This window comes from Kitasatospora sp. NPDC056181 (genome assembly GCF_042266225.1).
Taxonomy (GTDB): Bacteria; Actinomycetota; Actinomycetes; order Streptomycetales; family Streptomycetaceae; genus Kitasatospora.
Genome location: NZ_JBHJUK010000036.1, coordinates 1 through 56,348, shown reverse-complemented (window position 1 = coordinate 56,348; position 56,348 = coordinate 1). Strand labels below are relative to the sequence as shown.

The window sequence follows — 56,348 nt, the reverse complement described above, 5'->3', positions numbered from 1 at the left end:
CGTCGGTGCTCTCCCGCTCCCAGGTGTCCAGCATCGTCTCCAGCAGCGCGTCACGGTCGGCGAAGTACCCGTAGAACCCGCCCTTGGTGACGCCGAGCCGCTTCGCCAGCACCTCGATCCGGACGGCATCCGGACCGCCCTCGGCCAGTGCGGCCAGGCCTTCCTCCACCCATCGGTCGCGCGGTGTGCGAGCAGCGCCCACGGTGTGTCCCACCTCACTCGTCGCCGGATATACGCAACCGTATATCCGGGTCTAGCCTCGTCTTGTACGCAAGCGTATAAAACGGGGGCGGCAGACGGCGCCCCGCGCGGGAAAGGCGGCACCGGCCATGAAACTTCCTGTCGAAGCCCACACCGATCGGCCCTGGCGGATCCACGAGTTCGCCCGTGACTTCCGGGTCGAGGACGTGTGGTCGTACCGCACCCCCGGGGCCGGGCCGGACGACTTCCCCGTGATGCTCGCCGCGATGCGGGCGGGCGGCGGGTTCGACCGGCAGAGCCCTCCGGTCCGCTTCCTCTTCGCGGTGCGCTGGAAGCTCGGCGCCCTCCTCGGGTGGGACAGGCCCGACAAGGGCCTCGGGTCGCGGGTCCCGTCGCTCTGCGACCGCCTGCCGCGGGACCTCCGCGAGACCGTGGCCGGCTCCGACTCCGGCGACATGCCGCTCACCCCCGTCTACGAGCTCCCCGACGAAGCCGTCCGCGAACTGGCGAACAAGACCGTCCACACACTGATGCACCTGGGCTGGGTGCCGACCGGCGACGGCGGCCACGAACTGCGGATGGCGGTCCTGGTCAAGCCGAACGGCCGGTTCGGGCGGCTGTACATGGCGCTCATCGCACCGTTCCGCTACCTGATCGTCTACCCGGCGCTCACCCGCCAGTGGGAGCGCGCCTGGCAGGACCGGGCACTCCTCCTCCCCGGGAGCGCCGACCCCCGCCCGTGAGCGCCGCGGACGGACGGGCGGTTCGGGCGGCGCCCTCGACAGGGGGCCCGCCCCGTCACCGCTCTCCGGCCACCTCCTCGACCACCACGCCCCCCGGGGACCAGGGCTCCAGGTCGCGGAAGAACCGCGCCGCGTCGACGACGGCCTCCGGCGGGTGGACACCCGGCCGGCGGGCCGTCCCGTCCAACAGCTGCGCGAGGCCGAGGGCGAGCGGGACACCAGTGGCAAGGGCCATGTCGGCGAGCAGGCGCGGCGGGTCCTCGGCGGGGCGGGCGAGGACGCCGAGCGGCCGGCCGTCGCGCAGCCCGGTGGCGGCGGCGAAGAACGGCGGCAGGCCGCCCGGGCCGCGGAGCCCGGCGGCCCGGACGCCCGCGGTCAGGGTGCGCCCGAGCGGGGGGCCGGCCAGCAGGGTCGCCGCGGACTCGTTGTCCAGCCGCCCCCGGTCGAGGTCGCGCCGCAACCCGTCCAGGAAGGCGACGGTGCCCCGGGTGACCACCATCAGGCAGGCCGCGTTCCCGGTGGGCGCGAGGCTGCGGTGCAGGGTGACCGGTTCGGGGTGGCCCACGGTGTAGGCCGTCCCGGCCCGGCCGCCCGGCAGCGCGAGCGTGACCGGCCGCAGCGGGCGCCGCTGCACCAGCCGCCCCCGCTCGACCACGGCGACGGTGCCGCTGATCTGCTCCATCCAGTGGACGGCGGCGGCGCCCGCCCTCCCGTCCGGCCCGGTCAGCTCCTCACCGGTGTCGGGGACGTCCACCGGCCAGGCCGTGTACAGGTCGTGGACGGTGTCGAGCCGCTCCGCCGCCAGCGCGGCGAGCAGGTTGGAGACGCCGGGGCTGGCGCCCATGCCGAGCACGGCCGTGACACCCGACCTCCGGGCCTCGCCGTCCAGTTCGAGCATCCGGACGGTCGGCTCCCAGTCGTCGCAGAGGTCCAGGTAGTGGGTGCGGGCGCGGATCGCCGCGGCGAGCACGGCCGGCCCGAACCGGTAGTAGGGGCCCACCGTGTTGAGCACGACGTCGGCGGCGCCGATGGCCCGGTCGAGCTGTCCGGCGTCCGTGACGTCGACCTGCTGCGCCGACAACGCCGCTCCGCCGAGGCGGAGTTCGCCGGCGAGCCGGCCGGCCGCCGCCAGATCACGGTCGGCCACGACGACTTCGCGGACGCCGGGCAGCGCGACGGCCGCGCGGACGGCGGCCGCGCCCATGGCCCCGGCGCCGCCGAGGGCGAGGATCCTCATCGGTGCACTCCCGTCGGTGCGGTGGACTCCAGATAGCGGCGCAGGTCGTCCAGGTAGCCGTCGACGTAGACCGACCGCGGCGCGGCCACGGCGGCGGTGGCATCGACGGTGAAGTTCCGGCCGATGAACCGCCAGCGCGCGGGCGTCAGGTCGCCGAGGTCCGCACCGACGGCGGCCCGCGCCTGCTCGTACGTCGCACCCTTGCGCAGTTGCTCGTCGACCCGTTCGCGGTGGGCGAGTTCGGCGTCGACGCGGGCCAGCAGGGCGCCGAGCACCCGCCTCAGCCAGGTACGCCGCACTGCAGCACCCCCATATCTATCGAATTCAAAACTATCGTTTTCTTCTCGATAGTTTCGAGCGTACTACACTCACCGGAGGAAGGGAGTGGCGCGATGACGGAGGAAGCGCAGGCCGAGGTCCCCACCAGGACACTGGTCGAAGGCCTGGTCCGGGCGGACGGCACGGTGGACGCGGGCGAGCTCTACGAGGTGGCGGGCGCGCTCGGGATGTCCGACCAGCAGGTGCGGCTCTGCATCAAGCGGATGGCCGCCGAGGGCCTGCTGGTCCAGGAGGGGCGCGGCCGGCGCGCGGTGCTGCGGGAGACCGAGCAGGCCCGGCGGGCCGCCGACCCCGAGGTGGAGTTCGTCCGGCACATGTACGCCCAGGACGCCGGGCTCGCCCCCTGGGACGGCGGCTGGCACCTCGCCGCGTTCGCCGTCCCCGAGTCCGCCCGCCACGCCCGGGACGCGCTGCGCGAAACGCTGGTCCGGCTCGGCGGCGCAGCCGTCCAGGGCGGCCTCTACGCCTGCGCCAACGCGTGGGAGCCGTACGTCGAGGCGGAGGCGGAGCGACTCGGTGTCCGGGACCGCCTCACCCTGCTGACCAGCACCGACCTGCGGATCGGCGACGAGTCGGAGCCGCTCGCCCTCGCCCGTCGCCTCTGGCCGCTGGAGGAACTCGCCGACGGACACCGACGGCTGGCGGCCGTCGCCCGCTCGCGACTGGCCCGGCTGACCGCCGCCGCTCCCCCGGGGCGGACCGAACGCCTCGCTGCCACCGTGGAGTTGGCCGCCGAGTTCACCCGGGCCACGGCCCCCGACCCGCTCCTGCCGCCCGAGCTGCTGCCCCGCCCCTGGCCGGGCGCCGAGGCCCGCGCCCTGACCGCCGAGTGCTGGCGCCAGCTGCTCCGGGCCGAGCACGCCGACCCGGCCCCCGGCCCGCGCCTCTTCCACCGCTACGACGAGGTGGTCCGCCGGATCACCGGTGTGGGGCAGGAGAACTGACGCCACGTCGGGGGGGCCGGTGACCCGGGTCGGCGGTGCGGCCGGGCACGCGACGTCGATGCCGTCGGCCCGGCTACCGCCCCCGAGGATGTCCACCCTGGTGCCCTCGGCTGTCCACCCTGGTGCCCCCACCGCCCGGCCCGGTGCGCGGGTCGGCGGCGTTCGCGCAGTACGCGGCCCTCCCGGCCGGACGTCACGGCTGCCCCTCGCGCGGGAGCCGATCCGATCCATCAGCCACTGCGGCGGATCGATCAGCCGGACGCCCTCCGGCTCGTCCGGGTCGGTCCGGGCGACCACGGCGACCACGTCCACCCCGCCGGTGGACAGCGGAGTCAGGCCTGACGGGCATAGCTGGCGAGCCGGTCGGCGAGCGCGCTGACGAGGTCCCGGAGTTCGTCCGGTCGAGCGATGACGAACGGCCGGTCGAGCGAGGCGAGCACGGGAGGCAACCAGTCCAGCCGCTCTGCCCTCAATTCGACGTGGAACCAACGCTCGGTGTGCGGATCACCTTCCGCGGGCACGGGGCCCTCCACGCTCGCGACGCTGGCGGGCAGTCGGGCGCGGATCTGTTCGACGGTCCCGTGGATGCGCAGGGTCACCTCGTGCCGGTACGCGGCCTTGGCGAGCCCCGACAGGACGTGCTGTGCCGGATCGAGTCCGGCGGGCGGCTCGAACGAGCCCGGCAGGGTCCTCGCGTCCGCGATGCGATCGAGCCGGAAAGTCCGGTCCTGGCCGATCCCGGGATCTGCACCCGTGACGTACCACCGGCCCGCATGGGTCACGATCCCGTACGGGTGCAGCGTGCGTTCGCTTCGCCGGCCGTCCCGGGTGGTGTACCTGATGGAGATCGGGCGGCGATGGCGTACCGCATCGGCGACGGCGAGCAGGACCCCCGTCTCCGGGGTGGCCGACTCGCCGGGCGGATCCGTGAAGGCGAGGGATTCCATGACGGCGTCGAGCCGACGGGCCAGACGCTCGGGCAGTGCCCGGCGGATCTTGGCCGCTGCCGTCTCGCCCGCAGTCTCGGTCGCCGTCAGCAACCCCGTCCTGCGGCCGGCGACGAGGCCGAGCAGCACCGCGAGCGCCTCGTCGTCGTTGAGCATGAGCGGAGGCAGGCGGTACCCGGGAGCGAGCCGGTACCCGCCATAACGGCCGCGGACCGCCTCGACGGGGATGTCGAGGTCGACCAGGTGGTCCACATAGCGCCGCACGGTGCGCCCGTCGACGCCGAGCCGGTCGGCGAGTTCGGCCACCGTTCTGATACCGCCCGACTGCAGCAGTTCCAGGAGGGTGAGCACGCGGCCGGTAGGTCGAGCCATGTCCACGAGCCTAGCGTTGATACCGGACCGATTCTGTCCACTATTTGCTCTAGCGTCCGTGGTGCAACGACTCCACCAACCCGAGGAGAGCACCATGAACTTCGTTTCGACCCGGATCATCACAGGCGACGTCGCGCGCCTCGTCGACTTCTACGAGCGAGCCACCGGAGCGCAGGCGCACTGGTCCACCGAGGACTTCGCCGAACTGCGGACCGCGAGCGCGACCCTTGCGATCGGCAGCACCCGCACCGTGGCACTGTTCGCGCCCGGCTCCGCCCGGCCGGCCGAGAACAACACCGTGATCATCGAATTCCTCGTCGCCGACGTGGACGGCGTGTACCGGAACCTGGCCGATTTCGTCGCCGACTTCGTGACCGAGCCCACCACGATGCCCTGGGGCAACCGGTCGCTCCTGCTCCGCGACCCCGACGGCAACCTCGTCAACTTCTTCACCCCCGTCACGCCGATGGCCATCGAAAAGTTCGCTCGCTGACGCCGGCGCTGCCGCCCGGGCGGCAGCCGGTCCGGACGGCACGTTCCACACGGACCGGATCATCTGAGCCAGAACCCCGGACGACGAGTGTCTTCCGTCATTCGATGCATTTGACCGTTTGCCACTGGAGTCCGACCAGCCTCGCGGCCCCGGCTTGCGACTCGTCCCGCAGGCGGCCCTGATGGCGAGGGCCGCTTCGGACGTCCTGCGGCCACCCGGAGGCCCTCCCCACGGCGGCGGAGGGCCTGACCGGCCTGCTCGCGGACCGCTGCGCCTTCGAGGACTTCGACGTCGACGCCGCCGCCGGGCGCGGCATGGCCTTCGAGCAGCCGGACCAGCTGGCCCTCGACCGCGCAACCCGCGGGCAGCGCGGGACGGCGGGCCGTCGCATCACCTCCCGGGCGGTCTCGGCGGGACTATCCTCGGGTTCATGTCGAACCCTGATGCGCTGCTCGTCGACATCGCCGCCATGGTGGAGTCCGAGCGCAGCAACCAGATGCCCCTGACCGTGGTCGTCCCGGGGGCGGTCATCACCGGGCGGCTGGCTCCGGAACGTCTGTGGCACGAGCGGGTGGCCGAGGTCCTCGCAGGCTCCGACCACCTGAAGCCCTTCGCCGCACTGTTCACGCCCGCCACCAGCGACGGCGGAGCGGAGGGCGAAGGCGTGACTCCGCCCTCCGTACGACCCACCCACCTGCACCTGCACGTCGCCCGCATCCTGCAGGGCAGCTTCGGTCTGCCCCACACGGGGGGCATGTACCGCATCGCCATCGCCGACGTCAGCAGTTGGACGGTGGGAGACCTCAGCTACAGCGACCAGTGACACCTCGACCGGGGCGGCCCCGCCCGTGTCCGCTCTCGCGGCGCGGGCCCGGGTGAGATGGCGGTCGTCGCCTCCCGGATGCCCGAACCCGTCGTTCCCGCTCCCGGGAACGGCCGGGCCGGACCGGGCCGACGAGGGATCGCTCCGCCGTCGAGAAGTTCGCCGTCGACCGCGCCGCGCGGCGCGCCGTGCCCTTCGAGCAGCCGGACCGGCCCGCCGGTGGCGGACAGCCCCGACTCACCGGCCGGGTGGCCGCAGCGGCCGTCCCCCGGAGCCAGGGTGTGCGGGGCGGGCGCCGGTCGCACCCGGCTCGCGGCGCAGGGCCTCCCCTGCTCCGGGCGGCAGGAGGCCGCCCGCCCGCCTTGTCCCACAACGTGGTGCTCGTTGGGATGCAGGTGCCGGTACTCGCCCCTGGCGTGGCCCAGCAGCTCCAGCGCCCGGTTGGCGACGACCCCGTTGGCGTTCATGTTGGTCGAGGTGCCGGCGCCGCCCTGGATGACGTCGACGACGAACTGGTCGTGCAGCCTCCCGCCGCGGATCTCGCGGCAGGCGGCGACGATCGCTTCCGCCTTCCGGGGCTCCAGCAGGCCGGCGGCCCGGCGGGCGGCCTCGTCCCGCGAAGCGAAGCCGCCGTCGTCCCGCGAAGGCGCGCTCGGGCCAACGGCCGCGCTCGGGCCAACGGCCGCCCTCACGCCAACGGCCGGCCGAGGACGTAGACCGTGCGGACCACCACCGCGGCGGAGAACACCAGCAGGTGGTAACCGATCAGCGCGTACAGGCTCAGGTCGCCCGTCACCATGGGCCCTCCCTGCAGGCCGAGCAGTTGGACCCCGGTGACGCCGAAGAAGATCCCCAGGAAGGTGAACAGCACCCGGCTCAGCAGTTCGCCGGCCACCCGGCGGTCGCGCGGGTCGGACAGCAGGCGGACGTTCACCGCGAGCCGGCCCTCCTCCAGTGCGCTGCCGATCCGGTCCAGCCGGCGCGGCAGCCGCCGCAGCACCGGTAGCAGGGTGAGGAGTTCGTCCTGGGCGGCCTCCCGGGCGCTGCCCGGCGCCAGCCGGTCGCCGAGCCGGGCGGCCGCGTAGGAGCGGGAGGCCGCCAGCATGTCGAAGCCGGGGCTGAGCCGCAGCAGCGTGCCCTCCAGCGTGCCGAGGGCGCGGAACACCGCGGCGATCTCCGGCGGGACGGCCAGCCTGAAGTCGGTGACCAGCCGGAACAGGTCGGTGAACATCTGCACGTCCGGCGCCGATCCGTGGCCGAGGTGGCGGGCGCTGAACTGGCCGAGCGCCCGCTGCAACCGCTGCTCGTCGACGTCCTCGGGGCGGTCGGTCACGTCCAGCAGGGCGTCCCGCAGGGCGGCCGGATCGGCGCGGTCCACGGCCAGGAAGAGCCCGGCCATGGCGTCGCGCAGCCCCGGGTCGATCCGGCCGACCGAGCCGAAGTCCAGCAGCGCCGGACGGCCGTCCGGCTGGAGCAGGATGTTGCCGGGGTGCGGGTCGGCGTGGAAGACGCCGTCGCGGACGACCTGGTTGAGCAGCGCGGTGAACAGGGTGTCGGCGACCTCGCGGCCGTGCTCCTCGTCCGCGGGCCGCGCCTGGCCGAGCGGGGTGCCGTCGATCCTGGTCATCACCAGGACGCGTTCGGTACTCAGCGCCTCGTGCACCTGCGGCATCGTGACGCTGTCGTCGCGGCGGGCCTCGGCGGCGCGCCGGACGGCCGCCATGTTCCGTGCCTCGACCCGGAAGTCGAGTTCCTCGCGCAGGGCGACCGCGAAGCCCTGCGCCAGTTCCACCAGGCCCAGGCTGCGCCCCCAGTCGGTGCGGGACTGGAGGGTGACCGCCAGCCGGCCGACGATGTCGAGGTCGCGATCGACGAGTTCGCGGACGCCGGGCCGCTGCACCTTGACGATGACCCGGGTGCCGTCCGCGAGCACCGCCGCGTGCACCTGGGCGATCGAGGCGGCGGCGAGCGGACGGTGGTCGAACTCGGCGAACACCTCCGCCGGGGCGGCGCCGAGCGCGGCGACGAGCTCCCGCTCCACCTCCGGCCACGGCGCGGGCGGGACCTGGTCCTGGAGCCGGCTCAACTCCTCGACGTACGGCGCGGGCAGCAGGTCCCGGCGGGTGGACATCACCTGGCCGAGCTTCACGAACGTCGTGCCGCCCGCCTGGAGCGCCTGGCGCAGCTCCTGCGCCAGCAGTTCGTGCCGCGTCCCGCCGTCCTGGCCCCGGCCGCGCAGGTAGGGGCCGAGGCCGTGCCGCCCGGCGATGCCGACGATCTTGGAGTAACGGCGCATCCGCGCCAGCCGGCCGCGCAGCGACCGCGGCCAGGAGAGCGGGCGGACGCTGCCGGCCGGCACCGCCAGGTCCAGGACGACCAGCGTCACCATGGCCACCAGCAGTGCGATGGCGATCAGCAGCGGGCTCAGCACGAGCCGCTGCTCGTCCCGCTGGAGGTGGTTGCCGAGCAGGCCGCCCGCGGCCGAGATCCCGACCACTCCCGCCGCCACCGCCCGGGACAGACCGGCCTCGATGCCGAGCAGCCGGCGCCCGAGCAGGGCGGGTGGCACGACCAGCACGAAGCCGCCGACCAGCATGCCGATGATCCACATGTTCCGGTCCCCCGTTGGTTGCACCGGCGGCCGCGCGCACCGGTGCCTGGCGCCGTCGGCCCACCGGCGGACTCCCCCTCCGCCTCGGCCGTACGGCCGGGACCGCGCCATCATGCCACCCGCGGGGCGGTTGCCCGGCCCCGGGGTGCGGGCGCCCGTCAGGGGCATGACGCATCGTCACAGCCAGGACGCCGCAGGGCACCGGGAGCCGGCCGGGCCGCCCGGAAACCCCGGGCCGGCCCGCGCCCGGCCGCTCAGCCGAGCGCGTTGAGAGCGTCCGAGGCGGCCGGGTGTCGGCCGAGGTGGTCGATGACGTGGTAGGCGTGGTCGACCGGCGGCTGGACGTCCGGCGGGCACTTGTCCCGTCTCAAGTGATCTGGTCCGAGGCCATGACCGCGATCTGCGGCGACCAGATCATCTGAGACGAGCAGCGATCCGAGATCTCGGGCGATCCGGTCTGCGGTGTGTGGATGCCGCCACCGTCTCGATCCAGCTGATCCGGGCGAGGCGGCTGGCACACTGCTCGGCATGAGTGACTGGTATGAGCAGTTGGAGCTGGGCAGTGACCTCGTTCGGGTCTCGGAACCCCTCGTCAGCCCGCTGCTGTCGGCGAAAATGTGGTGGCTGCGCGGAACCGATCGCGACCTCGTCGTCGATGCCGGGCTTGGCGTCGTCGCCCTGCGCGGGGAGATCCCACGCATGTTCGAGCGCGACCCGCTGGTAGTCCTCACCCACGCGCACCTGGACCACGTCGGTGGGGCTCACGAGTTTCGTGAGCGGGCCGCTCACACGGCCGACGCCGCGATCCTGGCCGCGGGTGTCCCGGCCAGTCTGTACGGCGCCGAGCTCTACGAGAAGCTCGGCATCGATGCCGAGGGAGAGCCCGTCCCGGACCTGCTGATCAAGGACCTGCCGCATCCCGAGTACGACCCGCGGACGTATCGCGTCGAAGCGGTGACACTGACTCGCCGGCTGGATGACGGGGACCGGATCGACCTGGGCGACCGCACGCTGACGGTCCTTCACCTTCCCGGCCACTCCCCAGGAAGCATCGCCCTGCTGGAGGAACGTACCGGGGTGCTTTTCTCCGGCGATGTGGTGTACGACGGCCACCTGATCGACGACCTCCCGGACTCCGATGTGCCCGCCTACCGGCGCAGCATGGAAAGCCTCGCGCAACTGGACGTGTCCGTCGTCCACCCGGGCCACGGGCGCAGCTTCGACCAGACGCGGCTTCGTGAGCTGGCCCATGCCTATCTGCACAAGGCGGGCGCCGAACAGGCAGGTAGTGCCTGCGACTGACCTGCCGCCTCGCTCGGGCGGTCACGGAGCCCGACCGGCCCGACCTGGGGAATGAGCTCCCCGCCAGGGCCCGGAACCGCCCTGGCGCTCGAACCGGTTACCCGGCGATCGGTCGCCAACAACTCTCAGCAGCCAGGATCTGCCAGACGCTCCGGCGGACCACACCGCCCGAGAAGACGAGCGAATCGGACCAGATCACGTGAGACCGAGACCAGGCCGAGCGAGCACGGTCCGGCCGCCCGCCTCCGTGGACATCAGGCCGCGCCAGTGCCGGGGGGCGTCGCCGCGCATGCTGGGGCGGAACACCCGGTCGGTGCCCGAGAGTCCGCGCAGCGGGTCCTCGGGGTACGCGGCGCCCTCGGCCGGCTGCCGCACCCGGGCGGCGACCGCGCGGTGGAGCACGGAGGCGTCGATCTCGAGCGCCCACCGCCGCCCGGCTCCGGACCGGCAGGCAAATTGGATTCCTGGAGTCGCATTAGATAGCCTTCGAACGTGAGGCTGACCAAGAGCACCGACATCGCCCTCCGCATCGCCATGCGGCTGGCCGTCCTCGACGAGGGCGCCAACCCGACCACCCGCGAGGTGGCCGAGGCCGTGGGCGTGCCGTACACGCACGCGGCCAAGGTGGTCAGCCGGCTGCAGCACCTCGGCGTGGTGGAGGCCCGGCGCGGGCGCGGCGGGGGCCTGGTCCTCACCTTCGCCGGCCGGACCGGCTCGCTCGGGCTGCTGCTGCGCGAGCTGGAGGGCGTCGGTGACGTGGTCGGATGCGAGGACGAGCCGCCGTGCCCGCTGCGGTCCGCCTGCCGGCTGCGCGGGGCACTGCGCACCGCACAGGAGGCGTTCTTCGCGACGCTCGACCCGCTCTGCATCGGCGACCTGGTCGCCTCCCCCACCGGGCCGGTCCTGCTGAGCCTCACCGGCAGGCCCGCCGACTGACACAACCGTTCCCACCGGCACACCCGGCCCACCCGAACCGCCCGCCCATCCGCACCACCAGCCCAGAGCCGGGGCCTCGCACGCCCAAAAATACGACTCTCAGATACCAATTTGGAGCGAACCCGATGCTGTCCGCCAAGTCCGCCGAGGTCGTCGAAGCCACCCTGCCCGTCGTGGGCGGTGCCATCGGCGAGATCACGCCGCTGTTCTACAAGAAGCTCTTCGCCGCCCACCCGGCGCTGCTGCGTGACCAGTTCAACCGGGGCAACCAGGCCAACCGGAGCCAGCAGCAGGCACTGGCCGGCTCGATCGCCGCGTTCGCCTCGGCCCTGATCGCCCACCCCGACCAGCGGCCGGACGCCATGCTCGCCCGGATCGCCCACAAGCACGTCTCGGTCGGCATCAGCAACGAGCAGTACCGGGTCGTCCACGAGCACCTGTTCGCCGCCATCGTCGAGGTGCTGGGCGAGGCCGTGACGCCCGAGGTCGCCGCCGCCTGGGACGAGGTCTACTGGCTGATGGCCAACGCGCTGATCGCCGTCGAGGACCGCCTGCGCGCCGAGTCCGCCGCCGCACAGGGCGGCGACCCGGCCTCACTGTGGCGCCCGTACACCGTGGTCGCCCGCTACCAGGAGACCGACGACGTGACCACGTTCCTGGTCCGTCCGGCCGACGGCGGCCCGGTGCCGCCCTCCCGCCCCGGCCAGTACGTCTCGGTGCGCGCCACCATGGCGGACGGCGCCCGGCAGATCCGCCAGTACAGCCTCTCCGGGAACCCGGACGGCGCGCTCCAGTTCACCGTCAAGCGGGCGACCGCGGCAGCCGCCGGCGGCCCGGTCGGCGAGGTCTCCAACCACCTGCACGACCACGTGCACGCCGGGGACGTCCTCGACATCGCCCCGCCGCTCGGCGACGTCGCGCTCGCGGACGCCGACGGGCCGGTGTTGCTCGCCTCGGCCGGCATCGGCAACACCCCGATGACGGCCATGCTCTCCCACCTCGCCGCCACCGGTTCCGCCCGGACGGTGATCTCCGTCCACGGCGACCGCGACCAGCTCTCGCACGCCTTCCGCTCCGACCTCGGCCAGCTGACCGCCAAGCTGGCGGACGCCACCGCCCACGTCTTCTACGAGCAGCCGCTCGGCGACTGGCCGCAGGAGCGCACCGGCCTGGTCGACCTCGCGACGGTGCCGGTCCCGGCCGGGACCACCGCGTACCTGTGCGGCCCGCTGCCCTTCCTGCGCTCGGTGCGGGAGCAGCTGCTCACCGCGGGCGTCCCGGCGGCGTCGATCCACTACGAGGTCTTCGGCCCCGACCTCTGGCTCGGCCAGGACGCCTGACCGGCCGGGGGCGCCTGACCGGCCCGTGCGCCTGAACGGCCGGAAGGCCCGCACGGCCGGGAAGGCCCACGCGGCCGGGGTGTGTGCGTGCAGGTGGGTGGCGGCCCGCCTGCACGCACACACAGACGCATACGCACACCCGCACGTCCGCGCGCACACCCGCTTACCCGCGCACCCGCGCACCCGGCGCGGCACCCTCCCGCCCGGTCGGCCCGCTCGGTAGCATCGCTGCCGCACGATCACCGGCGGGCCGGCCGACGGCTCCCCGACCACCGGCGCAGGGAGGGACGATGCGGGTCGCACTCTTCGCCACCTGCGTGAACGACGTGCTCTACCCGTCCACGGCGATCGCCACCGTCCGGCTGCTGGAGCGTCTCGGGGTGGACGTCGACTTCCCGGCCGCGCAGAGCTGTTGCGGGCAGCCGCAGTTCAACACCGGCTACCGGCGGGCCTGCGAGCCGCTGGTCCGGCGGACGGCGCGCGCGTTCGCCGGCTACGACCACGTGGTGACGCCGTCCGGCTCCTGCGTGGCGATGGTCCGTGACACCTACCCGCGGATCGGGGCCAGGGCCGCCGCCGAGGGCCGTGGCACCGGCCTCGCCGACCTGGTCGCGCAACTCGTCCCACGAGTTCACGAGTTGACCGAGTTCCTGACCGATGTGCTGGGCGTCGAGGACGTCGGCGCCTCCTTCCCGCACACGGTGACCTACCACCCCTCCTGTCACGGGCTGCGGGTGCTCGGCCTCGGCGAGCGGCCCCGCCGGCTGCTCCGGGCGGTCCGCGGGCTGGAGCTGGTGGAGCTCCCGGGAGCCGAGGAGTGCTGCGGCTTCGGGGGCACCTTCGCGGTGAAGAACCCGGCCGTCTCGGCGGCGATGGGCGAGGACAAGGTGCGCAGCGCCCTCGCCACCGGCGCCCGGGTGCTCTGCGGCGCCGACAACTCCTGCCTTCTGCACCTCGGCGGGATGCTGCGCCGCCGGGGCGACGCGTTGCGCCCGTTGCACCTCGCCGAGATCCTGGCGAGCACCGAGGCCGAACCCTGGAGGCCGAGTTGAGCCGCCCCGCCTTCCTCGGCCTGCCCTCGTTCCCGGGCAGGCACTCCCGCAACGCGCCCACCCCGGGCGGCACCGGAACGGGCGGCACTGTGACGGGCGGCACTGTGACGGGCGGCACCGGGACCGTCGGCACCGGAACGGGCGGCGTGACGGGCGAGCCGTTCCCGGAGGTCGCCGCCCGCGCCACCCGGGACACGACGCTGCGCGCCAACCTGCGGCACGCCACCCACACCATCCGCGACAAGCGGGCCCGCGCGGTGGCCGAGCTCCCGGACTGGGCCGGGCTGCGTGCGGCCGGCAAGGCGATCAAGGACCACACGCTGCGTCATCTCGACCGCTACCTCGTCCAGTTGGAGGATGCCGTCACGGCGGCCGGCGGCACCGTGCACTGGGCCGCCGACGCGGACGAGGCCAACGCGATCGTCACCCGGCTGGTCCGCGCGGCCGTCAGCCCCGACGCCGGTGAGGCCGACGCCGGTGAGGCCGAGGCCGAGGTGGTCAAGGTCAAGTCGATGGCCACCCAGGAGATCGGACTGAACGAGGCGCTCGCCGCCGCGGGCATCACCGCGTACGAGACCGACCTCGCCGAGCTGATCGTGCAGTTGGGCGACGACCGGCCCTCGCACATCCTCGTCCCGGCGATCCACCGCAACCGCGCCGAGATCCGGGAGATCTTCGCCGGGCGGATGGCCTCGTGGGGGCGGCCGGCACCCGAGGGGCTGACCGACGAGCCCGCCGAACTCGCCGAGGCGGCCCGGTTGCACCTGCGCGAGAAGTTCCTCCGCGCCCGGGTCGCCGTCTCCGGGGCCAACTTCATGGTCGCCGAGACCGGCACGCTGGTGGTCGTGGAGTCCGAGGGCAACGGGCGGATGTGCCTCACCCTGCCGCGCACCCTGATCTCCGTCGTCGGCATCGAGAAGGTGGTGCCGACCTGGCGGGACCTGGAGGTCTTCCTGCAGCTCCTGCCGCGCTCCTCCACCGCCGAGCGGATGAACCCGTACACCTCGTTCTGGACCGGGGTCACCCCGGGCGACGGCCCGTCCGAGTTCCACCTCGTGCTGCTCGACAACGGGCGGACGGCCACCCTCGCCGACGAGGTCGGCCGCCAGGCGCTGCGCTGCATCCGCTGCTCGGCCTGCCTCAACGTCTGCCCGGTCTACGAGCGGGCCGGCGGGCACGCGTACGGCTCGGTGTACCCGGGGCCGATCGGCGCCATCCTGACACCCCAACTACGCGGCGTCACCGGCCCGGTGGAGGCCTCGCTGCCGTTCGCCTCCTCGCTCTGCGGGGCCTGCTACGAAGTCTGCCCGGTGGCGATCGACATCCCCGAGGTCCTGGTCCACCTGCGCGAGCGGGTCGCGGCGCAACGTGGGCACCGGCTGGAGCGGGCAGCCGTCGCGGCGGCCGGCTACGTGCTCGACCACCCGGAACTGCTCCGCGCGGCCGAGCGCGCGGCGGCCCGGACCAGGCGCTTCCACCCGCACCGCCTGCCCGGACCGGGCCGGGCCTGGACGGACACCCGGGACCTCCCGGAGCTGCCGCCCGAGCCCTTCCGCGACTGGTGGCGGAGGAACCGCCGATGACGACGCACCGCCCTCCGGGCTCCCGCGAGCTCGTCCTCGGCCGGATCCGCGCCGCGCTCGGCGCCGGCCGTCCGGCGACGGGCGACGGGCGACCGGCGGGCCGCGCCGGCGCCGGCCGAACAGCCGGTGCCCCGCGACTACTTGGCGAGCCACGCACCGGCGGACGACCCGGCGGCCCTGCTCGACCTGCTGCACCACAACCTCGCCGACTACCGCGCCGTGGTCCACCGCTGCCCGTCCGCCGGGCTGCCCGCCCTCGTCGCCGCGCTCCTCGCCGGGCGCGGCTCGCGCAGCGTCGCCGTCCCGGCCGACCTGCCGCCCGCCTGGCTCTCCGCGGCGACGGCGGTCGAGGCGCGGCCGGACGACGGCACCCTCACCGCGGCCCGGCTGGACCGGACGGACAGCGTGCTGACCGGCTGCGCCCTGGCCATTGCCGAGACCGGGACCCTGGTCCTGGACGCGGGCCCGGCCCAGGGCCGGCGACTGCTGACCCTCGTCCCCGACCACCACATCTGCGTCGTCCTGGCACCCGGGCAGGTGGTCGCCTCCGTGCCGCTCGCCCTTCCCCGGCTCGACCCCGCCCGCCCCCATACCTGGATCTCCGGCCCGTCCGCCACCAGCGACATCGAACTCGACCGGGTCGAGGGCGTGCACGGCCCGCGCACCCTGGAGGTCGTGCTGGTCACCCCGGACTGACGCCACCGCGCCGCCGCCGGCGCGGTCGGACCCGCTCAGGCCGGCCGCAGCTCCAGCGTGCAGCACTTCGCCCCGCCGCCGCCCTTGAGCAGCTCGGAGACGTCCACCGGAACCGGCTCGTAGCCCTGCTCGGACAGCCGGCCGGCCAGCGCCTTGGCGGTCTCCGGCAGCAGGACGTGCCTGCCGTCCGAGACGGCGTTGAGGCCGAACACCTCGGCGTCGGCGCGGTCGGCGAGGATCGCGTCCGGGTAGAGGCTGCGCAGCAGCGCCTGGCTGTCCGGCGAGAAGGCCGCGGGGTAGTACATGACGTGGTCGTCGTCGAGGACGGCGAGCGCGGTGTCCAGGTGGTAGTACCGCGGGTCGACCAGGGTCAGGCCGAGCACCTGCACGCCGAACAGCGCCCGCGCCTCGGCGTGCGCGGCCGGGTCGGTGCGGAACCCCGTCCCGGCGAGCACCCGGCGGCCGGCCACCAGGTGGTCGCCCTCGCCCTCGTTGACGTGGCCGGCCCGGCGGACCTCCCGGTACCCGCGGGCCCGGAACCACTCCTGGTAGGCGTCCGACTCGGCCGCCCGTTCGGGGTGACGGAAGGTGGCGACCAGCGCCCGGCCGTTCAGCACGGTGGCGCCGTTGGCGGTGTAGACCATGTCGGGCAGGCCGGGCAGCGGGTCGATCAGCTCGACGGTGTGGCCGAGGCTCAGGTACAGCGCGCGCAGGCGCTCCCACTGGCGGAGGGCGAGCGCGGTGTCGGTCGGGCGCGCCGGGTCCATCCACGGGTTGATGGCGTAGTCGACGGTGAAGTGCGTCGGCCGGCACATCAGGTAGCGCCGCGGCCTGGCGGTGCGCTCCGGGGTTCGGTTCGGCATGCGGCAACCTCCGCCGTCCGGGGGTTCGGGGGCCGGCAGCGGCACGGGTCGTGCGAGCGCTGCCCAGAGGGCGGCTGCCCCGCCCACGCGGTTCGCACACGCGCGCGGGCGCCCCCGGCCGACGCAGGCCCCAGCGCACCCGGCGCGGTACCCGGCGCACGACGGCACGCCGCGCGCCCCGCTCACCGCCGGTCTGCCCGCCTGCCGGCCCGCACAGCGCCGGGTATGCCGGCCTGCCCGCACACCACCGGCCTGCCCGCCTGCCCGCCTGCCCGCCTGCCCGCCTGCCCGCCTGCCCGCCTGCCACCGGGTATACCGGCCTGCCCGCACACCACCGGTCTGCCGCCCGTCCCTACGTGGCCGATCTCACGTACCGGCAAGGGCCACCTACGGTGGCGTAGGTCACTTGAGACGGTGAACTATCTACTTCATGCCGAACCTCCAGGAGACCCTTGACCTCAGTTCGTACGCCGCCCTCGGGGACAGCTTCACCGAGGGCCTGAACGACCCGGGAGCGGACGGTGCCTTCGCCGGCTGGGCGGACCGGCTGGCCGGTCTCCTCGCCGACGGACGGCCGCCGGGCGCGTTCCGGTACGCCAACCTCGCGGTGCGCGGCCGGCTGCTCGACCAGATCGCCGCCGAACAGGTGCCGGAGGTCCGGCGCATCCAGCCCGACCTGGTCACCTTCTGCGCCGGCGGCAACGACATCCTGCGCCCGGGCAGCGACCCGGACGAGGTGGCCGAGCGCTTCGAGGCGGCCGTCGCCCAACTCACCGAGTTCGCCGGGACGGTGCTGATCTGCACCGGCTTCGACACCCGCGGCGTGCCGCTGCTGAAGCACCTGCGCGGCAAGATCGCCACGTACAACGGCCACATGCGGGCCGTCGCCGACCGCAACGGCTGCAAGGTCGCCGACCTCTGGTCGCTGCGCGCGGTGCAGGACCGCCGGGCATGGAGCGACGACCGGCTCCACCTCTCCCCCGAGGGGCACCAGCGGGTCGCCCTGCTGGCCGCCCGTTCGCTGGGCCTGCGCACCGAGCAGGACCCGGAGGCGCCGTGGCCGGCCCTCCCCGTCCAGTCGGCCGCCGACCACCGCCGGGAGAACCTCCAGTGGGCGCGCGAGTTCCTGGTGCCGTGGGTCGGCCGGCGGCTGCGCGGCGAGTCCTCCGGCGACAACGTCGAGGCCAAGCGGCCCGAGCTGACGCCGCTCTGACGCAGCCTCAGTAACGGGACGGCGCGGGCCCCTTGCGCGAACCGCGGGGGCCCGCGCCGGGCTGCCGGACCAACCGAACCGCACCCGCGTGGACCACGGCGGCCAGCGCGGCGCCGACGACGTACCAGAGCAGGTCCGGCGCGTTGAACGTGGAGCCGAGGACCAGCCTGGCGAGCACGCTGCGGCGGCCCAGTTCGTCGGGCACGCCGGTCAGTTGGAACAGTTCGACCGCCCAGCTCAGGGCGGCGGCCAGCCCCGCCGCGGGCAGCGGCCGCAGCCGCGGCGCAGCGACCAGCACCAGCGCGTACACCAGCACGGTGTACAGCGCGTCCCCCGCGCACTTGGCGAACTCCCCGCCGGTCACCGCCCGTACGCCGAGCCCGGCCGCCACCGTCAGGACCGCCGCCACCGCGGCCGCGACGCGCACGGTCCGCCTCCCCCGAAGATCATTCACACCGGCCACCCTAAGCGCTCGGCGTCCGGGCGCGTGTCCCGGAACCGCCGCCGCCCGCCCGGCGTCCCTCCCTCCCGACGGGCCGGTCCGGACGCCGGACCGGTGGCCCGGTACCCTGCTGGCCGGCCCGCCGAAGGGCCGGGTCCGCGCAGGTCGCGGACGGGAACGACAGAAGGACGGGGCGGGCGCAGTGACGCAGCTGACCGAAACGGTGGAGGGGTCCGGCCTGCGGGCGGACGCAGGGGAGGACGGCCGGGGGCCGGGGCGCCGGTTCGCCGTGGACGGGTTCGCGCCGCGCCACGACGGCCGCTCCCGCGAGCGCGGCAAGGCGCTGCGCGGGCGCACCCCGCGCGAGCGGCACGCCGAGCTGGCCCTCGCCGGCGACCGGCCGACCGCCGTCGAGGCGATCGAGGCCTCCAACGCCGGCCGCCTCACCGACCTGGTGCCGATCCGGCTCGGCCGGATGGCGGCCACCCCGTTTGCGTTCCTGCGCGGCTCGGCCGGCCTGATGGCCGCCGACCTCGCGACCACCCCGGCCACCGGGATCACCGCCCAGCTCTGCGGTGACGCGCACGCCGCCAACTTCGGCCTCTACGGCGACGCCCGCGGCCGGCTGGTCATGGACATCAACGACTTCGACGAGACCGTGCCCGGCCCGTGGGAGTGGGACCTCAAGCGGCTGGCCGCCAGCCTGGTGCTGGCCGGCCGGGAGATCGGCGCCGACGAGACGACCGCGCGCCGGGCCGCCTTCGACGCGGCCGGCTCGTACCGGCGGACCATGCGCACGCTGGCCAAGCTGCCCGTACTGGACGCCTGGAACGCCGTCGCCGACGACCAGCTGGTCTCCTTCGCCCAGGCGCACGACCTGGCCGAGGTGCTCCAGAAGGTCGGCGCCAAGGCGCTCGGCAACACCGGCGCCAGGTTCGCCGCCAAGTCGACCGTCCGCACGGAGGACGGCGGTTGGCGGTTCACGTCCGCTCCCCCGGTGCTCAGCGAGGTGCCGGACGCGACGGCCGGCGCGGTGGCCGCGTCGCTCGGCCCGTACGTGCGGACGGTACCCGCGGAGCTGCACCCGCTGCTCTCCCGCTACCAGGTGCAGGACGTGGCGTTCCGCGTCGTCGGCACCGGCAGCGTCGGCACCCGTTCGTACGTCGTCCTGCTCACCGACCACCGCGAGCAGGCGCTCGTGCTCCAGGTGAAGGAGGCGCGCCCGTCGGTACTGCTGCCCCACCTGGCCCGCGCGGGCTTCCCGGTCGCGGAGCCGGCCCAGGACGCCCACGAGGGCCGCCGGGTGGTGCTCGGCCAGAAGCGCATGCAGGTGGTCAGCGACACCCTGCTCGGCTGGACCACGGTGGACGGACTGCCCTACCAGGTCCGGCAGTTCCGCAACCGCAAGGGCAGCGTGGACCCGGCGGCGCTGCTCCCCGGCCAGCTCGACGACTACGCGCGGATCACCGGCGCCCTGCTGGCCCGGGCCCACGCGCACACCGCCGACCCCGGCCTCATCACCGGCTACTGCGGCAAGAACGAGGCGCTGGACGAGGCGGTCGCCGCCTTCGCGGTGGCGTACGCGGACCGCACCGAGGCGGACCACGCCGACCTGCTCGCCGCCATACGGGCGGGCCGGCTCCCGGCCGAGCACGGCGTCTGACGACCGGTCACCGCGGGCCGGCGGGGTCCAGTAACGGCGCGACCGCCGCGACGAACTCCGCCGGCCGGGCGCGGTGCACCAGGTGCCCGGCCCCGATGGTGACCACCCGGCAGTCCGGGATGCGCTCGGCCATCTCCGTGATCCGGTCCTGCGGCACGTGGCTGGCCGGGCCGCCCGCCACCACCAGGGTGGGCGCCGTGATGGCCGCCATCCGCTCCAGCCAGACCGGCTCCGGGGTGTCGATCTGGCGCTTGACCGCCCGCACCACCGACCAGTCGAAGTCCACCGGCCCGTCGGGCGCCGCGGCCACCGGGGTCGCCGGCCGCGGGTGGGGGGCCGGGACGTCCTCCAGTACCAGGCGGCCGATCCGCCCGGGGTGCTCCTGCGCGAGCAGGTAGGCCACCACGCCGCCCATCGAGTGGCCGACCAGGTCGACCCGGTCCAGCCCCAACGCGTCCAGGAAGCCCAGGACGTCGTCCCGCATGAGCTCCAGGCCGTACCGACCGGGCCGGCCGCTGTCGCCGTGGCCACGCAGATCGAGCGCGTGGACGTGGTGGTGCGGCGCGAGGCCGGGCAGGACCACGTCCCAGTCGGCGGCCCGCTCACCGAGCGCGTGCAGCAGCACCAGTGGCGGGCCGCCGGGCCTGCCGCTCTCCCGGCAGGCGAGGGCGACGTCCGGCAGCTCCACGATCCGATGCGCAGTCATAACGGTCACCGTATGCCGCGGACGCCGCCCGCGGACGACCCGTTCGCCCAGCGCTCAACGCCCCGCCGCCGCGCGCTACTGCTGCGCCCGTCTCCCGGTCGGCCCGGGCCCGACCGCGGCCTCACGGTCGCCCCGCGCGCCCGGACCCTCCTCGGCACCGGCCTCGGCACCGGCGCCGACCTCGGCATCGGCATCGGCATCGGCATCGGCCTCCCTGCCCGCCCCTGCCCGGCCCGCGCACACCGACGCCAGCACCGCCAGGCCGGCCACCGCCGCACAGACCGCACTCGCGTAGGTGTACGCCGCCCGGTGCCCGCCGCCGCCCGCGGTGGCGCGCAGGTAGACGCCGGAGAGCGCCGAGATGGACACCGCCGCCGCGATCCGCTGCGCCATCTGCAGGATCGCCCCGCTCACCCCGGCCGCCTCGGCGGGCGCGTGGCGCAGCACGTACGCCTGGTTGGTCGCCCCCATCAGGCCCACGGCGGCGCCCCCTGCCAGCTGCAGCGCGGCCAGCAGCCACGGCAGCGCACCGGCCGGCCCCCAGTGCACGACCAGCCCGCCGGCCAGCATCACCAGGGCCGAGCCGGTCATGCCCGCGGTGACGGTCCGCCGTCCGAAGCGCTGCACCACCCGCCAGGCGAGCGCGGAGGCGACCCCCATCGACACCGCCGAGGGCAGCGAGACCAGCGCCGCGCCCATCGGGGAGAGCCCGAGGCCGTCCTGCAGGAACATCGCCAGCACCAGCCCGGCCGCGAGCGAGGAGCCGAACTGCGCCATCGCCACGGCCGTCCCCAGCGCGTAGGGCGCGGACCGGGTGAGCGCCGGGTGGATCAGCGGGTGGCCGCCGGCCCGGGCGTAGCGCCGCTGCCACCCGACGAGCAGGCCGAGCAGCAGGCAGTCACCGGCCGCGAAGGCCAGCCAGCCGGTCCAGCCGGGCGGCTGGACGAAGGGCAGCATCAGCGTCAGGGTCAGCGCGCCGACCAGCAGCAGCCCGACCAGGTCGAGGTCCGCGTGCCGGGCGCTCGGGCGCGGCCGTGGCAGGTGGCGGGCGGCCAGGACGACGGTCGCCAGTCCGAAGGGCACGTTGAGCAGGAACGTCAGCCGCCAGCCGTGCTCCGGCCCGAACGCGGCCAGTACCGCACCACCGACCGGCGGCCCGAGCGCGAAGGCGAGCCCGCCGGTGACGGCGTACATGCCGAGCGCCCGCGCCCGCAGCTGGCCGCTGAAGACGTCCTGGATCGTGCCGATCATCTGCGAGTTGACCAGTCCGGCCCCCGCGCCCTGGAGCAGCCGCGCCGCGACCAGGACCCACGGTTCGGTGGCGGTCGCCGAGAGCAGGCTCACGGCGGTGAACAGCGCAAGGCCGGTGACGAAGAACCACTTGCGGCCCCGGACGTCCCCGAGCCGCCCGCCGGGCACCAGCGCCAGCCCGAAGGCGAGCGAGTAGCCGGCCACGATCCACTGCAGGTGGGCCGGCTGGGCGTGCAGGCTCTCGCGCAGCGCGGGGATCGAGGTGTTGAGCACGGACTGGTCGAGCAGCGTGGTGAACCCGCCCGCGACGCAGACCAGCAGGACCCGGCGCCCCGCCGCGTCGAACCGCTCCCGGGGCGCCTCGGCTATCGCGCCGGCGGAGGACCGCTTCACGGTGCGACCACCACCAGCACGTACCGGGCCTCTTCGGGGCCGGGACAGCGGAAGCGGGTGCTCTCGGCGACGAAGCGCAGGCAGTCACCGGCTGCGAGGAGTTGCGGCTCCCCGTCGACGGTCAGCTCCAGGCCGCCCGCCGTCAGCCACAGGTGGTGCTCCAGCCCGGGCACGGACGGCCGGTCGTACGCGATGTCGGCCCCCGCCGGCAGCCGGCCCTCGATGACCTCGGCCCGCAGCGAGCCGTGCGGCGGCGACACCGCCCGCCGGACGAACCCGGTCTCCTCGTCGCGCCAGACCGCCTGGTCAGCGGCCCGCACCAACCGCGCCGGCGCCTGCTCGACCTCGGCCAGCAGCCGCGACATCGTCCGCCCGTACACCGCGCAGAGCCGCCCCAGCAGCGCCGCCGTCGGGCTCACCTCCGCCCGCTCCACCCGCGACAGCGTCGACCGGCTCACCTCCGCCCGCCGCGCCAACTCCTCCAACGTCCACCCGCGTTCGAGCCGCAGCTCGGCGAGGCGCGAAGCCAGTCGCTCGTCGGCGACCGTGTCGATTCCCATATTCGCGATGCTATCCCGGATACGGGACTCGACGGCCGGACCCGACGGCCGGACCCGACGGTCGGACCAGTCCTGGCCGGACGGGGGTGAGCCGGGCCGGGCGGGCCGGTAGCGGGCGGTGGCGGGGGCGCCCTCGGCCCGGCGCACCCGCGCGTCGACGATCGCCGGAAGAGTTCCCGGACGAGGATGTCGAGAACCCGTGGGCGGCTCCGTCCCAGGGGTGCAAGCGGCCAGAATGGGCCGCACGGCACCGAGGAGGAACACGATGGCCAAGTACCTGCTGCTGAAGCACTACCGCGGCGCCCCGGCTCCGGTCAACGACGTGCCCATGGACCGGTGGACGCCGGAGGAGATCTCGGCACACGTGCAGTACATGAACGACTTCGCGGCCCGGCTGGAGGGGACCGGCGAGTTCGTCGACGGTCAGGCGCTCGCTCCCGGGGGCACCTGGGTCAGGTACGACGGCGAGGGCCGCCCGCCGGTCACCGACGGACCCTTCGCCGAGACCAAGGACCTCATCGCCGGCTGGATGGTGATCGACGTCGACGGCTACGAGCGCGCCGTCGAGCTGGCCGGGGAACTGTCGGCCGCGCCCGGAGCGGGCGGGAGGCCGATCCACGAGTGGCTCGAACTGCGCCCGTTCCTGACCGAGCCGCCCACCATCACGGAGTGACCCGGCCATGAACGAGGCCCTGCTCCGGAGCCTCACACCGAGCGTGCTCGGAATCCTCGTCCGCCGCGGAGCCGACTTCGCGGCGGCCGAGGACGCCGTGCAGGACGCGCTGGTGGAGGCGGTCCGCGTCTGGCCCACCGGCCCGCCGCGGGACCCGAAGGGCTGGCTGGTCACCGTGGCGTGGCGCAGGTTCCTCGACGCGACCCGCGCGGACGCCTCCCGCCGCTGGCGGGAGGACCTCGTCGACGAGGAGCCGCCGCCCGGGCCCGCCCCCGCGGTGGACGACACGCTCCAGCTCTACTTCCTGTGCGCCCACCCGTCGCTGACGCCGTCGTCCGCGGTCGCGCTCACGCTGCGCGCCGTGGGCGGGCTGACCACCCGCCAGATCGCCCGGGCCTACCTGGTGCCCGAGGCGACCATGGCGCAGCGCATCAGCCGGGCCAAACGCACCGTCTCCGGCGTGCGCTTCGAACGGCCCGGCGACGTCGCCACCGTGCTGCGCGTCCTCTACCTGGTCTTCAACGAGGGCTACGGCGGTGACGTCGACCTCGCCGTCGAGGCCATCCGGCTCACCCGGCAGCTCGCGGCCGCGATCGACCACCCCGAGGTCGCGGGGCTGCTCGCCCTCATGCTGCTCCACCACGCCCGGCGCGCGGCCCGGACCGCGCCCGACGGCAGCCTGGTGCCGCTCGCCGAGCAGGACCGCTCCCGGTGGGACACCGCGTCGATCGCCGAGGGCGTCGGGATCCTCCAGGCGGCCCTCGCCCGCGACCGGCTGGGCGAGTTCCAGGCCCAGGCCGCCATCGCGGCCCTCCACGCGGATGCGCCGACCGCCGGGGAGACCGACTGGGTGCAGATCGTCGAGTGGTACGACGAGCTCGCCGGCCTGACCGACAGCCCGGTCGTCCGGCTCAATCGCGCGGTCGCCGTCGGTGAGGCCGACGGCCCGCGCGCCGGACTGGCCGCACTCGCCGCACTGGACGACTCACTGCCCCGGCACACCGCGGTGTCGGCGTACCTCCACGAGCGCGACGGCGACCTGGCGACGGCGGCGCGGCTGTACGCCGAGGCGGCCCACGAGGCACCCGACCTCGCCGAACGCGATCACCTGACGCGCCAGGCCGCCCGGCTCAACACCCGCCTGCACCGCTGACGGACCACCCGCGGATCCTCCGTGGTGCGGCGGTCCGACAGCGTCGGCGAGCTGCCTGGGCGCCGAGGGACGCTTTCTCCTTCCCCTCCTTCTCCTTCATGCCGGAGAACAGGGCTTCGCGCCGATGAATGGAACACGTCGGCCGGGGCCATCACGGCCGCCGAATCCGGAGTCGGGCGTACAAGAGTCAGCACACGACTTTCAGAATCTGACACGAGGATGCACATTGCTGCGACCACTCGCAGATAATGCGAGCTGCTCCATAGAACTCATACAAACGAAGCGGCACGCGTCGCACCCTCGCCCACCTGCCGGGATGGCGGTTTCCGGGATGTCAGGACTCCCGCCGACCCCCGGTCGACGATCCGGTCGGCTGCCGACCTGGACACCGCGGACAGTGGCCCGAGCTGCCGCAGTGTCAGCTTCGTGCGCCGGCCGGTGGCCGCGCCGGCCCTGCGGTCGATCGCGTGCCCGGTCCGGCCGGGCCCGGCCGGACCGGGCCGACGAACCCATCAGGCGGGTCGGCGGCGCCGGTAGTAGGCCCAGGCCAGGGCCAGCACGATCGGTCCCCACAACATCGCCGGCGTGATGCACACCCGGGCCAGGGCCATCCACCATCCGTTGCTGAACCCCACCTCGGGCAGGATGCCCGCCCAGGCGAGCGGGTAGAGGTCGAACATCGCCACCAGGGCCAGGCCGCCCAAGGTCGCCGGGACCACCGCGGCGAGCGGCGCCACCCGCTTGCCGCCGAGGAACGGCACCCAGCCCGGCAGCCTCTCGCCCCACCCGCTGACCAGGCCGGTGGTGAGCAGGGCCAGCGCCTCGGTGAGCACACTGAGCCCGACGACGTAGAACGGACTCCACCACGGAGCGACCGGTGCCGCCGGGTCGACCATCCCCATCCGGAAGTCGGCGGCGAACGGCAGCCGCCACAGGCAGTGCGGCAGCACGACGAACGGGAGGGCTTTGGCGAGCCGGAGGGCCCAGCCGGGCACGGGGCGCTCGGTGTCACCGAGGGGAAGGGCGAGGCGTGTGATCGGCATGACCCCAGCCTCGCCAAACCTCAACGACAGTACGTCGGCCACACGCAGGATCACGATCCCCCACGAGAGCCACCCCTCGATCGTCCTGGCGGCCGACCGTCGGCAGGACCCGGGTGGCCGTCCCGGAGGTCGGTCACGGGACAGCCCTCAGGCGGAACAGCAGCCTCGGAGCGAGGCATTCAGGGGTGTTCCGTGTAGGTTGCCGGAGGGGCGCCGGGGTGTGCCGGCCGCCTGGGCGTGTCGACCACCCGGGGTCGGGCCGACCGTCCGGGGCGGGCCGACCGTCCGGCGGGCAGCGTCGGACCGGGCCTACGAGCGGCGGGCCAGCAGGTGGGCGTCGAGGAAGCCCCGTTCGGAGGCCGGGTCGTGGAGCAGGCGGGCGAAGGGAACGAGCCCGGCGTCGGCCAGCAGTTCGGCGAGGCGGTCCGCCGGCCAGCTGTAGGCAGGCGTCACCTTGTGGTCGAAGCGGACCGGCTCCGGTCCGTCGGTCCCGAAGAAGGAGACCAGGAGCAGGCCGCCCGGCGCGAGGACGCGGACCTGCTCGGCGAGCAGCGCCGGCAGTTCCCCCGGCGGGGTGTGGATCATCGAGTAGTGGGCCAGTACGCCGCCGAGCGCGCCGTCCTCGACCGGCAGGGACTCCATCCGCGCCTCCTGGAAGCGCAGTGCCGGATGGGCCCGCCGGGCGTGGTCGACCATGCCCGGGGAGAGGTCGAGTCCGATGGCGTCCAGGCCGAGTTCGTGCAGCATGGCCGTCAGGTGTCCGGGCCCGCACCCGACGTCCGCCGCCCGCGGGTTGCCCGTCGCGCGCACCAGTTCGGCGAAGGTGCCGATCATGGCCCGGGCGAACGGCCGCTCCTCCAGCCGGTCTGCGAACAGCGACGCGTAGAGCTCGACGACCCCGTCGTAGGCCGCCCTGGTCTCGTCCCGATGATCCGTCATGGGAAGGACTCTAGGCCGGTCGGACCCAGCGGAGTACTACTACTACTGGTCACACCTGTGGAACGTGCAGAGACGTACCTCGACGACGCCCGGCAGTCGCAGGATCTGCTCCTTGAGCCTGTCCCGCGCCTTCCGGTCCGTGAAGCCGTCGGGCATTCCCACGTCGAGGACGAGCCGGCCGGGCCGTAGCTCGGAGACCTCGATCCGCGCGGCGCCGAAGTCCCGCAGCCGTTGCCTGTCCCGGTTGAAGTCCCGGTCGTGGGACCGGCCGACGGAGTCGAGGGTCGCCCGGACACCGCCCTCCCCAGGCCCCCTGACCGGTCATATGATGTCCGCGACCAGGGCCGATCACGGCCCGTGAAGGCTGGGGGGATCATGTTCGGCATCATCAGGCCGTGTCGGCACCGGCTGTCCGAGCGGTTGCAGGCGTCGTGGATGGCGCACCTGTGCGGGCTCTGCCTCGCCCTTCGGGACGACCACGGACAGCTGGCCCGGACCGCGACCAACTACGACGGTCTGATCATCTCGGTGCTGGTCGAGGCGCAGAGCGCGAAGGACGACCCCTCCGGCCGCCGCACCGCCGGGCCCTGCCCGCTGCGGGGGATGCGGACCGCCTCGGTCGCCAAGGGCGAGGGGGCACGGCTGGCGGCGGCCGTCTCACTGACGCTCGCCTCGGTGAAGATCCGCGACCACGTCGAGGACGGGGACGGCGTGTTCGCGCGTCGTCCGGTCGCGGCCGGGGCGCGCGCCGTGACCAGGCACTGGGACCGCAGGAGCGCGGGCAGCGCCTCGGTGGTCGGCTTCGACACCGCCGTGCTGCTCGACGCCGCCGCCCGCCAGGGCGAGTTGGAGCGCGGGCTGGAGCCGGGCGACTCCGTGCTCCTGGTCACCGAGCCCACCGAGAGCGCCACGTCGGCCGCCTTCGCGCACACCGCCGCACTGGCCGGACGGCCCGGCAACGCCGCGCCACTGGCCGAGGCGGGGCGGCTGTTCGGCCGGCTCGCCCACCTGCTGGACGCCGCCGAGGACCAGGCCGAGGACGCCGCCGGCGGCGCCTGGAACCCGCTCACCGCCACCGGCACCGACCGGGCCGAGGCCGAACGCCTCTGCCGGGACGCCGTCCACGGCATCCGGCTCGCCCTGCGCGAGGTCGAGCTGACCGACCGGGCGCTGGTCCACGTCCTGCTCGCGCACGAGACCGAGCGCGCGGTCGAGCGCGTCTTCGGCCCGGCCTCGCACACCGCCGCCTGCAAGACCCGGACGGCGCCCGGCGGCGGGGACACCACCACCGCTCCGGCCGGCTCCAACCCCTACCAGTCGCCGCCCCGGCACGGCCCGAACCAGGCGCCGCCGGCCGGTCCGGGCGCGCCCGTCCCGCCGTGGGTGCCGCAGGGGCCGGGCTTCTCCCCGCCCGGCACCCCGCCCCCGCACCGCCGCAACCTGCTGGCCGGCTGCGCGGTCTGGGCGCTGATGGCCTGCACGTGCCAGCTGATGTGCTGCGACCACAACGACCCGTTCTCGCGCGAGCACCGGACCGGCTGGTGCGCCCGGCAGAACTGCGACTGCGGCTGCGGGGACTGCAGTGGTTGCGGGGACTGCTTCCAGTGCTGCCAGTGCTGCGGGGACGGCGGCTGCTGCGACGGCTGTGACTGCGGTTGCGACGGATGCGACTGCGGCGGCTGCAACTGCTGAAGCCCGGCCCCTGGGCACACCGGCGCATTCCCGGAACCACCCCCGGGAACACCCCGGGTTTCAACGGAAACTGACACGACCACAGGTGGAGGCGGGCCCGTCCGACTGGCGAGCCCGCCCGCGTGGCGGCTCCTGCCTGCGGTGGACGACGGTTCCACCACAGGCAGGACGCGGAGCCGGGCGTACGCGATCTAACGTGGCGTCATGTTGAGAACTCCCCGGCACCGCAACGTCGTCACCCGTGTCGTCAGCCGTTCCGCACCGCTGGCCGTCCTGTTCGCGCTGCTCTGCCTCGTGGCGCCGCAGGCCGCGGTTGCCGCCCCCGGCCCGACCACCGCCGGCCTGTCCCCTCCCCGGAGCGCAGGGGCGCCGCAGGTACCACCGCCCACCGTCCGGCGGCCGGTCGGCACCGCCTCGCTGCACCTGGTGGACGCGGGCCGGCGTGATCCGTGGCGGGCCGACGCCGCCACCCGCGAGCTGATGGCGACGCTCTGGTACCCGGCGTTGTCGGGGCGCGGCGAGCGGGCCCCGTACATGTCGGCGGAGCTGTCCACCGTGCTGTTCGGCGGCCCGGAGGCGAGCCGCGTGCGCACGGGTTCGCTGGTCGGCGTGCCCCCGGCACCCGGATCCCACGCGCTGATCGTGCTCTCACCCGGCTTCGGCTTGAGCCGCACCTCGCTCACCGCCCTCGCCGAGGACCTCGCCGCCCGTGGCTACGCGGTGGCGGCACTCGACCACACCTACGAGACGGCGGTGCAGTTCCCGGACGGGCGGGTGGAGCACTGCCTGATCTGCGACCGGGTGGACGACCAACGGGCGGCGGAGGTCACCCTCAGCCGGGCGAAGGACATCCGGTTCCTGATCGACCGCTTGACCGCCGGGCCTGGCTCCGGACCCGGCGCGGAAACTGGCGCCGGGCCCGGCTCCGGGCCTGGCACGGAACCTGCCTCCGGGCCCGGCACGGAACCCGGCTCCGGACCTGGCTCCGGACCTGGCTCCGGGCTGGTCCGAGGGCTCCGGATCGACCGGTCCCGGATCGGCGTGGCCGGGCATTCGCTCGGCGGGGCGAGCGCGATCGAGGCGATGCACGAGGACGGGAGGATCCGTGCCGCCGCCGACCTCGACGGCGACTTCTTCGTCCCGCCGCCCGTCGACGGCCTCGCCCGCCCGGTGCTGCTGCTCGGCGCCCAACGCGGTGGCGACTCCTCGCCCGCGGCCAACTGGGAGCGGACGTGGAAGCACCTGACCGGCTGGAAGCGCTGGCTCGACCTCCCCGAGGGCGGCCACCTGACCTTCTGCGACCTGCACTGGCTGGTGGACGCGTTCGGGGTCCGCGACCAGGTGCCGCCGGACGTCGCGCCGGAACAGTACGGCACCATCAAGGGCGCGCGCGGGCTCGTCGCCACCCGGGCCTACCTCGGGGCGTTCTTCGACCGACACCTGCTCGGCCGCCCGGGACCGCTGCTGGACCACCCGTCTGCGGCCTACCCGGAGGTGCGCCTCCTGAAGTAGCCGACACCGTCGTCCGGTTCGGCCCGGTGCAGCCCCGGACCGGACGACACCTCACCGCCCCCGACCCACATCCCCGGCTCCGGCGCCGCCGGGCCGCGCTCCCACAACGGCAGCACCTCGACCCGCTGCCCCGAACCGGCTCTCGCCGGCTCGTCCTCAGGCATCGGAGCCCGTCTCCGCCGCCCGCCGGTCGGCGACCAGCGAGCTCTCCAGACGGGCCAGCAACACCCGGAACCGCTCCGCGTCCTGCTCCGTCATCCGCCCCTCGGGCAGCACCCGTACGCCCCGCGTCTCGATCGTTCCCTCGTTCATGCCCCCGACGTTAGGCCCTGCCGATCAACGCCCGATAAACAACGTCCCCGCCGCCCCGCCCCCGCCCCGCCCGGGCCTGCGTCACCGAGGAACCGCAGGTCACGCGGTACCGGCGGGCCGGACACACGGCTGAACAATCGGTTGACCAAAGCCGTTCTCCCCACGGCAGGGCGCGGGAGTCGACGCGGGTCCGGTCGTGACACCGGCCGTGGCTCCTCGGGTCCCACGGCCCGGCCGGTGGAGGGTGGGGGCCGCGGTGGTCGTCTCTCCCCCATCGGCTCGGGGACATCCTCCCGTCGCGGCGCCGCGCACCTGCTTCGGTACGTCCTCCCGCCGGCGCCGGACGGCTGCTTCCCTACGTCCTCCCGCCGGCGCCGGGACGCCTGGTTCGGGACGCCTGCTCCGGGACGCCTGCTTCGGGACGGCCTCCCGTCGGCTTCCGCGGAGGGCCTCAGGCCCGACCCAGCACCCGGTCGACCGTGATCTCGATGACCACGCGGTCCGGGTTCACGCGCGGTTCCCGGTAGCGCTCGGTGTAGCGCCGGACGGCCTCGGCCACCGCCTCCGGCTCGTCCCGCACGACGGCGACGCCCTCCAACGTCGACCAGCGGGCGCGGTCCACCTGGCAGACCGCCACCCGCATGCCGGCCGCTCCGGCCGCCAGGACGTTGCGCACCTTGCGGCTGGTCCTGCTGCTGATCACGCGTGCGGTCCCGGTCTCCGGCTGGTACGTCACCCCGACCGGCACCACGTGCGGTGAGCCGTCCGGCCGCTGCGTGGTCAGTGTGGAGATGTGCCGCTCCTGCCAGAAGGCTAGGAACGCGTCGTCGAGTTCGCGCGGATCATGGGCCATGCCCGCGATCGTACGACGCCCGGCCCGGTGCGCGGGCACCGGGCCGGGCGTCCGCCGACGTCACGGAGTCACGGAGTCACGGAGTCACGACGTCACGACGCCACGACGTCAGTGGCCGCGCGCGATCCACTCGGGCAGTGCGGGGGCCTCGGCACCGATGGTGGTCGGGTCGCCGTGCCCGGTGCGGACCGTCGTCTCCGGCGGGAGGGAGAGCAGCCGGTCCCGGATCGAGTCGATGATCGTCGGGAAGTGCGAGAACGACCGGCCGGTGGCGCCGGGGCCGCCCTGGAACAGGGTGTCGCCGGTGAAGACCGTCCCGAGGTCGGGCGCGTGGAGGCAGACCGCGCCCGGCGCGTGGCCGGGAGTGTGCAGCACGGTCAGTACGGTGCCCGCCACCTCGATCCGCTCGCCGTCGGCGAGTTCGCCGTCCGGCAGCCGGTCGGGGTGGGTGAGCTTCCACAGCGGAAGGTCGTCCGGGTGCAGCAGGATCGGCGCACCGGTGCGGGCCGCGAGCGCCGGGGCCGCGTCGATGTGGTCGTTGTGCGCGTGGGTACAGACGATCGCCACCAGCCGGCGCCCGCCGAGCGCCGCCTCGATGGCCGCGGCGTCGTGGGCCGCGTCGATCACCACGGCCTCGGTGTCGTCGCCGACGATCCAGACGTTGTTCTCCACCTCCCAGCTGCCGCCGTCGAGGTCGAAGGTTCCGGCGGTGACCAGCCGGTCGATCCGGGCGGTGCCTCCCTTGCTCACAGGACCACCACCGAGCGCAGCACGTCGCCCTCGTGCATGCGCGTGAACGCCTGCTCCACGGCGTCGAGCTCGATGGTCTCGGTGACGAACGCGCCGAGGTCCAGGCGGCCCTGGAGGTAGAGGTCGATCAGCATCGGGAAGTCCCGCGAGGGCAGGCAGTCGCCGTACCAGGAGGACTTCAGCGCGCCGCCGCGGCCGAACACGTCGATCAGCGGCAGCTCCAGCTTCATCTCCGGCGTCGGCACGCCGACCAGGACGACGGTGCCGGCCAGGTCGCGGGCGTAGAAGGCCTGCTGGTAGGTCTCCGGGCGGCCGACCGCCTCCACGACCACGTCCGCGCCGTTGCCGTCGGTCAGCTCGCGGATCGCCTCGACCGGGTCGGTGGTGCGGGAGTTGACGGTGTGCGTGGCGCCGAGCTTCTGCGCGGTGGCGAGCTTGCGGTCGTCGATGTCCACCGCGATGATCTTCGCCGCACCGGCCAGCCTGGAGCCGAGCACCGCCGCGCCGCCGACACCGCCGCAGCCGATCACCGCGACCGAGTCGCCGCGGCCGACGTTGCCGGTGTTGATCGCGGCGCCGATGCCCGCCATCACGCCGCAGCCCAGCAGGCCCGCGACGGCCGGCTCGGCCGCCGGGTCGACCTTGGTGCACTGGCCGGCCGCGACCAGGGTCTTCTCCGCGAACGCACCGATCCCCAGCGCCGGGGACAGCTCGGTGCCGTCCAGCAGGGTCATCTTCTGCTTGGCGTTGTGGGTGTTGAAACAGTACTGCGGGCGCCCGCGCTTGCAGGAGCGGCACTGGCCGCAGACCGCACGCCAGTTGAGGATCACGAAGTCACCGGGCTCGACCTCGGTGACACCGGCGCCGACCGACTCCACGATGCCCGCGGCCTCGTGACCGAGCAGGAACGGGAACTCGTCGTTGATGCCGCCCTCACGGTAGTGGAGGTCGGTGTGGCAGACGCCGCAGGCCTGGATCCGGACCACCGCCTCGCCCGGCCCGGGGTCGGGCACGACGATCGTCGTCACCTCCACGGGCGCACCCTTGGCACGCGCGATGACTGCCTTGACCTGCTGGGCCATCCGATTCCACCTCCGTCGGCCGATGCGGCTCTGCACCGGCGGGACCTGCTCAAACGACTTGTCCACGAAGCGTATCGTCCGCGCCGGTCCGCGCCCGGCGAACAGCCTCGGTGATCCGGCTCACCCTCGCCGACTCCCCTGTCCGGCCCCTCCCCGACTCCCCTGTCCGGCTTCCCTGTCCGGCCCCTCCCCGACTCCCCTGTCCGGCTTCCCTGTCCGGCCCCTCCCCGACTCCGCCTCAGATCGTCTGCCCGGGAGCCTCCTCCAGCCCTGCCGCAGGCTCGCCTCAGACCCTCCCGTACCGGCCCACGGCCGGCGCCCCGGACCGGCCGGCCCCGCCCCAGGCCCGCCCAGGTCCACCCAAGCCCGCCCAGGACCGCACGGCCCGTCGGCCGGGCCGAGGGCGTGCAGCGACCGCCGAGTGCCCGTCATCGTCCGCTCACCCACCCGGCGTTGGCTGGAATCGTTGCTGACTGTGGCACGCCGCCCACGTACGGTCGTACCGAACCCGACCCGTCCGACCCACCCGTCCCGTCGGCTCCGCCCCCGCCCGCCCGGGGGACCCACCCGAACCGTCCCCGCGCGCCTCCCCGGATCCGCCCCCCGCCGGGCCGCCCCGAGCGGCCCACCGCCCTGGAGTCTGGAGTACGGATGTCCGCCGAGAACAGTGTCACCTGCGCCGGCACCGGCACCGCCGCCGCGACCGCGGCAGAGGCACCATCAGCAGGAACGACCACGGAACCCGCGCTGCTCCCGTTGCACTGCCTGCGCCGGCTGGACCCGGGCCCGCCGCGGCTCGGCGTGCTCCCGACCGGCACCCCGGTCTGGCTGGTCAGCCGCCACGCCGACGTCCGGCAGGTGCTCACCGACCCCCGGCTGGGCCGGGCGCCGCTCCTCGCCCCCGACGCGCCCCCGGTGTCGGTGGTCCCGAACCTCCTGGACGACCCGCAGAGCCTGCTCAGCCTCGACGGCCCCGACCACCAGCGGCTGCGCCGCACCGTACAGCGGGCATTCACCCCCCGGGCGATCGCCCGGTGGCGCCCGTGGGTGGCGTCGGTGGTCGAGGGCCTGCTCGACGAGCTGATCGACCGGGGCTCCCCCGCCGACATCGTCGCCGCCTACACCCGTCCGCTTCCGACGGCCGTGATCAGCAGGCTGATGGGGCTGGACGATCTGGACGGCGAGCGCCTCGGGCACTGGAGCGACCACGCGTTCTCCACCACCGCCTACTCCGCCGAGGCGATCCGGGCGGCGCTGGAGGAGTTCGCCGCGTTCGGCGCCGGGCTGATCGCCGAACGCCGTGCCTCCCCCGGCGAGGACCTGGTCAGCAGCCTGCTCGCGGCGGCCGGGGAGAGCGGCGACGTCACCGAGCCGCAGTTCGTCTCCCTGGTGATCGGCCTGGTGGTGGCCGGGCACGAGACCACCATGACGGCGCTCGGAAACGCCCTGGTCTACCTTCTCGGCGACGGCCGCGAGGCCTGGAAGCAGCTCGCCTCCGACGAGCGGAGCGCGGCGGCCGCCACCGAGCAACTGCTGCGCGCCATTCCGCTCGTGGACACCGATCACCTCCCCGGGCTGCTGCGGCGCAGCAGCGAGGAGGTGGAGATCGGAGGGGTGGTCATCCCGGCCGGCAGCGTGGTCGCCGCCGACACCCGCACGGCCAACCATGACCCCGAGGTGTTCACCGGTGACCTGCTGACCGAACTGTTCTCCCCGCCGGCCGCACCGATGCTCACCTTCGGGGCCGGGCCGCACCACTGCCTGGGTGCCTGGCTGGCGCGGATGGAGATGGAGCTGGCGCTGCACCGGTTGGCCCGCCGGCTGCCCGCACTACGGCTCACCGCACCGACGGACGCCATCGACTGGCGGCGCGGCCTGGTGACCCGCAGTCCGCGCACGCTCCAGGTCGCCTGGTGACGGCGGACTCGGCGGGGACCGCCGGACGGGCGACCGACGACCCGGTGGTGGTCCGGGTCGACCACGGGCGCTGCGTCGGCTCGGGCATGTGCGCCCTCGCCGTACCCGGCTCCCTGGTGCTCGGCGCGGACGGGCTGGCCCACCCGGTGCGGGCGCCGCGGCCGGACGGTGCGCCACCCGTCGGGGAACCGCTGACGGCGAAGCTGGCCGAGGCCGTCGGCTTCTGCCCGGTCGAGGCGCTCACCCTGTACTCCGCCCGTGACGGACGCCGGATCGCCCACACCGGGTGAGGCCCAAGGGGCTCTCCGTCCACCGCCCCGCCCAGCACCCCACCAACGGCGCCGCCCGGTCGTAGGCGCCGCCCCGCTCGCGGGGTGGCGCCTACGACCGGGCGCCGTGCCACGTCACCACGCCGGGTCGTGCCACCACGCCGGGTCGTGCCACCACGCCGGGTCGTGTCACCACGCCGTGCCACGGCGCCGCACGGCGCCGCCCGCCCGACGGCAACGACCGCGTCAGACCCGGTCCGCGCAGGCCAGAGCCCTGCGCAGCTCACTCACCGGGTCGCCTTCGTGGTACGGCCGCTCACTGGCCTCAATGTGGTCCAGGAACTCCTGGTACCGCACCGCGTACATGAGGTGGTACAGCGGCTCGACCAGCTCCAGCGCGCGTTCCGGTGCCGACCCGGGGACGTGCTCGCGCCACGCCCGCGCCCACACCTCGGCGACCTGTGCCCACCGCTCCTCCGCGACGTACTGGCGCGGGCGCAGCCCGTCCAGGGCGGGGTGGCCGAGGCAGGAGTCGGCGAAGTCGACGACCACCACGTGGGTGCCGTCCGTGCCGTCGGAGCGCCAGTTGCCGGGGTGGAAGTCGCCGTGGACCAGGGTGTCCGGGAGCCCGCAGCCGGCCAGCTCCGCCACCAGCGCGGGCAGCCGCGCGGCGAGGACCCGCGCGGCGTCGCGTTCACCGGCCGTCAGCTCGCCGCCGGGCTCCGCCGCGAGCCGGTCGATCAGGCTGTTCACCTGCGCGACCAGCGTGGGCAGGGTGCGGTCGCGCAGGCCCGCCGAGGCGGCCCGGCCGTCGGCAGCCAGCGCCGCCTGGGCAGCGACCAGGCGGGGCACCACATCGGCGACCTCTTCGGCGGACGGTCCCCAGCAGTCCTCCCCGGGCACGTGGTCGATCAGCAGGCGGCCGCGCTCCGGGTCGGAGCCGAGCACCGGCGGCACCAGCGTCGGGTCGGCGGAGCCGAGCAGGGCGATCACGTCGCCCTCGTCGGCGTTGAACGCGGGGTTGGTCGCCTTCAGCCAGGCGTCGCCGCCGGTGGCGGTGCGGTAGCGGAACAGGCCGGAGAGGTTCCACGTCCGGATCTGCTCGGGCCGTCCGGCCGAGGGGCGACCGGCCCGGTCCAGCGCCTGCTCCGCCCAGTCGAGCGTCTCCCGGAGTCCGGCGGGCGTGGCCCAGCCGGCCCGTCGCTCGGCCGGGCCGAGCAGCGCGGCGGTGTCCGGACCCGCCTGACGCGGCACCAGTCCGGCGGGCCGCTCCAGTGCCTCGACGTGGTAGAGCACGTGGCCGCCGTTGCCGCCCTCGCCGTCCGTCACCCCGGCCAGCCGGAGCACCACCACGGGCACGCCCAGCTCCTGCGTCAGCCGCTCGACCACCGGCGCGGCGGCCGACCACCACGCCTCGTCCACCTCGTAGGGGCCCTGCGGACCGAAATATTCGTCACCGTACGTGAGGTGGGCGGTGACCGACCGGCTGTTCGCTTGCTTCATCCGGGCAGGTTCGCCGATCGGACCCGATCCGTGCGACCCATTTTCCGGCGGCCGGCCCGGACCGGGGGTGACCTGCCCGGGAACCGGCGGTGGCCGGCTGCTTGGATGGCGCCCGTGACCGCCGCACCGAACACACCCGCACCGAACACACCTGCACCGAACGCGCCTACACCGAACGCACCTGCACCCAACGCACCGGACCGACCGGGCTGCCCCTGCCAGCTCTGCGCCCCGGGGGTGTCGGAGGAGTACCGCTCCGAGCACTGGGCGCAGGAGACGGCCGACGTCCGGGCCCACGGCGTGCACGTGGTCGGGATCGTCGGCGGCGACGTCCCGGACTGGGCGTTCACGGTGGGACTCTGGCACTCCCACCGGCTCCCGGAGGTGGCCATGTTCGGCCTGCGGGTGCACGACCTGATGCACTGGGTCGGGGCCGCCGCGACACGCCTGCGCGAGGGGGCGCCGACCACGGAGGACAGCCTCCTCACCGGTGTCCTGGACGGCTACCCGCTCACCGTCAAGCCGGTGGACCCGGGCTGGCACCGGCCACTGCTCGGCACGGCGGTCGGCTTCTACCGGCGGGAGCCGGTACCGGTCGTCCAGCTCGTCTGGCCGGACGCCGAACGGCGGTGGCCCTGGGAGCGGGCGGCCGGCTCCGGCTGCCGGGCCCAGCCGCAGCTCTGGCTGCCGGTGGACGCCCACCCGCAGGGGGTCTGGACGGAGGAGGCCGCCCAGGCGGCCTGAGCCCGGCCCGCACGCCCGAGCACCGGCGGGCCGCCGCGGGCCGCCGAGCACGCGCAGGCCACGGGGAACCAGGGGCCCGGCGGCTGCAGCAGCCACCGTCCGGCCCCGTCGCCCCCTCCGCCCCCTCGCCCCTGCTCCGTCGCCCGTCCGGCCCGGCTACGGGATCGGCACCGCCGTGCCCGAGACCCGGATCCGGGTGTCGCCCTCGCGCAGCTCGACCGTCAGCACGCCCGGGCGGCCCAGGTCCTCGCCCTGGTGGAGGGTCAGGCTGGCCGGGACGGTCACCGCGCCCCGCTCGCGCAGGTAGGCCCCGAAGGCTGCGGCCGCCGCGCCGGTGGCCGGATCCTCCACGACGCCGCCGACCGGGAACGGGTCGCGGACGTGAAAGAGGTGCTCGCTCTCGCGCCAGACCAGCTGGAGCGTGGTGAGGTCCCGGACCGTCATGTAGGCGGCCAGGCCGTCGAAGTCGTACTCCAGGCGGGCCAGCCGGTCGCGGGTGGCGGCGGCCAGCACCAGGTGGCGGGCGCCCGCGTAGCCGATCCGCGGCGGCAGGGCGGCGTCCAGCTCGTCGGCCGACCAGCCCAGCAGGGCGAGCGCCTCGGCGACGTCCGCCTCGCCGACCTCCTCGACGTGCGGCTCCACGCTGGTGAGGGTGGCGTGCAGCACGCCGTCCGCGCCCTTGTCGACCTCGATCGGCACCTCACCCGCCTGTGTGGCGAAGACGTACCGGCCGGGGCCGTTCCGGTCGGCGAGCGCCACGGCCGAGGCGACGGTGGCATGGCCGCAGAACGGCACCTCGGCCAGCGGGCTGAAGTACCGCACGGTGTAGGCACCTCCGGCGTCGCCCGAGGTGTCGGCTATCAGGAACGCCGTCTCGGAGTAGCCGACCTCGGCCGCGATGGCGAGCATCCGATCGGAGGACAGGCCAGAGGCGTCGAGCACCACACCTGCCGGGTTCCCCCCGCCCGGGTCGGTGGCGAAGGCGGCGTAGCGCAGGATGTCGGGCTCGGGGGCGGCCAAGGGCGCGGCGTCACTGGTCATGACCGCTCGAACACCGCCCTTCGGCCCGCTGTTCCCGGCCTCCCCCACCGACCGGTGGTGCGCCACGCGACGCGCGCCCCCAACCCGCGCCCCCAACCCGCGCCCCCAACCCGCGCCGCCACCCGCGGCCCCACCCGCGGCCACGCGGTGCGAAGAGCGCCGCACACGGTCCGGCCGAAGCGTCCGGGGACCGCCGCCCTCAGGACGACCGGGCCCCGATCGGGCCTCATCCAAGACTCATCCAGGCCCCGTCCAGACCCCAGCTGCGCCCCGATCCCCCACCACGCCCCAACCACGCTCCAACCCGTGCGATGATCACATTCATGGCCGTCACCGCCTACCAGCAGCAACTCCGCGACCGGTTCCTCGCCGCACCCGTGGTCGCGCCACCGCCGCCGTGGCAGCCGGTCGGCGGCGGCCTGATCCCGGTCGGCGGGCTGCTCGGCATCGGCTTCGCCACCGACCCGGCCACCGGCCACGACCTCGTACTGACGGTGTCCAGTAGCGGTCACGGCCTCTTCGACGCGGTGACCGGCGAGAAGATCGAGCGTGACTACGACCCGGAGGAGGAGCCCTACGGCCCGGACCTCTCCTGCCCCGGCATCGGCCCGGTCGCGGACGTCCGCATCCCGGTGGCCGGCCTGTACGGCGGCGGACTGCACACCCACGCCGACGGCGGGTGGCACGTCGAGGTGCTGACCCCGGAGTGGCCCAACGAGCGGGTGCTGCTCTGCACCGGCCGCGGGCCGTTCGAGGGCGGGCACGGCGAGAACTGGTGGCACGTGTACCACTCCTCCTGGTCCACCTTCCGCGCCGCGGGCTTCTCCCCCTCGGGCCGGACCCTGGCCGTGGCCACCAGCAGCGACCTCACCCTCTGGACCCGCGCCGGCACCGGCGGCTGACCCCCGCCACCACGCCCACCCGCACCGCGGGCCCCGTCCCGGACCGCACGCCCACCGGCGCCTCGTCACTGCCCCGGAACGCCCGCACCGCGCCCCCGCCCCGGCACCGGAGGCGGAGGCGGAGGCGGAGGCGGAACCCGTGTCCGCGGTCCGCTCCGCCCACGCCTCCCGACGTGCGACCGGTTCGCAGGTCGCCGATGCTGGGCGTCGACGCGTGTCCGGTGTACGGCGCCCGGGCCGGCCCGAGGAAGGACGACCCCGCATGAGCTCCCTCGACTTCGAGGTCATCGACAGCCCCGACAGCTCGCTCAACAAGACCTCCGTGCTGGTGACCGGCCCCGACCACGCCCTGCTGGTGGACGCCGGCTTCACCCGCTCCGACGGGCGTCGGCTGGTCGAGCGGGTCCGGGCCAGCGGCAAGCGGCTGACCACCGTGTTCGTCAGCCACGGCGACCCGGACTTCTACTTCGGGGCGCAGGAGGTGCAGGACGCCTTCCCGAAGGCACGGTTCCTCGCCACGGCCAGCACGGTGGAGCACATCCAGGAGTCCTACGAGGACAAGCTGAGAGCCTGGGCCCACCTCGGCCCGGAGCTGCCGTCCAGGCTGGTGCGCCCCGAGGTGCTGCACGGCGACGAACTCGTCTTCGAGGGACACCGGTTCGAGCTGCGCGGCGCCGACTTCCACCTGCCGGACCGGCACTACCTCTGGCAGCACCACCACCGCACGGTCCTCGGCGGGGTGCTGCTCTTCGAGGGCCTGCACGTCTGGACCGCCGACACCCCGAGACCCGAGCAGCGGGCCGCCTGGATCGACCTGCTGGACGGCATGGAGGCGTTGCAGCCCGCCCTCGTGGTGCCCGGCCACCGGACGGCCGGCGCGCCCGCCATCGCCACCGCGATCGACCACACCCGCGCCTACCTGCGGGCGTTCGAGACCGAGATCGGCCGGGCGGCGGACGCGGCCTCCGCCAAGGAGGCGCTGGAGCGGCGCTTCCCGGATCTGGGGATGAAGCTGGCGGTCGACCTCGGGACCAAGGTCGCCATGGGCGAGATGACCTGGGGCTGAGCCGAGATGATCGAGATCCCGAGGTCCGCCGCCACCTTCGCCGAGTCCGACGCCCCCGCCGACGTGGTCCGCCGCCAGTACCTGGCGTCGGCGCGCGGTGACCTGGCCGCCCTGCGGGCCACGCTCGCCGACGACGTCGAGTGGACGGAGATGGCCGGCTTCCCGCTGGCCGGCACCTACCGCACCCCGAAGGGCGTCACCAACGGGGTGATGGAGCGCCTGGCCGCCGAGTGGGACAGCTGGACGGCCCACGACGACCACTACGTGGTGGACGGCGAGAACGTGGTGGTGCTGGCCCGCTACACCGCCGTACACCGGTCCACCCGTCGCCCGCTGGCGGTCCGGGTGGCGCACCACTTCACCGTACGCGGCGGCCTGATCGTGCGCTTCGAGCAGTTCGTCGACACCGCCCTGGTGCGGGACGCCATGACTCCGTAGCGGGCGGCCCGGGCCGACCCCACGTCCCACGGATCCCCAACGACCCGGAGGCGCCCACCCTCCGTGAGCCACCCACCGTCAAGGAGCCGCCCACCATTCCGGAGGCGCCCACCATCCCGGAGGGACCCGCCGTCCCGGAGGGGCCCGCCGTCCCGGAGTGCCCACCGGAACGACCGCCACAGGAACCCGCCGGGACGACCCACCGGACGGGCCCACCGGGCGCACACCAAACCCCTCGCGCCCCGGTTCACCCATTAGGGCGACCAACTGCGGCGCGCCTGGCGTGGTCTCGACAGGCTGCGCCGGATGGCGGCAGGCTGTCCGTGATTCCGGCCGGAGAGCGAGGAGTTCAGCATGAGCACGGGCACAGCAGGAACGGCCGACGGCGGCGGGCGAGAGCGCCCGATCGTCATCGTCGGCGCCTCCCTCGGCGGGGCGAAGGCCGCGGAGGCGCTGCGCGAGGCCGGGTACCGCGGCGGCATCGTCCTGATCGGTGACGAGCACGAGCGCCCGTACGAGCGTCCGCCGCTCTCCAAGGGCTACCTGCTCGGCAAGACGCCGCGCGAGAAGATCTACGTCCACCCGCCCCAGTGGTACGCCGAGCACGACGTCACGCTCCGGCTCGGTGCCCCGGTCGTCTCGGTCGACCCGGCCGGGCACACCGTCACGCTCGCCGACGACGGCCGGATCGAGTACGCGAAGCTGCTCCTCACCACCGGCTCGGTGCCGCGCCGTCTGCCGGTGCCGGGCGCGGACCAGGACGGCGTGCTCTACCTGCGCCGGGTCGAGGAGAGCGACCGGATCCGGGCGGCGCTCAGGCCCGGGGCCCGGGTCGTGGTGATCGGCGCGGGCTGGATCGGCCTGGAGACGGCGGCGGCCGCGCGGACCGCAGGGGCCGAGGTGACCGTGCTGGAGGCGGCCGAGCTGCCGCTGCTGCGGGTGCTGGGCCGAGAGGTCGCCCAGGTCTTCGCCGACCTGCACCGCGACCACGGCGTGGACCTGCGGTTCAACGCCAAGGTCGAGGAGCTGACCGGGACCGGCGGCACGGTCACCGGGGTGCGCCTCGCGGACGGCGCCACGGTGGCGGCGGACACGGTGATCATCGGCATCGGCATCGCCCCGCTCACGGCGCTCGCCGAGTCGGCCGGCCTGGAGGTCGTGAACGGCATCAGGACCGACGAGCACCTGCGCACCTCGGACCCGGACATCTACGCGGCGGGGGACGTCGCGAACGCCTTCCACCCGCTGCTCGGCCGCCACATCCGGGTCGAGCACTGGGCCAACGCGCTCAACCAGCCGCAGACGGCGGCCCGCGCGATGCTCGGCCAGGACGGCCCGGAGGCGGTCTACGACCGGGTGCCGTACTTCTTCACCGACCAGTACGACCTGGGGATGGAGTACATCGGTTACGTCGAACCGGGCGGCTACGACCAGGTCGTCTTCCGGGGCGACCGCGCCACCCGCGAGTTCATCGCCTTCTGGCTGTCCGGCGGCCGGGTCCTGGCGGGCATGAACGTCAACGTCTGGGATGTCACCGACCCGATCCGCGAACTGATCGTCTCCAAGCGTGTGGTGGACGCCGACCGCCTGACGAACCCGGACGTCGCCCTCGGCGAGGTCTGAGACACGGCAAGAGCCCTGGCCGGCGAGCAGCCGACCGAGGCCCCGCCCGTTCACCGCCGAGGGATGCACACGGACGGGGCCGGCTCGGTGGACAGGGCTCCATCCGGCGGGCGTGCACACCCTCGGCGAGCAGGGAGAAACCGTGCCGTTCCCAGGCCGGCGAAGCTTCTCCATCGCCTCCTCGTCCGGCCGCCGGACTGCGGGGTCCTCCGAGTCGTAGCTGCACGGCTCACCGGCCCGTGGTCGTGGATCGGGGCCGGACAGCAGACGGCGAGCGTCCCTGGAACGACCAGGCGCCGCAGAGTCTCGACGGCCAGGCGCATCCCGACGCCCTTCCCCCGCCACTCGGCCGAGACCTCGACGGACTCCAGCAGGAGCAGCAGCGAGGGGCGAGGCTCTGCCGGCGCCGTACTCCCGGCGGGCAGCGTGGCCGACGACGCGGTCGCCATCCCGAATCGCTGACCATTCGTCAGCCCCAGTATCCGGGGCTGGCGCCAATAGATCTCAAAACGCCACAATCGCAAGGTCGTTGACGTCATTCGCGCCCTATCCTGACACGCCGTCACAAATCGGTCGCCACCGACGACAGGGCAGAGCCGATGACCGTGCGGACCCCTTCTCGACTACGCGAGGGCGACGCCGAAGACAAGATCTTCCCGCCATTGACCATGCCCACCTCACCACATAGCCTGGCGATCGCAGCACCGGTATTGAGACACAGGATCCCCAGCAGCGGACACTTTCGGAGCAGCTGGGGACTTCACCGAACGGCAGGCGTCCGCGCACGCCTGGTCTTTGCCATGGGGGATGCACGAATGGCCGACTTAACCGTCTGTATACGCAGTGCCCAAGGTGGCTCCGCCACCCCGTCCCTTTCGGGCCTCGTCGAGTGGCATGCGACCCGGGACCCCGATGCAGTGGCCGTGGACTATCCGGACTCCGGAATCGCCCTGAACTACGGCGAGTTGAGCCGCCGGGCCAACCGGCTGGCGGCATATCTGAGCTCGCAGGGCGTAGGGCTCGGCGACCACGTGGTCACCTGTCTGCCGGCCGGCCCCGAGCTGGTGGTCGCCCTGCTCGCGATCATCCGGGCAGGGGCAGCCTATGTGCCGGTGGATCCGTTACACCCGATGGAACGCCGCCGGCTGATCTTGCGGGACTGTGCTGCACGCGCCGTGGTGACGCAGAGCTCCTTCGCGGCGGACTGCGAGGGCATGGGTGCGGCCGTGGTTGCGGTGGACACCCTCGCCGAGGAGATCGCCGGACTGCCGGCCGACCTGCCCGAGGTGACGCCGACCCGCGAGGACCCCGCCTACATCTGCTACACCTCCGGAACCACCGGTACTCCCAAGGGAGTTGTTGTTCCTCATCGGGCCGTGCTGGATCTGCTGCACTCCACCGACTACGTGCAACTCACCTCGCGCGACGTCATGGCACAAGCCGCCAACCCCGCCTTCGACGCGGTCACCTTCGAGATCTGGGGCGCCCTCACCGCCGGCGCGCGGCTGGTCGGCCTGCCGAAGGACACCGTGGTGGACCCGGCCGCGTTCGAGCGGGCCGTCAAGGAACACGGACTGACCGTGCTGTTCCTGACCACCGCGCTGTTCAACCAGATTGCCCGGGAACGGCCTTGGGCCTTCGGGCAGCTTCGGGTACTGCTCTTCGGCGGCGAGGCATGCAACCCGCGGAGGGTACGCCAGGTGCTGGCGGCCGAGCCGCCGAAGCATCTGCTGCACGTGTACGGGCCCACCGAGACCACAACCTTCGCCACCTGGTACGAGATCACCGAGGTGGCGGAGGACGCCAGAACAATCCCGATTGGCAGACCGATCGGCGCCACGATCGGCCTGGTCCTCGACGACGCTCTCCGGCCAGTTGCCCCTGGCGACTCCGGCGAGCTGTACCTGGGAGGACCCTGCCTCGCTCTCGGCTACCTCAACCGCCCCGAACTCACCCGGGAGCGCTTCGTCGACAACCCGGTCGAGCCCGGTTCGGGTCGGCTCTACCGTACCGGCGACCACGTCCTGCTACGCGAGGATGGCGCGGTCGAGTTCCTGGACCGTGTCGACAATCAGGTCAAGCTGCGCGGGTTCCGGATCGAGCTGGGCGAGATCGAGGCGGTCCTCGCCGCCCACCCTGCGGTCTCCGAGGCCGTGGCCTCGGTGTACCAGCAGGCCGAGGACGACCGGCGGCTGATCGCCCACGTGGTGCCGGCGGGTGTCGCCGCCGCGGAGTCGGCCAGCCAGGTCACCGAGTGGCGGGAGATTTACGAAACTCTCTACGACGACGCCGATTCCGCCGACCTTGGCGAGAACTTCGTCGGATGGAACAGTAGTTACGACGACCTGCCGATCCCGCTCGACCAGATGCGGGAGTGGCGTGCGACGACGGTGGACCGTATTCGGGAGCTCCGGCCGCGCCGGGTGCTGGAGATCGGCGTGGGTACCGGCCTGCTGATGTCCCAGCTCGCGGCGGACTGCGAGGAGTACTGGGGAAGCGACTTCTCCCCGTCGGTGATCGAGGCGCTGCGCGCCCAGACCGAGACGGATCCTCGCCTGCGCGGCAGGGTCAACCTGCGCTGCCAGGCCGCCGACGTCGTGGACGGGCTGCCGGTGGGCCACTTCGACACGGTCGTGATCAATTCGGTCATCCAGTACTTTCCCAACGTCGAGTACCTGCGGACGGTGGTCGAACGCGTGCTGCCGCTGCTCGCCCCGGGCGGCTCGTTCTTCCTCGGCGACTTGCGGAACCTGGACCTGCTGCGCTGCATGCAGACCGGCGTCGAGCTGGTGCGGGCAGGCGACGGCGAGGACGACCGGGACAGCGAGAGCGTCCGCCGGTCGATCAGCCAGCGGGTCGAGCTGGAGACTGAACTGCTGCTCTCCCCGGCCCTGTTCACCGCGCTGGCCCGGGAGCTGCCGGCGATCCGCGCGGTTGACGTCCGGGTCAAGCGCGGCACCCATCACAACGAGCTCACCCGCTACCGCTACGAGGCCGTGCTGAGCACTGGCGAGCCGATCGCGGACCTCCGGGAGATGCCGCGGCTCGGCTGGGGCACGGATCTGGGCTCCACCGCCGAGCTCGAGGCGTATCTGCAGGCCGAGGCACCCGCCGCCCTGCGGATCGCTGGGGTGCCCAACGCCCGTATCCACCAGGAGTGGACCGTGATGCGGGCGCTCGACTCTGGCGTCGGCCTCGCCGAGGCCGTACAGAGGTCGGCCGAGACGGGCGCCGCACCCGATCCGGAGGAGCTCTGCGCCCTCGGCGAGCGCGCCGGGTACCGGGCGTTCGCGACCTGGGGGGCCGGCGCGGTCGAGACCGTCGACATCGTCCTGCTCGCTCCCGGCACCGAGGCCGGCCCGCTGACGGCCGGCTACGCCCTCGACGCCGCCGAGGCCCCTGAGGTCGGCGACTGCGCCAACAACCCCACCGCCTTCGACAGCACGGTCGACCTGGCGGTGACCCTGCGCGGCTACCTCCAGCAGCAACTGCCGGACTACATGGTCCCGGCTGCGCTGATGACGCTCGAAGCCCTGCCGCTCACCCCGAACGGGAAGGTCGACCGGCGCGCTCTGCCGACCCCGACGCTCGCGGCCACCATGCCCGGCACCCCGCCGGGGACGCCGATCGAGGAGATCGTCCGTGACCTGTTCGCGGAGGTCCTCGGACTGCCGAAGCGCGAGGTGTACGCGGACTCCGACTTCTTCTCCCTTGGCGGGCACTCGCTGATCGCCGCGCGCCTGGTCGCCCGCCTGCGCGCCACCCTCGGGGTCGACCCCGGCACCCGGGCGCTGTACGAGGCGCCGACGGTGCAGGGGCTCGCCGCCCTGGCCGGTGACGCGGGCCATTTCGGCGGGCGGGGCGGTGCCGAGGGCGGCACCGGAAACCTCGTGCTGCCCATGCGGTTCGACCGGGCCCTGGACGTCAAGGCCCTGGAGTCCGCGCTGAAGGACCTGGCCCGCCGGCATCAGGCGCTGTCCGGCCTGGTGGTCGAAACGCTGACGGCCGAGCCGCCGGGGAAGGCCACCGCGGCCGAGCTGTCGGCGGATGCCGGCTGCCGCCCGCTCGGCGCGGAACTCCCCATCACCGCCCAGTTGTTCGCCTTCGCGCCGGACAACCACCTGGTGCTGCTCACGCTCCGCCCCGAACTGATCGACGCCGCCTCGTACCTGCCGCTCGCTGCGGATCTGGTCCGCGCATACGAGGCCCGCTCGGTGGGCGAGGCACCGCGCTGGCCGGCCTCCACCGCCCTCGGTGGTGCCGCTGCTCGGCCCGGGCCGGCGGCGGACATCCCCGAGCCGACTCCGCTGCCAGGGGCCAAGGCCGATGCCGACAGCACGCAGGTCGGCCGGGCGGGGACCGTCATCGATGCCCAACTGCACCGTCGGCTCGTCCAGTTCGCGGCCGACCAAGGCGCTACCGTAGCGATGGCGGTGCACGCAGGCCTGGCGGCCCTGCTCACCCGGCTCGGCGCGGGCACCGACGTCGTGCTGGCCACCCCGGTCCCCGTACGGGGCAGCGATGGCCTGCGGTCCGCGGTCGGCCGGCACACCTGCACGGTGCCGCTGCGAACGGACACCTCGGGCGACCCCGCCTTCGGCGCGCTGCTCCAGCGGGTCCGCGCCACCCAACTGGCGGCGTTCCGCCAGGAGCCCGTGCCGGCCCGTGCCGGTGGGGTGGTCTTCTCCACCGCCCTGCAGGCCGGGGCGACCTTTGAGACCGCCGACCTGGTGGTCCGGGCCGAACAGCCCCGCCGGCCACACCCGGACGCGGACCTGGCGCTCGTGCTGACGGAGCGGCAGAGCGCGACCGGCGAGCCGCTGGGGATCGAGGTCGAGGCCTCCTACCGCGCGGGCGCGATCGGCGCCGAGGCGGTCTCGGCGTTGCTCGACGGTCTGGTGACGCTGCTCGTCTCGGCCCTCGCCGACCCAGGACAGGGCATCGGCGCGCTGCGGGTGCTCTCGGACCAGGCCCTGGAACGCTCCCAGCGGGCCTGGGCGGGGGAGCGTCACGACGTCCCGGCCGAAACGGTGCCGGAGCTCTTCGCGGCCCGGCTCCGGGAGCAGGCCGACGCCGTCGCGCTCGACGACGGCTCGCGGCAGGTGACGTACGCGGAGCTCGGCCGCCACTCCGACCGGCTCGCCCGCACGCTCGCCGAGTACAACGTGGGGCCGGGCACGGCCGTGGCCACTGCGATCGCCTCCCCGCTCGGGTTCGCGGCAGCTGTGCTGGCGGTCGCGAAGGCGGGCGCCATCTGCCTGCCCTTCGACCCGGGCGCGCTCCCGGCTGCTCTCGCGGAGCGGGCCGGCGTGCTCCTGCTCGACACCGCCGCCGCGCAGGCTGTCCCCGAGACGACCGGCCCGACCGCCCGCCTGCTGCTCGACGTTGCGTCCGAATTCGCGTCCGGACTCGCGTCCGGACTCGCGTTCGGACCCGCGTTCGACGACGGTCAGGACGACGGCCGCGCCGATCAGGGAGCCTGGCCCGCCGAGGCGCTGACCCCGTCGCACCCGGTGCTGCTGGCCGCCACCGGCACCCCGCAGGTCGGCGAGGTGCTGATCGGCGCCGAAGGCATCGCCACCGTAGCCGCCTGGCGCTCGGCCGAGCAGCCGGGGGCGCGTAGCGCCTGGCTGCACCCGGGCTACCCTGGCGTCGCTGCCGCGCTCGACCTGTTGGAGTCGCTCGCGGCCGGAGCCACGGTGCTGGTGCCGGACGCGAAGCGGTACGACGACCTGCCCGGTCTGTTCAACTGGCTGCAGGACAGCGGCGCCGACCACGCTGTCTCCACCGAGCCGCTGCTGGCCGCACTGGCCGGCGCGTACGACGAGCCGGGCCGCGCAGCCGTTGCTCCGAGCTGCTTCACGGTGTCCACCGACCGGGACGACGTGAGCCCTGAGATCCACACCTTTGCCAGGGACCATGGACTCTCGCTGACCGTTCGGGCCGGCTGCCCCGAGGCCCGTACGGTGGTCGCCCACCGGCCCGGTGCCGACGGACGACCCGCCTGGAACCACCGCGCGCACGTGCTCGACGCCCAACTGCGGCCGGTGCCCCCCGGTGGGACCGGTGCGCTGTACCTCGCGGGCGCGGGCCTCGCGCTCGGGTACGCCAACCGACCCGACGCGACCGGCGACCGCTTCGTCCCCGACCCCTTCGAGACCTCCGGCGAGCGCATGTGGCGCACCGTCCGCGCCGCCCGGCGCGACGGTGCGGGCCGGCTGGAGATCCTCGACGAGCCGTGGGCCGGGGACCCCTTCGAGGACGAGTACGGGACCTTCGTCGTCGTCGCCGACGGCCGGGGCCGGCAGGCCCTGTGGCCCAAGCAGGTACCGGTGCCGACCGGTTGGCAGGAAGTCCACCCCGAGGACCTGCGCGATCTCTGTCTCGACTTCCTCAGTGAGCAGCCGGCTGCCGACCTCCGGCTCGGCGGCTGATCCCGCTTCGCCCTGACGGTCCAACCACCCACAAACACACAAGGTTTCTCCATGACTGCGATGGCCCATACCCCTGCAGCGAACGGACAGGCCGAGACCCCGGACCTGTACCACCACGTCCTCGACCTCACCGAGCACGACGCCCGCGCGGCCCACGAGCTGGCTGTGGAGTGCGTGAGGATGTTCAAGGCCTCCAATGACCTGCGGTTCCTCGACGAGGCTCCGGTGCTCGCCCAGGAGCTGCCGCTCGCGGTGCGCCGGCACCTCAACGGCGCGCGCCGCGACGAGCTGACCCACACGGCTGTGATCCGCGGCAATCTGGTCGACCAGACCGCGTTGGGCCGTACGCCCGACCACTGGAGCGCGGCCGACACCGAGCCGAGCCAGGTCTACGGCGCCCTACTGGTTCTGTACTCCGCCCTGCTCGGCGACGTCATCGGCTGGGCCACCCAGCAGTCCGGCCGGTTGGTCACGGACGTGCTACCGAGCCGTGGGTACGAGCAGAGCCTGATCTCCGCCTCCAGCGAACTCGAACTGGGCTGGCACACCGAGGATGCCTTCTCCCCGCACCGCGCGGACTGGGTCGGCCTGTTCGCGCTGCGCAACGGCACGGAGGTGGCCACCACCGTCTCACACGTCGACGTCCGGCGGATGCCCGCGACCGTCGCGCAGGTGCTCGCCCAGCCGAGGTTCGTCGCGATTCCCGACTCCTCGCACGAGTTCGCCGAGGACGAGGCGCCGATGGACCCGGTTGCCATCCTCAGCGGCCACGCCGATGTCCCGGTGCTGCGCATCGACCGCGACTTCTTCAGAGCCCAGCCCGACGACGCCGAGGCGGCGCAGGCCCTGGACTGGGCGATCGAACACCTGGACGCCAACCTGGCGGACGTCTTCATCCGCACCGGCGACGTCTGCTTCGTCGACAACCGCAACGTGGTGCACGGCCGTCGCGCGTTCCGGGCCGGCTTCAACGGTGCCGACCGCTGGCTCAAGCGCGTCAACGTCGTCCGCGACCTGAGGCGCACCCGACCCGGGCGCCTGGACGGCACGACCCGCGTCATCGGGTGACCGCCCGGCCGTTCCCCACCGCCATTCACCAGTTCTGCCCCAGCGAGGAAGCCGATATGACCGCCCCCATCCGCCCCGTCGTTCTTCTGGTCGAGAGTCGCCGCGCGACCTTCACCGACAGTGTGCTCAGCCGCGACGACGTCGCGGTCGTGCTGCTGAGGTTCGACTCCGTCCAACTCACCCCGGAGTACGTCGAGCGCACCGCCCACGTGCCGACCTTCACCCTGGCAACCGCCGCCGAGCCGGAGGCGGAGGCGGAGCGGTACCTGGCCTGGATCGAGACCGTCGGCGTCCGCCCGCAGTACTTCTGCAATCCGAACGAGGCCCTTCAGGCGGCTGCCCAGCACTTCGCCGCCCTCGTCGGGCTGCCGCACCTGACCGAGGAGCAGGTCGCCTGGGTGCGGAACAAGAAGACCATGAAGGACCGGTACGCCGAGCTGGGCATCCCGCACGCGGCCTACCGCCCGGTCACCGTCCTGGCGGACGTCGAGGCCTTCGGTGCCGACCACGGATGGCCGGTCATTCTCAAGCCGATCGACTCCGACTCCTGCATCGGCACATACCGGATCGACTCGGCGGCAGGCCTCGTCGACATCCCGTCGCTCGACCCGGCACTGGAGTGGATGGTCGAGCAGTACATCGCGGGCCGTGAGTTCCAGCTCTGCGCTGTCATCGCCCGCGGTCAGGTCGTGGACGCCTACCTCTCCAAGAACCCCCGCCCGATCATCGAAGTCCTGGACGGAGCGATCAATGCCAACATCACGTACGCGCCGAGCGAGCAGCTCCCGGTCGACGCCAAGGCGCTGGCCCAGCAGCTGACCGACGGGCTGAGCATCCCGTACGGCTACCTGCACGGCGAGTTCTTCCTCACCGAGGACGGCGAGTTCTTCATGAGCGAAGTCGCGGCCCGCCTCAGCGGCTGCGAGGTGCCGATGAACCACGGGCTCGCGTACGGCTTCGACTTCCTGAACGTCATCCTCGACACCTATCTCGACCGGGTCCCGGTGCCCGATTACACCCTGGACCGCGCGGTCGGCGACCTGCTGCTGCCCACCCGGCCCGGCCGGTTGGTGAGCATCAGCACCGAGGAGGAGCTGCTCCGGCTGCCCGGCGTCATCGGCGTCCACCTGACCGCCCAGCCAGGCGACCTGCTCGACCCGCCGCGTGCCTCGCACGCCAGTACCGGCTACGTCCACGTCGAGGGCGCCTCCGCCGACGAGGTCGAGCAGCGCATGCAGGCCGTGCTCGACCACTTCGAGCTCAAGGTGGCGGACGTATGACCGACCTTGGACAGGACTCCTTGTTCGTCGCCCACGAGGCGCTGCCGGATTACTCCCGGGCCGTGACCGAGTGGCTGGCCGACGGCACCGGCCCCGCTACGATCCCGGTGTGGACCGGGGCGCGCGGCGACCTGCTCGACGGGATCGCGCTGTCGCGGTCCGTCTACGCCGGTCGGCGAGCCCCGGAGCCCGCTGACACCGGTGTGATCATCGGCACCTCGTTGCCCGAAGCGGTGCGACGCCTCGCCGGGCCGTTGGCCCGCACCTGGGTCGACAAGGTGTCGGACTTGCCCGACACCGGTTCCGTCCTGCTCCTCGGCAGTTATGCCGAGCTCCGTGCGGAGGCCGTCCAGGACACCGTCGACCAGACCTACGCTCAGGACCGCGACCTGTTCCTGCTCACCGGCCGGGACGCGCACACCCTCAGCTGGGTGATCGCCAAGCAGTACGCGAACGCCGCGCCACACGGTGAGATCGGCATGATCTCGGAGCTGGACACCCAGCCTGCGGCCCCCGGCACCGTCTGGTTCGGCGCTGAGGACGTCCGGCACCGGGACATCCAGGGCATCGCCCTGGACCGGGTCTGGCGCCGGGTGCTGTTCCACGGGAACGGCAAGGACGACCAGCTCAATCTCGGCCGGTTCACCCTCTGCGGGCTGAGCCCGGTCGGCGAGCGGGACCCGGACCTGCCCGGTCCCAAGTGCGCGTACGGGCTGGGCTGCACCAAGCCCGAGGAGAAGCTGATCCCCACTCGGCGGATCAAGGCCGCGGAACTGGTGCTCGCCAACTGCTTCAGCGGCCCGCTGACCGACCACGCGATGTACGACCCGAAGTACGTGATCCTGCTCGACGCGCTGGACGGTCCGGCCCAGACCGTCGTTGCCACCCTGACGGCCTGCGATGGCGCGCGACCGGAGAACCTCGCCTGGCTCACCGAGAGCTCTCCCGAGCGGAACGCGGCCAGGGCGATCAACGACCGGCTGAGGGACATCAACCCCTATCCGTCCTTCGTCCAGATCGGGCTGCGGTCCGGCTCTGGCGTCGAGCAGCCGGCCGTCGTCGCCGACGACGGCGCCGGCCTCCCCCTGCACACTCTTGGGGCGCGGGTGTCCGGCATGCTCAACAGCGGTCTGCTGAGCGCGGACTACCCGCTGCGCCCGCGACTGCAGCAGCTCTCCGACAGCATGCTGCGCTACGCGGCGCGCACCGTCGTACTGTCACCCCTGGAGGGTGGGCCGGCGCTGGCCGCGATCGCCGAAGAGACCAAGTCCCTGGACCTTGCCCTGGCCCACCGGATCGCCAAGCACCACGACGACCCCGTGCTGCAGTTCCCGACCCACTTCGGCGAGCGCAGCACCGCCGAGGACCCCGTCGACCTCGACTGGCCCTGCGCCTGCGGCCGCCCGCTGCGCAGCTACACCCGCCGCGGTCGGCTCCCGGTCATCGCGGACACCGTGCAGGCCGTCTGTGCGCGCTGTGGTGACGTGGTCAACTCCCCGGTGGACGGCACGGACCTCCGGGTAACGGCCCCCGACCAGATGGAGGCCGGGACCACGCTGCACATCTCGGTCACTGTTTCTCCGCACCGGGCGGGCACCGTCAACACCGGTATCGTGCTGCCCATGTACCTGAACGGCCGCGCGGTTCCGGCATTGACCCGGAAGGAGGTCCGGGCCGGGGAGAGCGCCCGGTGCGAGTTCGCGATCGAGATCGCCGCCGAGGCCACGCCCCAGGCGTACTACTTCACCCCGTACGCGGTGCACGACCTCGGCGTCTCCACCCGGCGCGTGCACTTCACCGTGTCCCCGCCGACGCCGGCCGGCACTCGCCGAGGCCCTGGGAGTCCGACCGCATGAGGCCGTCCCTCGTGGACAACCAGACATTCCTGCCGCTGCGGCACCGCAACTTCCGGCAGCTCGCCAGCGGGCGGTTGCTGATCTACTTTGCCAACGCGATGGCACCCGTGGTGCTCGGCTTCGCCGTGCTCGACCTCACCGGGTCGACGACCGACCTCGGGTTCGTTGTGGGTGCGAGATCGCTGGCCAACGTCGTGCTGCTGCTCCTCGGCGGCGTCGTCGCCGACCGGTTCTCCCGGACCCTGGTCCTGCAGGGTTCGGCGATCGGCGCCGCCCTGGTGCAGGGCGTGGTCGCGCTGACCGTGCTGTTCGGCTGGACCTCCATCCCGCTGCTGGTGGTACTCAGCGTGGCGAACGGCGCCCTGTCCGCGCTCTCGCTGCCGGCCTCGGCGGCGCTGACCTCGCAGACCGTTCCGACGGACGTGCTGCGCCCGGCCAACGCCCTGATGCGGATGGCCACCAACATCGGCATGATCATCGGCGCCTCGTTGGGCGGTGTGTTCGCCGCCCTGATCGGCCCCGGGTGGGGCCTCGCGGTCAACGCGCTCTGTCTGTTTCTTGCCGCGCTGTGCTTCCGCGGCGTCCAGATCGCGGCGAGCGACACCGAGTCCGTCGAACCCGCCGAACGCTCCCGCCCGCTGCATGAGCTGAAGGAGGGCTGGCGCGAGTTCACCGCCCGCACCTGGGTGGTGGCCGTGGTGCTCCAGTTCACCGTGGTGAACGCCGTCGTCGCCGGCGGAATCCAGGTCCTCGGGCTCGGAGTCGCCGACGACACCTTCGGGCGCGGCCTATGGGGCGCCGTCCTGGCCGCGCAGATGGCCGGCGCCGTTGCGGGCGGCTTCCTCGCGGCGCGCTCGCGTGCCAGGCACGCGCTGCGCCTTGGCGTGGCGCTGGTCGTGCTGGAGGCGGTGCCACTGGTGGTGCTCGCCGAGGCGCCGGGCGCCCTGCTCCTCGGGGTGGCGATGTTCCTGAACGGGGTAGCGCTGGAGCAGTTCGGCGTGGCCTGGGACGTGTCGCTCCAGGAGAACATCCCCGCCGACCGCCTCGCCCGGGTGTACTCCTACGACGCGCTCGGGTCGTTCATGGCGCTGCCTATCGGCGAGATGGCGGCAGGCCCGGTGGCGCGCCAGATCGGTGAACGGGCCACGCTGCTGTGGGGCGCCGCGCTGGTGGTGCTGGCCACCGCGGCGGCGCTGCTCAGCCGCGACCTGCGCCGCCTCACCGTTGCCTCGGCGGCGCCAAGGCAGCCCGTCAAACAGACCGCCGGTGCCTAGAAGTCTTGCGCCTGATCACCCGTCGGCCGCCCGGTTCCTCGCGAACCGGGCGGCTGCGTCGTGTGCCATGCGCTCCACCTGACCGCCGGGGCGGGGTCGGACGGTTGCCGACGAAGCAGAGCATGACGAGAGCGGTGACCGCGTCGGCACTGCGGAAGCCGAAGCCCCGGCGGATGATGAGTCTGGTCAGGACCGGGCCGGTGGACCCGAAGGCCCTGGCCGACCCGGACGTCCCCCTGACCGACCTCTGACGCGCGCCCCGGGCCGGCCCCGCCCTCCGGAGGCTCACCGAGGACGAAGGCCGCGGGAACGGCACGGGTGAGGCCCGCCCCGGGCATGGTGCCCCGGGGCGGGCCTCGCGGTGCGGATCAGGCCGCCGGGACCCGGTGCACGACCGTCAGGCGACCGGCGGGAAGGCTTCGGCGTCGGGCTTCAGCAGCTGGCCCGGCGCCGGCAGGGCCTTGTTCACCAGGTAGTCGGTGACCAGCTTGTTCAGCTCCGTGCTCCGGCCGACCGCGCAGTGCTCGATCACGTCGACGCTGACCAGCACGGCGCTGCCGAGCTGGCGCTGCATGTTCTGGGCGAACTTGTACTGGGTGGCCGGGTCGTAGAGGTTGCCGATCACCATGACCGGGTTGGCGGTGCGGCGGTTCCAGGGGCCGGTGTACCGCTCGACGTCACGTGCCGGGGCCGGCCAGGTGGCGCAGGCGGGCGCGTCGAAGGCCTGGTAGCGGCCGAAGGTCGGCGACTCCTTCTCCCAGGCGCGGGCCACGTTGGCGAAGACCCGCGGGTTCGACGGGTAGGGCTTGTCCTGGCAGTTGACGCCGTAGTACGAGTCGTCGGCGCTGTACGGGGTCTCCGGCAGGGCCTCGCGCAGCGCGGTGGGAACGGTCACGGCCAGCACGTTCGCGTCGTCGGCGGCCTTCGGGGCCGCCAGCGACGGCGCGCCCTGCTGCTGGAGCACCTCGTGCAGGGCCTGCAGCGACTTGGCCAGCGGCGCCTGCCGGGTCTGCGCGTAGAGGGCGTTGGCCACCTGGCTGGTGAAGCTGGAGAGGGTGACCTTGGTGCCGTCCGGCAGGGTGACCGGGCTGGTGCGCAGGTGGTCGCGGATCGCGTCGAACTTGGCCCGGGTGTCGCCGTCGCCGAAGGCGCAGCGGGGGGCGCCGGCCGTCTTGCAGCGCTTCAGGTACTCGTCCAGGGCGAGTTCGAAGCCGCCGGCGCGCTGGCGGTCGTACTCCAGGCCGTTGTGCAGCCGCAGGTTGGGGTCGACGTTGCCGTCGATGATCAGCGCGCGGACCTTGTCCGGGTACATGTTGGCGTAGGTGGCGCCGATCAGCGTCCCGTAGGAGAACCCGGCGAAGCTCAGTTGCTTGTCGCCGACGGCCCGGCGCATCCGGTCGAGGTCGCGGACGACGTTCTCGGTCGACATGTGCTCGATGAGCGGGCCGGCGTTGCGTTCGCAGGCGTCGGTGTAGTCCTGGGTGGCGGCCAGGGTGCCGTCGATCTCGGCCTTGGTGACGGGTACTCCGACCTGCCGGTCGGTGACGGCGCTCGCCTCCTCGTCGGTGGTGAAGCACTTCAGCGGGTTGCTCCGGGCGACGCCGCGCGGGTCGAAGCCGACCAGGTCGAAGCGGGCCTGCACATCGGGGCCGAACCGGCTGGTGGTGGCCCACAGGTAGCCGCTGCCACCGGGGCCGCCGGGGTTGAGGAACAGCGAGCCGATCCGCTTGGACGGGTCCCCGGCCCGGCGGCGCATCATGGCGATGCCGATCTTCTCGCCGGACGGGTCCGCGTAGTCGAGCGGCACCGGGTAGACGGCGCAGTCGTAGATCCCCGGGTCCGGCTTCGTCGGGTCGGGGTTGCAGGGCGTCCAGGCGACCGGGTCGACCCGGGCCTCGGCGGCGGGCGCGGCCGAGGGTGGTTCGGGTGCGGCCGCCGCCGCGACGGCGGTTCCGGCGACGAGAGCGAACGCGCTGGCAACGGCCAACGCCAGACTGGGTATGCGGGACACGCGACCTCCTCCGGTTCTGCAAACCCGGCCAGCCTGGCAGCCGGGGCGCGGGAGGGGAAGACCATGAACGACAACGAATTCTTCTGGCCAACCGTCATGTCGCAGTGATTTCCGTGCTCTGACGGGCCATCCGGTGCAGGATCCACGGCGCGCTGACGGTTCACCGCCAGCTCCCGACTCCCCCACGGGTGGCGGATGACCGC

Annotated in this window: 49 protein-coding genes and 2 pseudogenes (1 of these 51 running past the window's edge); 30 read left to right on the top strand and 21 right to left on the bottom strand. The window is 73.7% G+C overall.

Features of this window, described 5'->3' with window-relative positions; genetic code table 11:
* Positions 1–202 carry the beginning of a TetR/AcrR family transcriptional regulator gene (locus ACFC1F_RS16530; protein ID WP_376158919.1) on the bottom strand. Its footprint begins 380 nt before the window's first position, so the window shows 202 of its 582 coding nt (coding positions 1–202); the start codon lies at positions 200–202; the stop codon falls past the left edge of the window.
* Positions 203–329: 127 nt separating this feature from the next.
* On the opposite strand from ACFC1F_RS16530, the gene ACFC1F_RS16525 reads away from it, so the two are divergent.
* Complete coding sequence (locus tag ACFC1F_RS16525; protein WP_376158917.1) at positions 330–944, top strand: DUF2867 domain-containing protein; 615 nt, start codon at positions 330–332, stop codon at positions 942–944.
* 55 nt (positions 945–999) lie between these two features.
* Here the strand turns inward: ACFC1F_RS16525 and ACFC1F_RS16520 are convergent, their stop codons facing one another.
* On the bottom strand, positions 1,000–2,181 hold the full coding sequence (locus ACFC1F_RS16520; protein WP_376158915.1) for a saccharopine dehydrogenase family protein: 1,182 nt from the start codon (positions 2,179–2,181) through the stop codon (positions 1,000–1,002).
* On the bottom strand, positions 2,178–2,480 hold the full coding sequence (locus ACFC1F_RS16515) for a hypothetical protein (protein ID WP_376158913.1): 303 nt from the start codon (positions 2,478–2,480) through the stop codon (positions 2,178–2,180). The genes ACFC1F_RS16520 and ACFC1F_RS16515 overlap by 4 nt, the downstream gene beginning before the upstream one ends.
* A gap of 93 nt (positions 2,481–2,573) precedes the next feature.
* On the opposite strand from ACFC1F_RS16515, the gene ACFC1F_RS16510 reads away from it, so the two are divergent.
* Positions 2,574–3,464 (top strand): PaaX family transcriptional regulator C-terminal domain-containing protein, encoded by an 891-nt coding sequence (locus ACFC1F_RS16510; RefSeq protein WP_376158911.1) that lies wholly within the window; start codon positions 2,574–2,576, stop codon positions 3,462–3,464.
* 332 nt (positions 3,465–3,796) lie between these two features.
* Here ACFC1F_RS16510 and ACFC1F_RS16505 read toward each other — a convergent pair whose 3' ends face one another.
* A complete protein-coding gene (locus ACFC1F_RS16505) occupies positions 3,797–4,783 on the bottom strand; it encodes a helix-turn-helix transcriptional regulator (RefSeq protein WP_376158935.1) in 987 nt (328 codons plus the stop codon).
* Positions 4,784–4,877: 94 nt separating this feature from the next.
* On the opposite strand from ACFC1F_RS16505, the gene ACFC1F_RS16500 reads away from it, so the two are divergent.
* The 3 genes and pseudogenes from ACFC1F_RS16500 (at position 4,878) to ACFC1F_RS16490 (ending at position 6,099) form a co-directional block, all read left to right on the top strand.
* Entirely contained in the window at positions 4,878–5,276 is a 399-nt protein-coding gene (locus ACFC1F_RS16500) for a VOC family protein (RefSeq protein WP_376158909.1), read from the top strand.
* Positions 5,277–5,470: 194 nt separating this feature from the next.
* Positions 5,471–5,650: pseudogene (locus tag ACFC1F_RS16495) on the top strand (xylose isomerase); the annotation flags it as partial.
* A 56-nt stretch (positions 5,651–5,706) separates the two neighbouring features.
* On the top strand, positions 5,707–6,099 hold the full coding sequence (locus ACFC1F_RS16490; protein WP_376158907.1) for a hypothetical protein: 393 nt from the start codon (positions 5,707–5,709) through the stop codon (positions 6,097–6,099).
* Positions 6,100–6,461: 362 nt separating this feature from the next.
* On the opposite strand, the pseudogene ACFC1F_RS16485 reads toward ACFC1F_RS16490, so the two are convergent.
* Positions 6,462–6,704 (bottom strand): annotated as a pseudogene (locus ACFC1F_RS16485) (lyase family protein); the annotation flags it as partial.
* An 83-nt stretch (positions 6,705–6,787) separates the two neighbouring features.
* Entirely contained in the window at positions 6,788–8,710 is a 1,923-nt protein-coding gene (locus ACFC1F_RS16480; RefSeq protein WP_376158905.1) for an ABC1 kinase family protein, read from the bottom strand.
* Between the two features lie 528 nt (positions 8,711–9,238).
* On the opposite strand from ACFC1F_RS16480, the gene ACFC1F_RS16475 reads away from it, so the two are divergent.
* On the top strand, positions 9,239–10,012 hold the full coding sequence (locus ACFC1F_RS16475; RefSeq protein ID WP_376158903.1) for an MBL fold metallo-hydrolase: 774 nt from the start codon (positions 9,239–9,241) through the stop codon (positions 10,010–10,012).
* A 195-nt stretch (positions 10,013–10,207) separates the two neighbouring features.
* On the opposite strand, the gene ACFC1F_RS16470 is transcribed toward ACFC1F_RS16475, so the two are convergent.
* Positions 10,208–10,414 (bottom strand): hypothetical protein, encoded by a 207-nt coding sequence (locus ACFC1F_RS16470; RefSeq protein WP_376158901.1) that lies wholly within the window; start codon positions 10,412–10,414, stop codon positions 10,208–10,210.
* A 90-nt stretch (positions 10,415–10,504) separates the two neighbouring features.
* Here ACFC1F_RS16470 and ACFC1F_RS16465 point away from each other — a divergent pair, with 90 nt between their 5' ends.
* The 5 genes from ACFC1F_RS16465 (at position 10,505) to ACFC1F_RS16445 (ending at position 15,619) form a co-directional block, all read left to right on the top strand.
* Entirely contained in the window at positions 10,505–10,948 is a 444-nt protein-coding gene (locus ACFC1F_RS16465; protein WP_148640969.1) for an Rrf2 family transcriptional regulator, read from the top strand.
* Between the two features lie 125 nt (positions 10,949–11,073).
* Complete coding sequence (locus tag ACFC1F_RS16460) at positions 11,074–12,288, top strand: globin domain-containing protein (RefSeq protein ID WP_376158899.1); 1,215 nt, start codon at positions 11,074–11,076, stop codon at positions 12,286–12,288.
* A 290-nt stretch (positions 12,289–12,578) separates the two neighbouring features.
* Complete coding sequence (locus ACFC1F_RS16455) at positions 12,579–13,340, top strand: (Fe-S)-binding protein (RefSeq protein ID WP_376158897.1); 762 nt, start codon at positions 12,579–12,581, stop codon at positions 13,338–13,340.
* Between the two features lie 146 nt (positions 13,341–13,486).
* Positions 13,487–14,923, top strand: coding sequence for a lactate utilization protein B (locus ACFC1F_RS16450; protein ID WP_376158933.1), 1,437 nt, complete (start codon positions 13,487–13,489; stop codon positions 14,921–14,923).
* Positions 14,924–15,049: 126 nt separating this feature from the next.
* Entirely contained in the window at positions 15,050–15,619 is a 570-nt protein-coding gene (locus ACFC1F_RS16445) for a lactate utilization protein C (RefSeq protein ID WP_376158895.1), read from the top strand.
* 35 nt (positions 15,620–15,654) lie between these two features.
* On the opposite strand, the gene ddaH is transcribed toward ACFC1F_RS16445, so the two are convergent.
* The gene (gene ddaH, locus ACFC1F_RS16440; protein WP_209413194.1) at positions 15,655–16,482 is read right to left on the bottom strand and encodes a dimethylargininase; all 828 of its coding nucleotides are present in this window, start codon (positions 16,480–16,482) and stop codon (positions 15,655–15,657) included.
* Positions 16,483–16,912: 430 nt separating this feature from the next.
* On the opposite strand from ddaH, the gene ACFC1F_RS16435 reads away from it, so the two are divergent.
* On the top strand, positions 16,913–17,695 hold the full coding sequence (locus tag ACFC1F_RS16435; protein ID WP_148640973.1) for an SGNH/GDSL hydrolase family protein: 783 nt from the start codon (positions 16,913–16,915) through the stop codon (positions 17,693–17,695).
* Between the two features lie 7 nt (positions 17,696–17,702).
* Here the strand turns inward: ACFC1F_RS16435 and ACFC1F_RS16430 are convergent, their stop codons facing one another.
* Entirely contained in the window at positions 17,703–18,122 is a 420-nt protein-coding gene (locus tag ACFC1F_RS16430; protein WP_376158893.1) for a DUF2809 domain-containing protein, read from the bottom strand.
* Between the two features lie 217 nt (positions 18,123–18,339).
* Here ACFC1F_RS16430 and ACFC1F_RS16425 point away from each other — a divergent pair, with 217 nt between their 5' ends.
* Positions 18,340–19,800, top strand: a complete 1,461-nt coding sequence (locus tag ACFC1F_RS16425; RefSeq protein WP_376158891.1) for a DUF2252 domain-containing protein — start codon at positions 18,340–18,342, stop codon at positions 19,798–19,800.
* Positions 19,801–19,807: 7 nt separating this feature from the next.
* Here the strand turns inward: ACFC1F_RS16425 and ACFC1F_RS16420 are convergent, their stop codons facing one another.
* The 3 genes from ACFC1F_RS16420 to ACFC1F_RS16410 all read right to left on the bottom strand — a co-directional run bounded on the left by ACFC1F_RS16420 (position 19,808) and on the right by ACFC1F_RS16410 (position 22,710).
* Positions 19,808–20,506: an alpha/beta fold hydrolase gene (locus ACFC1F_RS16420; RefSeq protein ID WP_376158889.1), complete on the bottom strand. Its 699-nt coding sequence runs from the start codon at positions 20,504–20,506 to the stop codon at positions 19,808–19,810.
* Between the two features lie 75 nt (positions 20,507–20,581).
* Positions 20,582–22,150, bottom strand: coding sequence for an MFS transporter (locus ACFC1F_RS16415; protein ID WP_376158887.1), 1,569 nt, complete (start codon positions 22,148–22,150; stop codon positions 20,582–20,584).
* Complete coding sequence (locus ACFC1F_RS16410) at positions 22,147–22,710, bottom strand: helix-turn-helix domain-containing protein (RefSeq protein WP_376158885.1); 564 nt, start codon at positions 22,708–22,710, stop codon at positions 22,147–22,149. The genes ACFC1F_RS16415 and ACFC1F_RS16410 overlap by 4 nt, the downstream gene beginning before the upstream one ends.
* A gap of 265 nt (positions 22,711–22,975) precedes the next feature.
* On the opposite strand from ACFC1F_RS16410, the gene ACFC1F_RS16405 reads away from it, so the two are divergent.
* Both ACFC1F_RS16405 and ACFC1F_RS16400 read left to right on the top strand, forming a co-directional pair.
* Entirely contained in the window at positions 22,976–23,383 is a 408-nt protein-coding gene (locus tag ACFC1F_RS16405; RefSeq protein ID WP_209413186.1) for a YciI family protein, read from the top strand.
* A 7-nt stretch (positions 23,384–23,390) separates the two neighbouring features.
* Positions 23,391–24,536 carry an RNA polymerase sigma factor gene (locus ACFC1F_RS16400; protein ID WP_376158883.1) on the top strand — a complete coding sequence of 382 codons (1,146 nt, stop codon included), beginning with the start codon at positions 23,391–23,393 and terminating at the stop codon, positions 24,534–24,536.
* A gap of 512 nt (positions 24,537–25,048) precedes the next feature.
* Here the strand turns inward: ACFC1F_RS16400 and ACFC1F_RS16395 are convergent.
* Both ACFC1F_RS16395 and ACFC1F_RS16390 read right to left on the bottom strand, forming a co-directional pair.
* A complete protein-coding gene (locus ACFC1F_RS16395) occupies positions 25,049–25,579 on the bottom strand; it encodes a hypothetical protein (RefSeq protein ID WP_376158882.1) in 531 nt (176 codons plus the stop codon).
* 309 nt (positions 25,580–25,888) lie between these two features.
* A complete protein-coding gene (locus ACFC1F_RS16390) occupies positions 25,889–26,518 on the bottom strand; it encodes a class I SAM-dependent methyltransferase (protein WP_209413180.1) in 630 nt (209 codons plus the stop codon).
* A gap of 375 nt (positions 26,519–26,893) precedes the next feature.
* Between ACFC1F_RS16390 and ACFC1F_RS16385 the strand changes: the two genes are divergently transcribed.
* The gene (locus tag ACFC1F_RS16385) at positions 26,894–28,210 is read left to right on the top strand and encodes a DUF5685 family protein (protein ID WP_376158881.1); all 1,317 of its coding nucleotides are present in this window, start codon (positions 26,894–26,896) and stop codon (positions 28,208–28,210) included.
* A 204-nt stretch (positions 28,211–28,414) separates the two neighbouring features.
* Positions 28,415–29,722: an alpha/beta hydrolase family protein gene (locus ACFC1F_RS16380; RefSeq protein ID WP_376158879.1), complete on the top strand. Its 1,308-nt coding sequence runs from the start codon at positions 28,415–28,417 to the stop codon at positions 29,720–29,722.
* A 156-nt stretch (positions 29,723–29,878) separates the two neighbouring features.
* Here ACFC1F_RS16380 and ACFC1F_RS16375 read toward each other — a convergent pair whose 3' ends face one another.
* From ACFC1F_RS16375 to ACFC1F_RS16360, 4 genes are all read right to left on the bottom strand, one after another.
* Positions 29,879–30,034: a hypothetical protein gene (locus tag ACFC1F_RS16375; protein ID WP_376158877.1), complete on the bottom strand. Its 156-nt coding sequence runs from the start codon at positions 30,032–30,034 to the stop codon at positions 29,879–29,881.
* Positions 30,035–30,485: 451 nt separating this feature from the next.
* Complete coding sequence (locus ACFC1F_RS16370; protein ID WP_376158875.1) at positions 30,486–30,887, bottom strand: pyridoxamine 5'-phosphate oxidase family protein; 402 nt, start codon at positions 30,885–30,887, stop codon at positions 30,486–30,488.
* Positions 30,888–30,995: 108 nt separating this feature from the next.
* Positions 30,996–31,637 (bottom strand): MBL fold metallo-hydrolase, encoded by a 642-nt coding sequence (locus tag ACFC1F_RS16365; protein ID WP_376158873.1) that lies wholly within the window; start codon positions 31,635–31,637, stop codon positions 30,996–30,998.
* A complete protein-coding gene (locus ACFC1F_RS16360; RefSeq protein ID WP_376158871.1) occupies positions 31,634–32,719 on the bottom strand; it encodes an S-(hydroxymethyl)mycothiol dehydrogenase in 1,086 nt (361 codons plus the stop codon). The genes ACFC1F_RS16365 and ACFC1F_RS16360 overlap by 4 nt, the downstream gene beginning before the upstream one ends.
* Before the next feature lie 651 nt (positions 32,720–33,370).
* Between ACFC1F_RS16360 and ACFC1F_RS16355 the strand changes: the two genes are divergently transcribed.
* Positions 33,371–34,636, top strand: a complete 1,266-nt coding sequence (locus ACFC1F_RS16355) for a cytochrome P450 (RefSeq protein ID WP_376158869.1) — start codon at positions 33,371–33,373, stop codon at positions 34,634–34,636.
* The gene (locus ACFC1F_RS16350; protein WP_376158866.1) at positions 34,633–34,926 is read left to right on the top strand and encodes a ferredoxin; all 294 of its coding nucleotides are present in this window, start codon (positions 34,633–34,635) and stop codon (positions 34,924–34,926) included. Before ACFC1F_RS16355 ends, ACFC1F_RS16350 begins: the two co-directional genes overlap by 4 nt.
* 225 nt (positions 34,927–35,151) lie before the next feature.
* On the opposite strand, the gene ACFC1F_RS16345 is transcribed toward ACFC1F_RS16350, so the two are convergent.
* Positions 35,152–36,408: an aminoglycoside phosphotransferase family protein gene (locus ACFC1F_RS16345; RefSeq protein ID WP_376158865.1), complete on the bottom strand. Its 1,257-nt coding sequence runs from the start codon at positions 36,406–36,408 to the stop codon at positions 35,152–35,154.
* 237 nt (positions 36,409–36,645) lie between these two features.
* Here ACFC1F_RS16345 and ACFC1F_RS16340 point away from each other — a divergent pair, with 237 nt between their 5' ends.
* Positions 36,646–37,152, top strand: coding sequence for a DUF4262 domain-containing protein (locus ACFC1F_RS16340; RefSeq protein WP_376158863.1), 507 nt, complete (start codon positions 36,646–36,648; stop codon positions 37,150–37,152).
* Positions 37,153–37,308: 156 nt separating this feature from the next.
* On the opposite strand, the gene ACFC1F_RS16335 is transcribed toward ACFC1F_RS16340, so the two are convergent.
* Positions 37,309–38,193 (bottom strand): PhzF family phenazine biosynthesis protein, encoded by an 885-nt coding sequence (locus tag ACFC1F_RS16335; protein WP_376158861.1) that lies wholly within the window; start codon positions 38,191–38,193, stop codon positions 37,309–37,311.
* A 311-nt stretch (positions 38,194–38,504) separates the two neighbouring features.
* Here ACFC1F_RS16335 and ACFC1F_RS16330 point away from each other — a divergent pair, with 311 nt between their 5' ends.
* The 10 genes from ACFC1F_RS16330 (at position 38,505) to ACFC1F_RS16285 (ending at position 54,385) form a co-directional block, all read left to right on the top strand.
* Entirely contained in the window at positions 38,505–39,095 is a 591-nt protein-coding gene (locus tag ACFC1F_RS16330; protein ID WP_376158859.1) for a hypothetical protein, read from the top strand.
* 262 nt (positions 39,096–39,357) lie between these two features.
* A complete protein-coding gene (locus tag ACFC1F_RS16325) occupies positions 39,358–40,161 on the top strand; it encodes an MBL fold metallo-hydrolase (RefSeq protein WP_376158857.1) in 804 nt (267 codons plus the stop codon).
* A gap of 6 nt (positions 40,162–40,167) precedes the next feature.
* Positions 40,168–40,599, top strand: coding sequence for a nuclear transport factor 2 family protein (locus tag ACFC1F_RS16320; RefSeq protein ID WP_376158855.1), 432 nt, complete (start codon positions 40,168–40,170; stop codon positions 40,597–40,599).
* 354 nt (positions 40,600–40,953) lie between these two features.
* A complete protein-coding gene (locus tag ACFC1F_RS16315; RefSeq protein ID WP_376158853.1) occupies positions 40,954–42,222 on the top strand; it encodes an NAD(P)/FAD-dependent oxidoreductase in 1,269 nt (422 codons plus the stop codon).
* Positions 42,223–42,821: 599 nt separating this feature from the next.
* Entirely contained in the window at positions 42,822–48,656 is a 5,835-nt protein-coding gene (locus ACFC1F_RS16310; RefSeq protein ID WP_376158851.1) for an amino acid adenylation domain-containing protein, read from the top strand.
* A 51-nt stretch (positions 48,657–48,707) separates the two neighbouring features.
* Positions 48,708–49,724, top strand: coding sequence for a guanitoxin biosynthesis L-enduracididine beta-hydroxylase GntD (gene gntD, locus ACFC1F_RS16305; protein WP_376158849.1), 1,017 nt, complete (start codon positions 48,708–48,710; stop codon positions 49,722–49,724).
* A 56-nt stretch (positions 49,725–49,780) separates the two neighbouring features.
* On the top strand, positions 49,781–51,004 hold the full coding sequence (locus ACFC1F_RS16300) for an ATP-grasp domain-containing protein (RefSeq protein ID WP_376158847.1): 1,224 nt from the start codon (positions 49,781–49,783) through the stop codon (positions 51,002–51,004).
* Complete coding sequence (locus tag ACFC1F_RS16295; protein ID WP_376158845.1) at positions 51,001–52,860, top strand: hypothetical protein; 1,860 nt, start codon at positions 51,001–51,003, stop codon at positions 52,858–52,860. Before ACFC1F_RS16300 ends, ACFC1F_RS16295 begins: the two co-directional genes overlap by 4 nt.
* Positions 52,857–54,134: an MFS transporter gene (locus tag ACFC1F_RS16290; protein WP_376158843.1), complete on the top strand. Its 1,278-nt coding sequence runs from the start codon at positions 52,857–52,859 to the stop codon at positions 54,132–54,134. Before ACFC1F_RS16295 ends, ACFC1F_RS16290 begins: the two co-directional genes overlap by 4 nt.
* A 122-nt stretch (positions 54,135–54,256) precedes the next feature.
* A complete protein-coding gene (locus ACFC1F_RS16285; RefSeq protein WP_376158841.1) occupies positions 54,257–54,385 on the top strand; it encodes a hypothetical protein in 129 nt (42 codons plus the stop codon).
* A 146-nt stretch (positions 54,386–54,531) separates the two neighbouring features.
* Here the strand turns inward: ACFC1F_RS16285 and ACFC1F_RS16280 are convergent, their stop codons facing one another.
* Entirely contained in the window at positions 54,532–56,145 is a 1,614-nt protein-coding gene (locus ACFC1F_RS16280; protein WP_376158839.1) for an alpha/beta hydrolase, read from the bottom strand.
* Between the last annotated feature and the right edge of the window lie 203 nt (positions 56,146–56,348).

Bases quoted from the DNA above. Each gene is read 5' to 3' on its own strand.
- ACFC1F_RS16525 (WP_376158917.1), top strand. From the start codon at position 330: ATGAAACTTCCTGTCGAAGCCCACACCGATCGGCCCTGGCGGATCCAC.
- ACFC1F_RS16520 (WP_376158915.1), bottom strand. From the start codon at position 2,181: ATGAGGATCCTCGCCCTCGGCGGCGCCGGGGCCATGGGCGCGGCCGCC.
- ACFC1F_RS16510 (WP_376158911.1), top strand. From the start codon at position 2,574: ATGACGGAGGAAGCGCAGGCCGAGGTCCCCACCAGGACACTGGTCGAA.
- ACFC1F_RS16505 (WP_376158935.1), bottom strand. From the start codon at position 4,783: ATGGCTCGACCTACCGGCCGCGTGCTCACCCTCCTGGAACTGCTGCAG.
- ACFC1F_RS16500 (WP_376158909.1), top strand. From the start codon at position 4,878: ATGAACTTCGTTTCGACCCGGATCATCACAGGCGACGTCGCGCGCCTC.
- ACFC1F_RS16490 (WP_376158907.1), top strand. From the start codon at position 5,707: ATGTCGAACCCTGATGCGCTGCTCGTCGACATCGCCGCCATGGTGGAG.
- ACFC1F_RS16480 (WP_376158905.1), bottom strand. From the start codon at position 8,710: ATGTGGATCATCGGCATGCTGGTCGGCGGCTTCGTGCTGGTCGTGCCA.
- ACFC1F_RS16475 (WP_376158903.1), top strand. From the start codon at position 9,239: ATGAGTGACTGGTATGAGCAGTTGGAGCTGGGCAGTGACCTCGTTCGG.
- ACFC1F_RS16460 (WP_376158899.1), top strand. From the start codon at position 11,074: ATGCTGTCCGCCAAGTCCGCCGAGGTCGTCGAAGCCACCCTGCCCGTC.
- ACFC1F_RS16455 (WP_376158897.1), top strand. From the start codon at position 12,579: ATGCGGGTCGCACTCTTCGCCACCTGCGTGAACGACGTGCTCTACCCG.
- ddaH (WP_209413194.1), bottom strand. From the start codon at position 16,482: ATGCCGAACCGAACCCCGGAGCGCACCGCCAGGCCGCGGCGCTACCTG.
- ACFC1F_RS16435 (WP_148640973.1), top strand. From the start codon at position 16,913: ATGCCGAACCTCCAGGAGACCCTTGACCTCAGTTCGTACGCCGCCCTC.
- ACFC1F_RS16420 (WP_376158889.1), bottom strand. From the start codon at position 20,506: ATGACTGCGCATCGGATCGTGGAGCTGCCGGACGTCGCCCTCGCCTGC.
- ACFC1F_RS16410 (WP_376158885.1), bottom strand. From the start codon at position 22,710: ATGGGAATCGACACGGTCGCCGACGAGCGACTGGCTTCGCGCCTCGCC.
- ACFC1F_RS16405 (WP_209413186.1), top strand. From the start codon at position 22,976: ATGGCCAAGTACCTGCTGCTGAAGCACTACCGCGGCGCCCCGGCTCCG.
- ACFC1F_RS16400 (WP_376158883.1), top strand. From the start codon at position 23,391: ATGAACGAGGCCCTGCTCCGGAGCCTCACACCGAGCGTGCTCGGAATC.
- ACFC1F_RS16395 (WP_376158882.1), bottom strand. From the start codon at position 25,579: ATGCCGATCACACGCCTCGCCCTTCCCCTCGGTGACACCGAGCGCCCC.
- ACFC1F_RS16390 (WP_209413180.1), bottom strand. From the start codon at position 26,518: ATGACGGATCATCGGGACGAGACCAGGGCGGCCTACGACGGGGTCGTC.
- ACFC1F_RS16385 (WP_376158881.1), top strand. From the start codon at position 26,894: ATGTTCGGCATCATCAGGCCGTGTCGGCACCGGCTGTCCGAGCGGTTG.
- ACFC1F_RS16380 (WP_376158879.1), top strand. From the start codon at position 28,415: ATGTTGAGAACTCCCCGGCACCGCAACGTCGTCACCCGTGTCGTCAGC.
- ACFC1F_RS16375 (WP_376158877.1), bottom strand. From the start codon at position 30,034: ATGAACGAGGGAACGATCGAGACGCGGGGCGTACGGGTGCTGCCCGAG.
- ACFC1F_RS16370 (WP_376158875.1), bottom strand. From the start codon at position 30,887: ATGGCCCATGATCCGCGCGAACTCGACGACGCGTTCCTAGCCTTCTGG.
- ACFC1F_RS16360 (WP_376158871.1), bottom strand. From the start codon at position 32,719: ATGGCCCAGCAGGTCAAGGCAGTCATCGCGCGTGCCAAGGGTGCGCCC.
- ACFC1F_RS16355 (WP_376158869.1), top strand. From the start codon at position 33,371: ATGTCCGCCGAGAACAGTGTCACCTGCGCCGGCACCGGCACCGCCGCC.
- ACFC1F_RS16345 (WP_376158865.1), bottom strand. From the start codon at position 36,408: ATGAAGCAAGCGAACAGCCGGTCGGTCACCGCCCACCTCACGTACGGT.
- ACFC1F_RS16335 (WP_376158861.1), bottom strand. From the start codon at position 38,193: ATGACCAGTGACGCCGCGCCCTTGGCCGCCCCCGAGCCCGACATCCTG.
- ACFC1F_RS16330 (WP_376158859.1), top strand. From the start codon at position 38,505: ATGATCACATTCATGGCCGTCACCGCCTACCAGCAGCAACTCCGCGAC.
- ACFC1F_RS16325 (WP_376158857.1), top strand. From the start codon at position 39,358: ATGAGCTCCCTCGACTTCGAGGTCATCGACAGCCCCGACAGCTCGCTC.
- ACFC1F_RS16320 (WP_376158855.1), top strand. From the start codon at position 40,168: ATGATCGAGATCCCGAGGTCCGCCGCCACCTTCGCCGAGTCCGACGCC.
- ACFC1F_RS16315 (WP_376158853.1), top strand. From the start codon at position 40,954: ATGAGCACGGGCACAGCAGGAACGGCCGACGGCGGCGGGCGAGAGCGC.
- ACFC1F_RS16310 (WP_376158851.1), top strand. From the start codon at position 42,822: ATGACCGTGCGGACCCCTTCTCGACTACGCGAGGGCGACGCCGAAGAC.
- gntD (WP_376158849.1), top strand. From the start codon at position 48,708: ATGACTGCGATGGCCCATACCCCTGCAGCGAACGGACAGGCCGAGACC.
- ACFC1F_RS16300 (WP_376158847.1), top strand. From the start codon at position 49,781: ATGACCGCCCCCATCCGCCCCGTCGTTCTTCTGGTCGAGAGTCGCCGC.
- ACFC1F_RS16295 (WP_376158845.1), top strand. From the start codon at position 51,001: ATGACCGACCTTGGACAGGACTCCTTGTTCGTCGCCCACGAGGCGCTG.
- ACFC1F_RS16290 (WP_376158843.1), top strand. From the start codon at position 52,857: ATGAGGCCGTCCCTCGTGGACAACCAGACATTCCTGCCGCTGCGGCAC.
- ACFC1F_RS16285 (WP_376158841.1), top strand. From the start codon at position 54,257: ATGACGAGAGCGGTGACCGCGTCGGCACTGCGGAAGCCGAAGCCCCGG.